We start from the raw sequence: 57,671 nt of genomic DNA, 5'->3' as shown, positions 1-57,671 counted from the left end.
TGGGTCTTGATGCTGTATATATGTTTGTGAAAGTATTGCTGGTATTTGTGTTTGGTGTACAGTCTGCATTTGTTACTAATATATATTTAAGTTTTGCTACTTCACTGTTAGTAATGGTTATATTTTCACTATTACTATTTCAAGGCATTTTTAGAATTGGTGATGTGTCAATATACTTTATTTTACTCATAGGAGTTATTTTAGGCACTTTCTTCAGAAGTATCACTGGATTTTTAGAACTGATTATTAATCCTGAAGACTTTTTGGCAGTCCAGAGTTCAATGTTTGCCAATTTTGATGCTTCCAATAGTAAATTGGTGATGCTGTGCGGAGTTATATTAATGATATTAATCCTTATTACAGTGATTGCGATACCGTATTTAGATGTACTTTTATTAGGCAAAGACCAAGCAATTAATTTAGGTTTGTCTTATAAAATGGTTACAAGATTATTACTTATACTTGTTGCGATATTAGTATCAATCTCTACTTCATTGGTAGGTCCAATTACATTTTTAGGATTGTTAACAGTTAATCTAGCACACGAATTGATGAAAACCTATGAACATAAATATATATTACCGGCAACGATTTGTTTAAGTTGGTTGAGTTTATTTATTGCACAGAGTGTAGTGGAAAATTTATTTGAAGCGACGACGCAAGTGAGTATCATTATAGACTTAGTAGGTGGAACGTACTTTATCTATCTATTAATTAAAAGGAGACATGCGAATTGATACGTGTTCAAGGATTGACTAAAACGATTCAGGATAAAACGATTTTAAATGACATTAATGTAGAAATCAGTAAAGGGCGTTTAACTTCAATGATAGGTCCAAACGGCGCTGGTAAGAGTACCTTATTATCAGCAATCACACGCTTGATTGATTTCGATAAAGGAACTATTGAGATTGAGGGGAAAGCTATATCTGAATATAAAAGTAATGAGTTATCTAAAAAATTATCTATTTTGAAACAGGCCAATCATACTGAGTTAAATATTACTGTGGAGCAACTTGTTAATTTTGGAAGATTTCCATATTCGAAAGGACGCTTAAATGAGGCGGATCGAGCGCAAGTTGAGTATGCACTTGAGTTATTGAATCTTAAAGAAATTAGACACCGTTACTTAAAAACATTGTCAGGTGGTCAACGACAACGTGCATATGTAGCTATGACGATAGCACAGGACACAGAGTATATTTTGCTTGATGAACCATTAAATAATTTAGACATGAAACATTCAGTTCAAATTATGAAAACATTACGTCAACTCGCTAAATCCCTCAATAAAACTATTGTTGTTGTCATTCATGATATTAATTTTGCTTCGTGCTATTCAGATGACATCATTGCATTGAAAGATGGAGAAATGGTCAAAGCAAGTACTAAAGATGAAGTTATACAAGAAGATACGCTTAAGACACTATATGATATGGACGTTAAAATTGAAGACATTCGCGGACAACGTATTTGTGTATATTTTGATGAAGAAACAGCAGAGTATGAACTATCGATATTACAATCAGTCTAAAATGAAATGGTTGTTAATGAAGGGAGTGATGCAACTGCAACGTTGTTCATTTTAAAAGGCATATTGAAATGGTGATTAACTTTATTATTCCAGGAGGATTAAACATATGAAGAAATTTGCTTTATTTATGGTTATAGGTTTAATGTTTTTATTAGTAGCATGTAATAATGGAGGTTCAGACGACAAAAAGTCATCTGACACAAAATCAGATAATAATGAATCAAATAAAACAGTTAAGATAGAAAATAATTATAAAGCTAATGGCGAAAAGCGTGATGGCAGTGACGCAAAATCTGTAAAAGAATCAGTTGATGTTCCAGTAAATCCTAAAAATGCAGTTGTCTTTGATTATGGTGCATTAGATACATTAAAAGAGTTAGGACTTGAAGATAAAGTTAAAGCACTTCCTAAAGGTGAAGATGCTAAATCATTACCAGATTTCTTAAGTGAATTTAAAAGTGATAAATATTTAAATACTGGTAGTTTGAAAGAGGTGAATTTTGACAAAGTTGCAGAAGCAAAACCTGAGGTAATATTCATATCTGGACGTACAGCTAACCAAAAAAACTTGGATGAATTTAAAAAAGCAGCACCAGATGCTAAAGTTGTTTACATAGGCGTAGATAATAAAGATGAAGTTAAGTCGCTTAAAGCAAACGCTGAAAAAATAGGTAAAATTTATCAAAAAGAAGATGAAGTTAAGTCTCTTAATAAAAAATTAGACGATAAGATCGCAGGTATAAAAGAAAAAACAAAAGATTTAAAAGATCAAAAAGCGTTATATTTATTAGTAAATGAAGGTGAATTATCAACATTTGGTCCAGGTGAACGTTTTGGTTCTATGATATTTAATACAATGGGCTTTACACCAGCAGATAAAGAAATTAAAGAAAGTAATCATGGACAAAATGTTACAAATGAATATGTTGCAGAAAAAAATCCTGGTATTATTTTTGCGATGGACCGCGGACAAGCTGTAGCAGGTAAATCTACTGCTAAAAAAGCATTGAGCAATGATGTCATCAAAGATGTTGATGCGATTAAACATAATAAAGTATATGAATTGGATCCAAAACTTTGGTACTTCTCAAGTGGTTCAACAACAACTGCAATTAAACAAATTGAAGAAGTTGAGAAAGCAATAGATAAAAAATAGTAATAGGCATAAGTGGGGATTGTCTTAATAACGTATACTAAAAGCAGTGAAAATCACTTTAAACGTGAATTCACTGCTTTTTTAATATGGTATAGTCTTGCTTACCGGTTGTTAATAAATGTGACAGGGATGCGCTTGATTAGTCTCAATTGTTTTTTGTTTGGCTCAGTACTAAAATGACATTGAGCACTTAAGTAATAAATTGAGTTGAAAACTTGTATAATGAATAAAAATAGTAAAAGAAGGTGACATAAAAATGATTTTAGATAATGTGAACCCAAATGATTTATTTCCAACAGAAAAGAAAGGTCCCAGTGTATTGGGTACGATAGAGTATTCTGTACAAGGTTCTACAGAATTTGAAGGTGCGTTTATTGCTACAAACGAACGCATTATTTTAAATGTAGATATGAATGGGGAATTCTATTATAGAAGTATAGGTTATGATGAAGTAGAGAAAATTACATACGAAGACGGTCGCATTCATTTCACATTTAATATTGGACCAATGCCGATGAAAGATATACAAAAAGGTGATGCAGAAGCGTTTGTACAATTTGTAAAGGACAAAATAAACATTCAATAAGAAGATAGTGTTTGAGAGAACGTGCCTTTACTATGTTTAAAATGGATTTACGATATTTGAATATATCAAAGAGAGAGACAGAAATTAGAAAAATAAATTTCTGTCTCTCTCTTATTGTTAAACGCCAATTATATAGAAAAGTACGTGCTGTAATGATATTTACAGCGATTATTAAAATGGGCATCACAGTTTGGACAAGCTTCAATCAACATATATGCATTGATTGTCATTTCATGTTTACATACACCACATAAAATAGCTTTTGTATTAAACTCTTCAGTTTCCCATCTCTGTATTGGGTGAGAGGTGTCTTCATTATGACATTTATAACATGGATAATATTTATTACAGCATTTGAATTTAATTGCTATTACATCTAACGGTGTATGGTAGTGTGTACAACGTGTCTCGCTATCTACAGTTGCACCATATATTTTTGGCATCTTATAACACTCCTAACGTTCAATAGGATGCTCACCGATGATTCTAACTTCTGGATGAAGTTCAACATCAAATTTAGCTTTAACTGTTTTTTGTACGTGATGTATTAAATCTTCGTAATCAGTTGCAGTACCTTTATCTACGTTTACCATAAAACCTGCATGTTTCTTTGATACTTCTACGCCACCTATACGATAACCTTGTAGATTTGAATCTTGTATTAATTTACCAGCAAAATGGCCTGGTGGTCGTTGAAAGACGCTGCCACAAGATGGATATTCTAGTGGCTGTTTTGTTTCCCTTCTTTCAGTCAAATCATCCATTTTCTCTTGGATATCTTGTAGATTGCCAGGCGTTAATGTAAATGCAGCTTCTAATACAACTAAGTGTTCTTTTTGAACGATACTATTACGATAATCTAACTCAAGCTCTTTGTTTGTCAGTGTGATTAAGTCTCCTTTTTCATTAACGCAAAGGGCATAATCGATACAATCTTTGACTTCACCACCATAAGCCCCCGCATTCATAAATACAGCACCGCCAATTGACCCTGGGATACCACAGGCAAACTCTAATCCAGTTAGTGCATTGTCTCGTGCAGTACGTGATACATCAATAATTGCAGCACCACTTCCTGAGATGATTGCATCATCTGAAACATCAATATAATCTAACTGAAGTAAACTGATGACAATGCCTCTAATTCCACCCTCTCGGATAATAATGTTTGAACCATTCCCTAAATATGTGACGGGGATATCGTTTGTGTAAGCAAAATGGACGATAGCTTGTACATGCTCATTTTGCGTTGGAGATAAGTAATAATCTGCTTGACCACCCGTTTCAGTGTATGTATAGCGTTTTAGTGGTTCGTCAACTTTTATAATATCTTTTGGAACTATTGCTTCTAATTCTTTTAAGATGTCATCTTTATGCAATTATAGAACATCCTTTCCTGTTGAATTCATTTATATATTATACCAATGATTTAACTTGTTTGCTAAACAGTATATCGCTTTATTGAAAACGATTCAGTTTATTTATTCTTTTAATGATTAAACGTTAGTGATGTGTGTTCGATAAATCTTTATTAATTTCACGGAGTAGTTGTTTAAAAAGTAATTGTTTCTGATTTTCGTATTCACGGATTGGCGCTGTATCAGTTGCTAAATTGTACTTTTGTTTTCCGAAGTGAGTTGCTGAAGATGCATTGATTGTTAAATAATAATTTGTCTTCAGATAATCATTATAAAGTTGTGAGTCTATTTGAACAATATGTAATCGAGCAATTTGTTTTAAATCAATGAGATTATTAAATTGAGCCATAACTACTTTTTTGTGATATGGATGATGAAGTCTATAAAAACCTTGATAATTTAGTCTTTTTTCATCTAAAGCAGTGATATCATGTAAATCATCTACCCCTACTAATACATCTAAAATAGGTTCAGTAGGGTAGTTGAAGTGGCTAGTCCCTCCAATATGATGTGTTGTTTTTACTGGTGTATCTAAAAGGGTCAATAATTTATGACGTAGCATCTTATATTGTTTAATAAAAGTTTGCTGAACATCTTCTTTGATAAAAGGTTGAACATCCGAATACATTGAAATAAATCACTCCTTTAAATGATCAAAATAAATTGTTAAACTATAAATTCTGGAATAATATATCATATATTATTTTCAAGTTAAATAAGTTTCTGTATAATACGTAATGATAAGGAGTGCAGAAATGAAAAAATTAATGTGCTTTGTTTTATTAGTTTGTTTTGCTGTCGTAATTGTTGCTTGCGGACATGAAGGTGCCAACGAATTTAAAGATTTCGATAGCACTTTAAATGATGTAAAGCAAAAAGAAAAGGCGTTCAATAAAGAAATGGATTCTATTGATTTAGAAAACATTAATGATTTAAGTAAAACAGATATGACTGATAAAAACAAAAAAGAATTTAATCAATTGCAAAACAATTTGAATAGCAGGTTAACACCTAAATTTGAAGCATATGAGAAAGCTACAAAAAATCTGCCAGCACAGTCCGAAGAAACCAAGGAATTAAAATCTAAATATTTAACATCAATCAAAAAGAAAAAAGCTGCGATTGATGAACTTAAAACATTTGTTGATTTATACAATCAGTCAGTTAAAGCAAATGAAGATATTTTAGATTATACAAAACTTTTTGAAAAGAATAGATCACAAGTAGAAGAAAATATGAAAAAAGCTAATAATGCAGGTGAAAGTGTTAAAGGCTTTAAAGAGAAATTAGAACAAAATAATAAAGATTTAAAAAATACAGCGGAAAAAGAATCAAATGCTAGAAGTGCTAAATCAGAGCAACAAGCCATTGAAAATCAAATTATGCCATTAATAAAAAAACAAATTAAAGACTTAAACAAGGCAGAAATTACAGATGGTTATGTGAATGATGCGCGTAAAAATACGATTGAGATGTACTACAGCTTACAAAATTACTATGAAACAAGAGAAGAGACAATTGAAATTGGTGAAGCAATAGCTAAAATAGACATCAATCAATTACCGAAAGAAAGTAAAGATTTAAAACAATATGATAAGGATTTTAATAAAAAGTATGCCGAAATAAAAGGTAAATATCAATAATAAATTATTCAATTAAGTTATGAGATTTGTAATAAACTGTTAACAATAAAAAGGTAATTGTGTATAATTGGAAACAATGATATGTGAATATCATTGGAATTTCACACTTTTAGATACAATGTGGTGTGTTAAATATTTTTAGAGGTGAATAGAATGGCTATAAAGCTGAGTTCGATTGACCAGTTTGAGCAAGTTTTAGAAGAAAATAAATATGTATTTGTGCTGAAGCATAGTGAAACATGTCCTATTTCAGCCAATGCTATTGATCAATTTAACAAATTTTTATATGAAAGAGATATGGATGGTTATTATTTAATCGTACAACAAGAAAGAGCTTTATCAGATTATATAGAAGAAAAAACGAATGTAAAACATGAATCGCCACAAGCATTTTATTTTGTGAAGGGACAAGCGATTTGGAATGCAAGTCACGATCATATTAATGTGAAATCTTTGGCAGGCGCTGAAGAGTAAAAAAATAAATATTTAAAAAAAGAAACGCTTGTTAAGCTTTAAGTTATATTAAAAGGTTTAGCAAGCGTTTCTTATAATGTGAAAAATTGTGTTTTGGCATGTATAATATAAAGTTGAATTAGTCATAAATCCACGGGTAATTGAATATTGATAATTTTATCAGGCGTGGTATTCGCGTCAATTTAAAAATAAAGCTATGAAAAATGTAAGGTAATATGAATATTAGAGGTGACAAAATGAAAGTATTAGTAGCGATGGATGAATTTAATGGTATTATATCTAGCTATCAAGCCAATCGGTATGTAGAAGAAGCGGTTGCTAGCCAAATAGAGAAAGCGGATATCGTACAAGTACCGTTGTTTAATGGTCGGCATGAATTGATGGATTCTGTCTTTTTATGGCAATCAGGTACCAAATACAGAGTGGTTGCCCATGATGCAGATATGAATGAAGTAGAAGCAGTTTATGGTATTACAGATAATGGCATGACAATTATTGAAGGCAATCTATTTTTAAAAGGACAACGACCAATTATAGAAAGAACAAGTTATGGTTTAGGTGAAATTATACTTGATGCAATAGAAAATGGTGCTGAACATTTAATTATTTCGTTAGGTGCTATTGGTAGTTTTGACGGTGGTGCTGGCATGCTTCAAGCACTCGGAGCTAAATTTTATGATGACGAAGCGCAAGAAATCGATGTTACGCAAGGCAGTCGTGTACTAAAATATATTAGACGTATAGATGTTTCTCAAGTTAATCCAAAATTGAAAGATATGAGAATTCAACTTATGTCAGATTTTGATAGTAAATTATATGGTAAAAATAGTGAAATTATGCAAACATATGAAAATTACCAAATTTCGCATCAAGAAGCGGCTGAGGTAGATAATTTAATTTGGTATTTAAGTGAGATGTTTAAAGCTGAATTGAAAATTGCACTAGGGCCTATTCAAAGAGGTGGCGCTGGTGGAGGTATAGCTGCAGTGTTAAACGGCTTATATGATGCTGAGATTATGACAAGTCATGAACTAGTGGATCAGATTACACATTTAGAATCATTAATTCAACAAGCAGATTTAATAATATTTGGTGAAGGTGTGAACGAACAAGATCAAATTTTAGAAACGACGACCGTTCGCTTAGCTGAGTTAGCTACAAAATATAATAAACCGTCGATTGCCATTTGTGCTACTGATGATAAATTTGATTTGTTTGAATCGATGGGTGTAACAGCAATGTTTAATACATTTATCGAAATGCCTCAATCCTTTACAGATTTTAAAATGGGCATTCAAATTAGACATTATACGGTTCAAGCGATTAAGTTATTGAAAACACAATTTGATGTTAATCAATAAAACAAGTATGCATCGTTGTCTATAGATGTGCTAGAACGATAAAATTACTAATTAAACATCGGCAAAAGTGCCCTGAACAACTTGTACCAAGTAAAACCGCCAATTTCTGTAGATTTACAATAGAAATTGACGGTTTTTTTAATAGCGTTTGGAGATGATGAAAAATAGCACCATTATAACGATGACACCTGATGGCATTGTAGGTTTAAGCAAGCATAACATTGCAAAAGGTATGGGAACGTGGACTAGAAATGTATGCATAACCAAAATGATAAAACATAAATTTAAAAAAGAGGATGGAACAGAAATCTGATTATATTAAAAAGATTTCGTCGTTCCACCCTGGCAAGTAAAAAGTGATTACATAAGCTAGCTCAAGCATAAGCCTTAATAACGCAATAAATTGAGCGGCAATATTAAGGATTACCTGAGCTAGCGCTCTATATGGTACCGATATTACTTATTATTTTGATAAGTTACTACTTCTTGGGCGATACCAATTATAACGTCAACCGCTTTTTCCATGACATCAATAGATGCATATTCGAAAGGACCATGGAAATTATCACAGCCAGTAAAAATGTTAGGGGTTGGCATTCCCATAAATGAAAGTTGTGAACCATCTGTACCACCACGGATTGGTTCAGTATTAGCTGGGATATCTAATTTGTCAAAGACACGTTTAGGAATATCTATAACATGTGGCATAGGCTTGATTTTTTCTCCCATATTGTAATACTGATCGTTTATTTCAACTTCAATGGGTTCATCTTCAAAATGACTATTGATATCATTTTTAATTTCTACTAAACGTTTTTTACGTAAATCAAACTCATGTTTATCATGATCACGAATAATATAGTAAAGCTTTGCTTTCTCAACATCACCATCAAATTTCATTAAATGATAAAAACCTTCATAACCTTCTGTACGTTCAGGCACCTCATTTTGTGGTAAAAGTGCATTGAATTGCTGGCCTAAAAGTACAGCGTTGACCATCGCATCTTTTGCGGAACCTGGATGAACATTCACACCATGACAAGTTACAGTCGCTTCTGCAGCGTTAAAACTTTCGTATTGTAACTCACCAAATTGACTACCATCCATTGTATATGCAAAGTCAGCATTAAAACGTTCGACATCAAATGCATGTGGCCCTTTACCGATTTCTTCATCCGGTGTAAAAGCTACTCTGATACGACCATGTTTGATTTCTGGATGCGATGTCAAATGTTTTAAAGCTTCCATAATTTCAACGACGCCAGCTTTGTCATCTGCTCCTAATAGCGAAGTACCATCTGTGATCATTAAAGTATGTCCTTCTACTTGTTTCATTGCAGGAAAGACATCTTGGCTTAAAACTCGATTTGTATCACCAAGCTGAATTGGTTTCCCATCATAACGCTCAATGATTTGTGGATTGACATTTGTGGCATTGAAATCAGGTGAAGTATCAACATGTGCTAAAAAACCGACAGTCGGGATAACTTCGTCTACATTACTTTCTAATGTTGCAAATAAATAGCCATTTTCATCAACATCAGTTTCTAAACCCAAATCAGTTAATTCATCATTCAATAAATCCAATAAATCCCACTGCTTTTTAGTGGAAGGTGTTGAATTTGAAAGTGGATCAGATTGTGTATCAATTTTGACATATCGCGTAAGTCGTTCAATAATATCATTTTTCATAAAAACACCCCTTATGCTCTGTTATTCATATTATATGATTTCTTATATATTTTACCATTCATTTTACCAATATGTTGTTTTATGCGTGTATAAATATAATAAATAATCTCTGCACACAGAATACCAAAAGCAATTGCACCCGAAATAAGTGTTACTTCGAGAAATGTATTGACGGCATGTGTATATTGGTTACTCACTAAGTAACGTGTTGCTTCATACGCAAGTCCTCCAGGGACAAGCGGAATAATGCCAGGCACAATAAAGATGATGACTGGTCTTTTATAACGTCTACTCATGGTATGACTCATAATTGCTAATATAAAACTCCCTAGAAATGAAGCCATAACTTTGCCTAATTCTAAATCAAGGGTTACTTTATAAATAATCCATCCCATAGCACCAACGAAACCACAAGCTAAAAGGAGACGTCGAGGTGCATTAAAAATAACAGAAAATAGCATCGTTGCTAAATAACTAATAATAAACTGTAAGACATAGTAGCCAATGACCATTTGAGCACTCCTTTTTAAAATATTAATAATACGATTGCAACACCAGCGCCTATAGCAAATGATGTTAGTGCCGCTTCGACACCGCGAGACATACCAGCGATGAGTTCTCCTGCCATAAGGTCACGAATAGCATTTGTAATTAAAATACCAGGAACTAATGGCATGACACCTGCAATGGTAATAATATCTTGGTTTGCTGCCATACCTAATTTTGAAAATGAAGCTGCTATCGTAATCACAACTGCAGCACTAATAAATTCTGAAAAGAACTTTATTTGTATATAACGTTGAACAAAGTCAAAAGTTAAAAATGCACCAGCTCCTGCAAGAATTGCAAAAAAGAAGTCATTCATAACTCCACCAAACATAAATAAGAAGAAGCCACAAGCTATGGCGGCAGCAAAAAATTTAGTGATAGATGAAAACTGTAGTGATGCATGATGTAAATGTATGAGTTCAGATTTTGCTTCATCTATACTTAATTGATTACTAGAAATCTTTCTAGATAAACTATTTGTTAATGCAATTTTTTCTAGATCAGTCGTACGCTCACGTATACGGATAAGTCTTGTATTTGTACGGTTATTGAGTGAAAATATAATCGCTGTAGATGTTACAAAACTATATGTATCATCTAAGCCAAAACTTGCTGAAATTCTATTCATCGTATCTTCAACGCGATAAGTTTCAGCGCCACTTTCAAGCAATATTCTGCCTGCGATGAGCACAACGTCAATCACTTTATCTTCATCAATGATAGTGATTGAATCAGACATAGCTGGGCACCTCCTAAATTTTTCGTAAATCAATCAATAGAAAGTTTACCGTGTACGAAGGTAACTTTCAATAGTATTTATTTCAGTACAGATTGTTATTATCATTAACCACCTATATTGTAACAAACTTAAATTTATAAATGATATGTTTAATTATAAAAAATATTGAAGTCATGCATATGAGTTGTTATAGCTTAAGCATATTTGCATGTGTACACTAACGATTTAAGCACGTTACTTTCAAAAGTGATTTGTTATGGATTATGTTGAATTCGCCATATTTGAATAGACCGTTCCATGATATAAATTAAAAAGCTTGAGATATATAATTTAAATTATCCCAAGCTTTGAAAATACATTTATTTAGTTATAATTTAACTATAGGGTTAAACATCACTTGATTACGACCTTCATTTTTAGCCATATGCAACATATCATCTGCAACTTTAAAGACGGTACGTTGAGATTTATAATCATCTTTAGTTAGGTATCCGACACCAATAGAGACTGATAATTTAATCATTTCTTTGTTTGGTAAATGGAAAGTAGATTGTTCAACGCCTTTACGGATACTTTCACTTAACTTAACACATTGGTCTAGTGTGTAGTCATATAATACTACAGAAAACTCTTCACCACCATTACGGTAAATGCTAAATTGTTCAGGCACATAGTTTTTTAATAATTGTGCGATTTGTCGTAATACAGCATCACCTGAATCATGTGAATACATGTCGTTAACATCTTTAAAACCATCAATATCAATGAGTAGTAAACCTAAGCTTTCATCATTTTCTTCTGCAATGCGTGTAGTTTCATTCAAATGTCTATCGAATTCTTTAACATTGCCTAAACCAGTCAAATAATCAAATCTATCTTCATTCTCATAGCGATTTACTAATGAGAAGAAATGCCAAATATCTACGAATGTAATCGAAGAAGTGATGGTTAAAACGAACGATAATGGTATCATATATAGTACTTCTTTAAATTCATAATACGGACTAATCAATGATAAGATGACAAATATGACTAGCGTAATTAAGTTGAGTATTTGTAATGAGATAATATCATTTTGTTTTAAAAATGGACCTATTGCTCCAACAATGATGGCTATTACAATTAAAATCATTGCAGTTATAATCGTATAATCACCAATTAATACATTAACTAAAGATACGATAAACGCTGCTAAAACTGTATAAACCATATTTGTATATCTACCTAAAAATAAAATCGGCACAAAAGATAAATAGAGGACATACTCATTAAAGATAGGGACAGGTTTAACAGATAATAATAATGCTACAATGGTCATTAAAATCGTGACGTATTCTTTTGAAAACACCATATTCTTATTTTCAGAGTACTGTAATCGGTGGAATAAATAAATTCCTGCGACAGTGACCGCAATATTATAAATAATAGCTTCAAACATTTTTCTTACGCTCCTTTAAATAAACACTTAGTCATTGTAAGTGAAAAGTTACATTTTGTCATCATTGATATTTAGAAATTAATAACATTCGTTTAAAATTCATGTTAAAATACTTATTTGAGTGATTGTAAAATATATAAATTGATTATTCTATAAAAAAGAAAGTGAATTTCAGCGTTGAACTCTGCTAATGATTACATTACTATTTGTATTACTAAAAGTACATCGTGTATTATAGACTTAATTGAATCGTTTATAGAATTTTCGATACATATATCAAGTAAACTATGTTTTGAAAATATACAAGTGTATATCCATAACCAAATATGATTTCATATTTAGAATATTTATAGAGACTTTAAACTCAAATTCAAAATTATAAAGACTTAAATTAATGAAGGTGAACTGATGTATACGTTATTATTAATCATTTTTTCAATGATTGTCAGTTTAATACTTACTCCCATTGTCATAAAGGTTTCCCATAAATTGGGCGTCGTTGACCAACCTAATTTTAGGAAAGTACATAAAAAACCAACTTCTGTCTTAGGAGGTACTGTGATACTACTTTCCTTTTTATTGGGGATTTGGTTAGGGCATCCAATTGAAACAGAGGTGAAGCCACTTGTCATTGGAGCAGTATTAATCTACTTAGTAGGGTTAATAGATGATATCTATGATTTAACGCCAATCTTAAAATTATTAGGACAAGTGATTGCAGCACTGGTTGTCGTTTACTACGGCGTAACCATAGATTTCATCTCATTACCGATTGGACCGACAATACATTTTGGTATTTTAGGTGTTCCGATTACTGTGATATGGATTGTAGCGATTACCAATGCGATTAACTTAATTGATGGATTGGATGGTTTGGCATCTGGTGTAGCAACTATCGCTCTGATGACTATTGGTTTCATCGCAATATTACAGGCAAATATATTTATCATAATGATCTGTAGTGTGCTTATCGGTGCGCTATTAGGTTTCTTATGTTTTAATTTTCATCCGGCTAAAATATTTTTAGGTGATAGCGGCGCATTGCTTGTTGGTTTTATTGTTGGTTTTCTTTCGCTTTTAGGTTTCAAAAATATTACGTTTGTGTCTTTATTCTTCCCGATTGTTATTTTAGCAGTACCGTTCATAGATACTTTATTTGCTATGATACGACGTGTGAAAAAAGGGCAACGTATTATGCAAGCAGATAAATCGCATTTACACCATAAATTACTAGAATTAGGTTATTCACATCGTCAAACAGTAATACTGATATATTCAATCGCGTTGTTATTTAGTCTTTCAAGTATTATTTTGTATTTATCACAACCATGGGGTGTACTCATGATGCTTGTGCTCATACTCATTACGATTGAACTCATTGTTGAATTTACAGGATTAATCGATGATGATTATAGACCGCTCTTAAAATTAATTGAAAATAAAGAGCGACATAAAGAAGATGAATAGATAAACTACCTAATTAGAACCTGAGATATGAATATCTCAGGTTCTAATTTTATATGATTAACAATGATTAACAAAGTTACGACTGATAATACTTAATTTTTCAAATTATACATTCATCACATGCATCAATGTATAGCGGTAAGTTTATGTTTACCTGATAATTGTATGACAGTTATGCATTTTTGAAAGGTCATAAACTGAAATGGAAATGGTTTAGTTTGTTGGTATGTCAAAAGGTAGCTTAATGATAGCTTGCTCATCTAAATCATAGTTACCAGAAGTGATTTTATTTAGAAAAGCAATAAAATCGTCATACTCTGCTTCTACCACGTCTATTTGATAACTCACTTTGTCTGTGTAGGTTGTGTTTCGTAAGAAGAATGATGTTTGTGCTAATTCATATTCAAATTTACCTGTAAGATCATAATCGATAGTGATTGTAGTTGGTATTGCTGAACGCAAAGCAACACGTCCTACTTCATAAATGACATCTCTCACAGCACCACTATATGCTCTTATTAAACCACCGCCGCCCAATTTTATACCACCGAAATAACGCGTAACTACGACACAAACATTGTGAACTTCTAGTTTTTTTAATATTTCAAGCATTGGTACGCCTGCAGTTCCACTTGGCTCTCCGTCATCATTTGCTTTTTGAATATTCATCTGTGCTCCAACTGTATAGGCTGAGCAATTATGTGTCGCTTCACGATGTTCTGATTTTACCAAGTTGATAAAGTCTTTAGCGTCTGCTTCAGATTCAACAGGTTTGATATGGGCAATAAAGCGTGATTTGCTAATTACATTTTCTATCATATGTTCTTGCTTTATTGTTATGATTGATTCATCCATATTTAAACACTCCAGTCATAGTTTCGGTCAATACCTATTATTATACACGGTTCTGAATTCAAGTTTAATGTAAAAATAAATTTTCTTTTAATATAAAATAATGTATCATAGTTGTGAGTATAATTGAGGAGGATTATGATGAAAATTGCTGTATTAACAGATTCAACGAGTTATCTATCTCAAACATTAATTGATAAATATAATATAAATATTGCGCCACTAAGTGTAACTTTTGATAACGGTGAAAATTTTGAAGAAAATGCATCTATTTCAGCAAATGAATTCTACGAAAGAATGAAAGCATCTAAAACAATTCCTACGACAAGTCAGCCAGCAATCGGTGAATTTGTAACTAAATACGAACAATTACGTGATGAAGGCTATACGGATGTCATAGGCGTTTTCCTTTCTTCAGGTATCAGTGGTACTTATCAAACAGCTACACAAGCGGGTGAAATGGTTGAAGGTATTAATGTTCATACGTTTGATTCGAAAATTTCAGCTATGGCAATGGGGAGTTTCGTATTACGAGCAATTGAATTAATTGAACAAAATGAAACACCGCACGCTATCATTAAAGAGCTTGAAGCAATGCGAGAAGTCACTGGTGCGAGATTGATGGTAGACGATTTAAAAAACTTGCAAAAAAGTGGTCGTATTACAGGAGCCCAAGCGTGGATTGGTACGATGTTAAAAATGAAACCAGTCTTAAGGTTTGAAGACGGTTTAATTTTGCCAGATGAAAAAATACGCACTAAAAAACGTGCGCTTAAAGAAATTATCAATAAAGTGATTGATATCGTTAAAGATTATGAAGAGGTTACGTTATTAGTTATAGGTGGAGATGTTCAAGAGGATACAGACTGGCTGTACAATGAATTACAAAAAAACTATCCACAATATAAAGTACACCGTTCAAATTTAGGCCCTGTGGTCGCAGCTCATTTAGGACCAGGCGGTATGGGCTTAGGTTTCACTGGTAGATCTATTCGTATAGACTAAATTATAGATTCAAAAGTCTTATTATCATTTTTAAGAAAAGTAGTATTTTTGCAAGAGATGTATAGTGAAACCAACACTTCGTTCAGTCATCGATGCCAACCATAATATGACAAATGAGTTGTTTAGCATTTAAATTACTGTACGAATAACAAATAAATCATTTATTTTATGGCGGGTCTTTGAAATTAAAGTGAAATTTAATTTTTGACTCGCTTTTTGGTTTGGAGGAAACATACAATTAAATATTATGGAAGAATGATTAATGATAAATCCTTATTAACAGATGAACGTATAAAGCAAACAACGAAAGGTGTGGTATTAGATAATGGCTATTGGACATGTGCTCAATGTCACTCACGCCGACAAACGCATTTTTACAAATATCTATCAACAGTGTTAGATAAGGAGATTGTCTACTGTAGAAATTGTATCAATATGGGTAGAATGGATAATATAACTGAAATCTATATCATAGAAAGTCAGAATGTAATGACACCTTGTCATTATCAATTACCATTCAAATTATCAGAACAACAACAATTTGCATCTGACAAAATTGTATCAGCGATTGCAGGCTTTCGTTCACTATTGCTCCATGCAGTCACAGGTGCAGGTAAAACTGAGATGATATTTGAAGGAATTAAATTTGCGCGGAACCACGGTTATAATGTCGCAATTGTATCTCCTCGAGTTGATGTTGTTTTAGAAGTCAGCATGAGGATTAAGTCAGCTTTTCACGAAGAAAAAATAGATGTATTGCATCAATCATCACAGCAACAATATAATGGCCATTTTGTTATCGCCACAATTCATCAACTCTATCGTTTCAAACAACATTTTGATGTGATAATTGTAGATGAAGTAGATGCCTTTCCTTTACCTACAGAACCAACGTTAATACAAGCATTGCAGCATGCCTCGAAGTTAAAACACTGTCATATATTAATGACTGCCACACCAACAAAAGCTTTAATGAAACAAATTAGCAATTTAGAAATTATTCAATTACCTGCGCGTTTTCATAGACATCCTTTACCCGTGCCTCAATTTAAATTCCTTAGAATCAATCCCAATAAGAAGCAATATAAATTATTACGATTTTTACAACATCAAGTCAATCAACGACGATATACGCTAGTCTTTTTTAACAATATTACTTTAATGAAACAACTGTATCAGTTATATAAAGCTGAAATTCCATCTTTAACATATGTCTACAGCAATGATGTATTTCGTTTTGATAAGGTGAAGCGTTTGAGAAACGGGGAACATACCGTTGTTTTCACCACTACCATTTTAGAAAGAGGCTTTACTATGGCAAAACTCGATGTTGTAATCATAAACAGTCATCAGTTTGAAACGAGTGCCATCATTCAAATATCAGGAAGAGTTGGAAGAAAAGCAGAAGCACCTACAGGAAGTGTATTTTGTTTGCATGAAGGGATCACACTATCTATGATTAAAGCTCAATATCAGATAAGGAAAATGAATCAACTTGCACAAAAAAGAGGGTGGATAGATTGACTGCGACATGTTTATATTGTCACATCTATTATTCAGAACCTTTAAATGCATTTACGTTTTACAAAAAGGCTTCAAAATTGTGCGATGATTGCAATCATCTCTGGGAGGTAATGAAATTAAAGACGACGAATCGATGTGCAACATGTTTGAAGTTACGCAATGAAACTGAAATATTATGTTCGGATTGTGCCGAGTTAGCTTCGAAGTTTAAATTAATGAATAAATTGTATTGTCATTACCGATATGACGGTATTGTAAAAGAAATGATTCAACAATATAAATTTCAAAGAGATGTTGCAATCGCAGAAATAATCGCAGAAAAAGTTAAATTGCCTCATTACAAATATGATTACATTATCCCCATACCGTCCCCTTTATTTAGAGATAAAGAAAGAACATTTAACCCCGTACAACTAGTATTAGACATACAAAAAGTTAAGTATTATTGTCTGCTTGCCACACACTCACATATTAAACAATCAGAATTAAGTAAAGAAAAACGTATGCAACGACCCAATCCTTTTGTAATGGAACAAAGTGTGGATTTAAAAGGAAAATGTATTTTATTGATCGATGACATTTATACTACAGGCTTAACGGTTCATAATGCGGCACAGCTATTACTTGATAGAAAAATCAGAAAATTCGATGTGTTTACGTTTGCACGCTAGGTTATTCGTGGTATTATAGAAATAAGCACTATTACCAATATAGAGGTTTTAAAGGAGTCGATTACTATGATCAGATTTGAAATTCACGGAGAGAACCTCACTATTACTGATGCGATTCGCAACTATATTGAGGAGAAAATTGGTAAATTAGAACGTTACTTTAACAATGTGCCAAATGCAACTGCACACGTTAAAGTTAAAACGTACCAAAACTCAGCAACTAAAATAGAAGTAACTATTCCATTGAAAAATGTTACGCTAAGAGCGGAAGAACGTCATGATGATTTATACGCTGGTATTGATTTAATTAATAGCAAATTGGAAAGACAAGTTAGAAAATATAAAACGCGTGTAAATCGTAAAAATAGAAAAAATGACGAACAAGAAGCTTTTGCATCATTACCTGAAGAACAAGAAGCAGAAAATCTTCAAAATGATGACAATGATAGTGAAATTGAGATTATTCGTTCAAAAAATTTCAGTTTAAAACCTATGGATTCTGAAGAAGCAGTATTGCAAATGGATTTATTGGGCCATGATTTCTTCATTTTTACAGATCGTGAAACAGATGGTACGAGCATAGTTTATAAAAGAAAAGATGGCAAATATGGACTAATTGAAACAACTGAATAATTTAATTAAATTAGTATCATATTTATAAAAGTAGTAGCGTCCATGATTGAGTGAAATCATGGACGCTCATTTTTTGCTGTGTTATTATGTAATAATTTGAAAGTGAACATGTATGTTGTGTATATTTTAAATGAGTCAATATTATAATTTGTATTCAAAAACATGTAAGTAAATATAGTATAGATGGCACGATAAACGTAATAAGTGTAAATTTAGGCTTATAAATGATATTATAAATTGTTGTAAACTAAGAGTTATATAGCTAAAGGAGCGAACAGAATGGGTTTTTTATCAAAAATTGCAGATGGCAATAAAAGAGAAATAAAACGCCTTGGTAAATTAGCCGACAAAGTCCTTGCACTAGAAGAGGATATGTCGATATTAACTGATGAAGAAATTAAAGAAAAGACGAAAAATTTTCAAGCGCAAGTTCAAGCAGAAGACGATATTAAAAAGCAAAATAAAATTTTAGATGATATTTTACCAGAAGCCTTTGCATTGGTAAGAGAAGGATCAAAACGTGTATTCAACATGATTCCTTATAAAGTACAAGTTATGGGTGGTATTGCCATTCATGGTGGCGACATTTCTGAAATGAGAACTGGTGAAGGTAAAACGTTAACGGCGACAATGCCAGTTTATTTAAATGCGTTAACAGGACGTGGTGTACATGTTATTACAGTCAATGAATATTTATCTAGTGTACAGAGTGAAGAAATGGCAGAATTATATGAATTTCTTGGATTAAGTGTTGGTTTGAACTTAAATAGTAAAACTACTGCAGAGAAAAGAGAAGCTTACGCATGTGATATTACTTATAGTACCAACAACGAATTAGGATTTGACTACTTACGTGATAACATGGTGAATTATGCAGAAGAACGCGTGATGAGACCACTTAATTTTGCGATTATTGATGAAGTAGACTCAATCTTAATTGATGAAGCACGTACGCCGCTTATTATTTCAGGAGAGGCAGAGAAGTCAACGTCACTTTATACGCAAGCAAATGTTTTTGCTAAAATGCTTAAAAACGAAGATGATTATAATTATGATGAAAAGACAAAAGCTGTGCAATTAACAGAACAAGGTATTGATAAAGCAGAGCGTATGTTTAAAATTGATAACCTTTACGACGTGAAAAATGTTGATATCATCAGTCATATTAATACAGCGTTACGTGCGCATGTTACGTTACAAAGAGATGTAGATTATATGGTGAACAACGGCGAAGTATTGATTGTTGACCAATTTACAGGACGTACAATGCCTGGACGTCGTTTTTCAGAAGGATTGCACCAAGCGATTGAAGCTAAAGAAGGTGTGAAAATTCAAAACGAATCCAAAACAATGGCTTCAATTACATTCCAAAACTACTTCAGAATGTATAATAAATTATCTGGTATGACAGGTACTGCAAAAACGGAAGAAGAAGAATTTAGAAATATTTACAATATGACAGTTACACAAATTCCTACGAACAGACCAGTACAACGTATTGATAAGCCAGATTTAATTTATATCAGTCAAAAAGGTAAATTTGATGCAGTTGTAGAAGATGTCATTCAAAAGCACAAACAAGGTCAACCAGTCTTATTAGGGACTGTTGCCGTTGAGACAAGTGAATATATTTCTAACTTATTGAAAAAACATGGCGTACGACACGATGTCTTAAATGCGAAAAATCACGAACGTGAAGCGGACATTATCGCAAGTGCTGGCCAACGCGGTGCGGTGACAATAGCTACCAACATGGCTGGCCGTGGTACGGACATCAAATTAGGTGATGGTGTTGAAGAAATTGGCGGTTTAGCAGTAATTGGTACAGAGCGCCATGAATCACGTCGTATAGATGACCAATTACGTGGTCGTTCAGGTCGTCAAGGTGACAAAGGTGATAGCCGTTTCTATTTATCGTTACAAGATGAGTTAATGGTGCGCTTTGGTTCGGAACGTTTACAAAATATGATGAATCGATTGGGTATGGATGATTCAACACCAATTGAATCTAAAATGGTTTCTCGTGCTGTTGAATCAGCTCAAAAACGTGTTGAAGGTAATAACTTTGACGCTCGTAAACGTGTCCTTGAGTATGATGATGTACTACGTAAACAACGTGAAATTATCTATAGCGAACGTAATGATATTATTGACAGCGACGAAAGTAGCGAATTAATTAACGCAATGCTACGCTCTACATTAGAAAGAAGTATTCAATATTATGTAAATGAAGAAGATGACGACCCAGACTATGAACCATTCATCAACTATGTAGAAGACGTCTTCTTGAATGAAGGCGAATTAAAAGTTGAAGATATTAATGGAAAAGATAATGATGATATTTTTGAGGTTGTATGGTCAAAAATAGAAATAGCATTAAAAGAGCAAAAAGAAAAAATTGGTAGTCAGTTTGATGAATTTGAACGTATGATTTTACTTCGCTCTATTGACACACATTGGACAGACCATATCGATACAATGGATCAATTGCGTCAAGGTATTCACTTACGCTCGTATGGACAACAAAATCCACTACGTGACTATCAAAATGAAGGTCACCAATTATTTGATACTATGATGCAAAACATTGAAGAAGACGTAAGTAAATATATTCTAAAATCAGTGATTTCCGTTGAAGATGACGTAGAACGTGATAAGACAACTGATTTTGGTAAAGCTGAGCATGTATCAGCAGAAGATGGAAAAGAAAAAGCGAAAGCAGAGCCTTATGTTAAAGATGAACATATAGGTAGAAATGACCCATGTCCTTGCGGTAGTGGTAAAAAGTATAAAAACTGTCATGGCGCTTAAGTTTATCTAATATGATACACATGTGAGACAGGATTTCACTATTTGAATTATTTTTATATGTCAGGCATCTTTTACAGTTAAATTGTAGCGTTTAACTGTGAAAGATGTTTTTTTTAACATAAACTAGCAGCGATTTGGTGCTTAAGTTGAAATTAACAGTTTATATTTTGTATCATATTTATGATAGTCTAGTAATTAATTTAGTAATTATACTTCATTCGAAAAATTTAGGAGAGATGCATAATGGAATTATCTGAAATTAAGCGTAATTTAGATGCTTATAAAGAAAAGTTAGAACAACTTAGGGGGTCTCTTTGACTTAGAAGAAAAAGAGACAAACATACAAGAATACGAAGAAATGATGGCGGATCCTTCATTTTGGGATAATCAAGATAAAGCGCAAGACGTAATAGATAAAAATAATGCTTTAAAATCTGTTGTCAATGCGTACAGAGATTTAGAAGCAAATATAGAAGATATGGAAACGACACGAGAATTATTGTTAGAAGAAGACGATACGTCGGTGAAAGACGATTTAGAAGCGAGCGTCACTCATTTTCAAAACGAATTAAACCAATTTGAACTACAATTATTGTTAGATGGGCCTTATGACGCGAATGATGCAATTATTGAATTGCATCCTGGTGCAGGTGGTACTGAATCACAAGATTGGACAAATATGTTGTTGAGAATGTATCAACGCTACTGTGAGCAAAAAGGCTTTAAAGTTGAAATCGCAGACTATTTACCTGGAGATGAAGCGGGCGTAAAAAGTGTAACAATGATTGTGAAAGGTCATAATGCATATGGTTTTTTAAAAGCTGAGAAAGGTGTACATCGACTCGTACGCATATCACCGTTTGATTCATCTGGTCGTCGACATACATCTTTTGCTTCATGTGATGTCATACCACAATTTAATAACACTGAAATAGAAGTAGAAATCAATCCTGATGATATTACTGTTGATACATTTAGAGCTTCGGGCGCAGGTGGTCAACATATCAATAAAACCGAATCTGCTATTAGAATTACCCATCATCCAACAGGTATTGTGGTAAATAACCAGAATGAACGTTCACAGATCAAAAACAGAGAGGCTGCAATGAAAACATTGAAGTCTAAACTATATCAATTAAAAATTGAGGAACAAGAACAAGAAATGGCCGAAATCCGTGGAGAACAAAAAGAAATCGGTTGGGGAAGTCAAATTAGATCTTATGTATTCCATCCATATGCAATGGTTAAAGATCATAGAACAAACGAAGAAACCGGTAAAGTCGATGCAGTCATGGATGGTGATTTAGGACCGTTTATCGAAGCTTATCTACGCAAGCAAATGAATCTGAATCATTCAGAAAAAGATTAATACTTAAATAGAACAATTATTATTCATAACTTTATGAGTGAGCTAGAAACCAATGTATCACTTATTGTTTTCTAACTTACTCATATTTTTTATAGCAGTATAAAGTAGGCAAGACTGACACGTTCATACGAAACGACTGCTTGATTTATTTCAGTAATTTTTAGATAAACTACTACTTATATGTAAAATACAAACTTAAATATTACAGTTAAAGTTAACAGATATTCAAAGGTGATTAAAACTATTGTGATAAAGATAAGAAAGCTATGATTAAAGCGTTAAAAGGGGATTCATTCAAAAATATCTTTTGCATTACAAAACGATAACAAGGGTAAAAGTATTCAGAGAATATGCTATATTATGATTGATTAAATATTGAATAAAATTAGACAGCAAAGGATTGAAATACATCATGAAGAAAGGTTTAACTTTTTCTGTAACTTCTGCAGCACTGTTTTTTGGAATGAATGGTCTAGCGTCAGCTGATCAAGTACATACAGTGAAAGAAGATACGGATTTATCAAATATAGCGCATGCATTCGCAACAACGACTCATACGATACAATCATTGAATCATATGGAATTTGTGCAGTCGGTTAAGGTTGGGCAAACGCTTGTATTACCTGACGAAGATATTGTAGAAGTTAAAGAAGGCGATACACTTCAAAGTATTGCGAATAAACATCACCTCAGTTTAAATGAACTTTATCAATTAAATCCATTCATTACTGAAACAATTTATCCTGGGCAACTCATTGCAGTTTCTGAAAAAGGATCGTCACATTTAGACAACCAACTACAGAGTGCATACGTACAAAGTGACTCGAATAATGATCCATTCACAACAGGGGTAACAACTGAAAACAGTAATGCTTTCACAAGATTAGCGAACGATTATATACCAGTAAAGCAGCAATCTTGGTCAAATAACAGTGTTGATGCGCGCAATACCACTTCAAATGATCACAACCTTCACAATAATAGCTATCAATCAAAACACTATGTAGCCGGTGGGCAGAATTATTATGCTTGGGGGCAGTGTACATACTATGCTTTTGATAGACGTCAACAACTTGGTAAATCTATAGGCAATTTATGGGGCAATGCTAATAACTGGGCATCGGCTGCGCGTCAAAATGGTTATGTGGTTAATGCTACACCTGAAGTAGGTGCTATTTTACAGAGTAGCGCTGGAAATTATGGTCATGTAGGGATTGTAGAACGTCAAAACAGTGATGGATCCATTTTAGTTTCAGAGATGAACATGCAAGGCTTGGGACAAAAATCCTATAGAACGATTTACAATTCAGGACAATATAATTATATTCATTAAAAAATAAAAACTTATATCTAGCAGTTTTATCTGCAATTGTAACAATATTCTTAATGTATAGCCCGGGACATAAACATGTCTCGGGCTTATTATTTTAGAGGCCCTGCGTGCAGGCTAAACGTGTCAGAATCAGTATTTTTTACACTCAATATGATTTTCACTAAAATTTATTACAGTCTTATTATTTTTGAATCTTGTAAAATGAGTAAAACTTGAAAGACAAAAAAGTAAGTTATATTTTAAAATTAGAACGATTTGATGATATTTAACGGCATTAAAAAGACATTTTACATATGGAATGATATTATAAAATCAAGTATAATCAATCATTAAATAAATGAGGAGGCGCTATCATGGGAGTACATCAATATTTTAAACGTTTATCAGACTTAGAAAAATTAATACGATTGCCTGGGAAATTTAAATATTTTGAGCATAATGTTGCTGCACATTCTTTTAAAGTGACTAAAATTGCTCAGTATTTAGGTACAGTAGAAGAATATCACGGCAATAAAGTAGATTGGAAAAGCTTATACGAAAAAGCCTTAAACCATGATTTCGCCGAAATTTTTACAGGGGATATTAAAACGCCAGTCAAATATGCGAGTGGAGAATTAAAAAAATTATTCTCACAAGTAGAAGAAGAAATGGTAGATCATTTTATAAACGAAGAAATACCAGAGCAATATCAATCCATATACCGAGAGCGACTGCAAGAAGGAAAAGACGATTCGCTAGAAGGTCAAATCTTATCAGTTGCTGATAAAATTGATTTGTTATATGAAACATTTGGTGAAATTCAAAAACGTAATCCTGAACCGCTATTTTTTGAAATATACGAAATGTCATTAGAAACAATCATGCAATTTGATCATTTGAATTCAGTACAAGATTTTATAGAAAATATTATTCCTGAAATGCTTACAGAGAGATTTATACCAAAATCGGAATTACGAGAAACAACGATGTCTATTTTAAATAATAGGAACGGGTGACATGAATGATCTGGTATATACTTGCATCTTTTTTTCCATGCATACTTGTCGTATTGTTTAGCGTACTGACTAGGAGTAAATGGGTAGGTACGATTTTAACTTTGATTTTAATAGGTACTTCAATTGAAAAAGGATTTTTTCATGATGAATGGATTATTTTTATAGACGTTGCTTCGTTATTAGCAGGTTACTTAATTATTGACCAACTAGAACTCCATAAAAAAGAAGATGATTAAGTATTAAGCGTTAAGCAACTTAATTGTAATAGCATGATGAAAGGTATATAATTATTTAACTTCATTTTATCTGAATAAAAATTTATGAACGCAAACAAACATGGTATTATACTGTGTTTGTTTTTATTTAGTGAAATATCATTTTTGCGAACAAATGTTTGTATTGAAGGTAATAAATCTGTTAAAATGTAAACTGTTAATAGTATACTTAAGTAAAATATAGTTACAGCCACTATAGTAAGTCGCGTATTAAATGAGATATTTAAACTATGTTCGAACGGATAGAAATATAATAGGAGGCATGTGTCATTATGGAACACTACCCATTTAAATTACAATCGAATTTTGATCCTAAAGGTGATCAACCAGAAGCGATTCGACAAATTGTAGATGGTGTGAATGCAGGTAAGAGACATCAGACTTTACTTGGAGCTACGGGTACAGGTAAGACATTTACAATGAGTAATGTGATTCAACAAGTTGGTAAACCGACTTTAATCATCGCCCATAACAAAACGTTAGCAGGACAATTATATAGTGAATTTAAAGAATTCTTTCCTGAAAATAGAGTCGAGTATTTTGTCAGTTACTACGATTATTATCAACCAGAGGCGTATGTACCATCAACTGACACATTTATTGAAAAAGATGCGTCAATTAATGATGAAATTGATCAATTGCGTCACTCTGCGACAAGTGCACTATTTGAAAGAGATGACGTCATTATCATAGCTAGTGTGAGCTGTATCTATGGTTTAGGTAATCCAGAAGAATATCGGGACTTAGTGGTTAGTGTTCGTGTAGGTATGGAAATGGACAGAAGCGAGTTACTTAAAAAATTAGTAGATGTGCAATACACAAGAAATGATATAGATTTCAGACGCGGTACGTTCCGAGTTAGAGGAGATGTTGTAGAAATATTTCCTGCCTCTCGTGAAGAAATGTGTATTCGCGTTGAATTTTTCGGAGATGAAATAGATAGAATACGTGAGGTTAATTACTTAACTGGAGAAGTGTTGAGAGAGCGCGATCATTTTGCTATTTTCCCAGCTTCCCACTTCGTTACACGAGAAGAAAAAATGAAATCTGCCATCCAACGTATTGAAAATGAACTTGAAGAGCGATTATCAGAATTACGTTCTGAGAATAAATTGCTTGAAGCTCAGCGCTTAGAACAAAGAACGAATTATGATTTGGAAATGATGAGAGAGATGGGATTTTGTTCAGGTATTGAAAATTATTCTGTACATTTGACACTTAGACCCATGGGTTCCACGCCTTATACATTGCTTGATTATTTTGGAGATGACTGGCTTGTGATGATTGATGAGTCACATGTGACATTACCACAAATTAGAGGTATGTATAATGGTGACCGTGCGCGTAAACAAGTACTTGTGGATCATGGATTTAGGCTACCAAGTGCTTTAGACAATAGACCGTTAAAATTTGAAGAATTTGAAGAAAAAACGAAACAACTCGTATATGTATCTGCTACACCAGGACCTTATGAATTAGAACATACAGATGAAATGGTGGAGCAAATCATTCGTCCAACAGGATTATTAGATCCTAAAATTGAAGTGAGACCTACAGAAAATCAAATTGATGATCTGCTTGGCGAAATACAAACGCGTATTGAACGAAATGAACGTGTTTTAGTAACGACATTGACTAAAAAGATGAGTGAAGACTTAACCACGTATATGAAAGAAGCAGGCATTAAAGTGAATTATTTACATTCAGAAATTAAAACTTTAGAGCGAATTGAAATTATTCGAGATTTACGTGTGGGTACCTACGATGTGATCGTTGGTATTAACTTATTAAGAGAGGGTATTGATATACCAGAAGTATCACTAGTCGTTATTTTAGATGCAGATAAAGAAGGTTTCTTACGCTCTCAGAGATCACTTGTCCAAACAGTAGGTCGTGCAGCCCGTAATAGTGGTGGTGAAGTGATTATGTATGGTGATAAAATTACGGATTCAATGCGCTATGCACTTGATGAAACAGAGCGTCGTAGATCGATTCAACAAGCATATAATGAAAAGTATAATATTACACCAACTACTATTAATAAAAAAATTCATGATGTGATCAGTGCTACTGTTGAAACAGATGAAACAAACGAGGCAAAACGTACGGAAGTACCTAAGAAAATGACGAAAAAAGAGCGTGAGAAAACGATTGATAATATAGAAAAAGAAATGAAGCAAGCAGCTAAAGACTTAGACTTTGAAAAAGCAACTGAACTCAGAGATATGTTGTTTGAATTAAAAGCAGAAGGGTGACGAAAATGAAACAACCATCCATTGTAGTTAAAGGGGCACGTGCCCATAATTTAAAAGATGTTGATATTGAAATACCTAAAAATAAACTTATAGTTATGACAGGTTTATCTGGATCAGGCAAATCTTCATTGGCTTTTGATACGATTTATGCAGAAGGTCAACGTAGATATGTAGAGTCATTAAGTGCTTATGCAAGACAGTTTTTAGGACAAATGGATAAACCAGATGTCGATACAATTGAAGGTTTATCTCCTGCGATTTCAATAGACCAAAAAACAACGAGTAAAAACCCAAGATCTACGGTTGCTACAGTTACTGAAATTTATGATTATATTCGCCTGTTATATGCGCGTGTTGGGAAGCCATTTTGCCCTAATCATGGTATCGAAATTGAATCTCAAACTGTGCAACAAATGGTCGATCAAGTATTACAACTTGAAGAGCGTAGTAAGATTCAATTACTGGCGCCTGTAGTAACTCATAGAAAAGGTGCGCACGAAAAATTAATTGATGATATTAGTAAAAAGGGATATGTACGTGTGCGTGTTGATGGCGAAATTATTGATGTTAATGAAGTGCCGAATTTAGATAAAAATAAGAATCATACGATAGAAGTTGTCATAGATCGCCTTGTAATCAAGGATGGTATTGAAACCCGTCTAGCAGATTCTATAGAAACGGCGTTGCAATTAGCTGAAGGTAACTTAATCGTAGATATTATTGGTGGCGATGAGTTAAAATTTTCCGAAAATCATGCTTGTCCCATTTGCGGATTCTCAATCGGAGAATTAGAACCACGAATGTTTAGTTTTAACAGCCCATTCGGTGCTTGTCCAACTTGTGATGGTTTAGGACAAAAACTGATGGTCGATTTAGACTTAGTCGTTCCTGATAAAGAAAAATCATTGAATGAAGGTGCAATCGTTGCCTGGGAATCATCAAGTTCAGACTTTTATCCAACATTATTAAATCGTGTTTGTGAAGTCTATAAAATAAATATGGACAAACCATTCAAAAAATTAACTGAACGTCAAAAGGATATTATTCTTTATGGTTCCAAAGATAAAGAAATTGAATTTACATTCAAGCAACGAAATGGCCAAACGAGAAAACGTACAATGGCGTTTGAAGGTGTGATTAATAATATCAATAGACGTTATCATGATTCTCCTTCAGAATTTGTAAGAGAAATGATGAGCAAATACATGACAGAACTCACTTGTGAAACTTGCCACGGTAAACGATTAAGCCGTGAAGCCTTATCAGTATATGTGGATGGGAAAAACATTGGTGAAGTGGTAGAACGTTCAATTAAAGATGCATTATATAACTATGAACATATCACATTGTCAGAACAAGACAGAAAAATTGCCAATCAAATTCTAAAAGAGATTAATTCGAGATTAGAATTTTTATATAACGTAGGTTTAGAGTACTTAACCTTAAATCGTGCATCTGGCTCTTTATCAGGTGGTGAGGCGCAACGCATACGTTTGGCAACTCAGATTGGTTCTAGGCTTTCTGGTGTATTATATGTTTTAGATGAACCTTCTATAGGCTTGCATCAACGTGATAATGATCGGTTAATTAGCACATTAAAAGAAATGCGCGATCTAGGTAACACTTTAATCGTTGTTGAACATGATGATGATACGATGCGTGCTGCAGATTACTTAGTAGACGTAGGACCAGGTGCTGGTGAACACGGTGGTGAAATTGTTGCTAGTGGTACGCCTAAACAAGTTATGGCAAATACAAATTCATTAACAGGTCAATATTTGAGTGGTAAGAAAAAAATTGAGGTGCCAGAATCACGTCGTGAAGTTACGGATAGAAAGATTAGTGTTAAAGGTGCACGAAGTAATAATTTGAAAGATGTTAGTGTAGACTTTCCGCTTTCAACGATGAATGTTGTTACAGGTGTGTCTGGTTCTGGTAAAAGTACATTAGTCAATGAAGTATTGTATAAGTCATTAGCTAAGAAGATTAATAAATCTAAAGTCAAACCAGGAGATTATGATGAAATTAACGGTATAGACCAACTTGATCGTATTATTGATATTGATCAATCACCGATTGGTAGAACCCCACGTTCTAATCCAGCAACCTATACTGGTGTTTTTGATAATATACGAGATATTTTTGCACAAACGAATGAAGCAAAAGTGAGAGGTTATTCTAAAGGTCGCTTTAGTTTTAATGTTAAAGGTGGTCGTTGTGAAGCGTGTAAAGGTGACGGTATCATTAAAATAGAAATGCACTTTTTACCAGATGTTTATGTGCCTTGTGAAGTTTGTGGTGGTACTAGATACAATCGTGAAACGCTTGAAGTAACATACAAAGGTCAAAACATTGCAGATGTCTTGGCTATGACTGCCGAAGAAGCAACAAACTTTTTTGAAAATGTGCCTAAAATACATCGTAAATTGAAAACACTAGTTGATGTTGGTTTAGGTTATGTTACTTTAGGACAACCGGCTACGACATTATCTGGTGGTGAAGCACAACGTGTTAAACTTGCTTCAGAATTGCATAAACGCTCTACAGGTCGTTCTATCTATATTCTAGATGAACCAACCACTGGTTTACATGTTGATGATATTAGTCGATTATTAAAAGTATTAAATAAATTGGTTGATAATGGTGACACAGTTGTTATCATTGAGCACAATTTAGACGTTATAAAAATGGCTGATCACATTATTGATTTAGGTCCAGAAGGCGGTGATGGTGGTGGCACAATTGTTGCAACAGGCACACCAGAAGATATCGCAAAAGTGAAGGGCAGCTATACTGGTCAATATTTAAAACCAGTTTTAGAAAGAGATACTGTTCAAGCATAACGTTATATTGAATAAACTTTGTAATAACATATAAAATATTAGTTACTCCATACAAGTAGACATCATCATATGTCAGAATGTATGGAGTATTTTTTGATATCTAATATTTTAATTTATTTAGACATGTTGGGTGGTCAACGCAATGATTTAAAATAAATTAAATGTTTAAATCAGTAACAGTAATTTCATTCATAAATAATATAAGGTATGATGTTTACGATGGGATTTATTTTGGACTTCTGTACTTTTTTATATAGATTATCAGTCCTTTTTGATATGATAATGACATATGTAATTTCAGGAGAAATATTAATAGAGGTGAACCTATGTTAACAACAAAGAGTTTAATTGAACGCTTTAACCTTGAGCTTATAGCTGGAGAGTCAGGCTTAAATAAACAAATAAAAAACACAGATATATCAAGACCAGGATTAGAAATGGCTGGATATTTTTCTCACTATGCATCCGACCGCATTCAATTGTTAGGGACAACAGAGTTGTCATTTTACAACCTACTACCTGATGAAGAGCGCAAAGGACGCATGAAAAAATTATGCCGGCCAGAAACACCAGCAATTATTGTGACAAGAGATTTAGAACCGCCAGAAGAGCTTGTAGCATCAGCTAAAGAGTTTGATACACCGCTTATCACATCAACAGTTGCAACAACGCAATTAATGAGTCGTTTAACGACTTTCTTAGAACATGAGCTGGCAAGAACAACTTCATTGCACGGTGTGTTGGTAGATGTGTATGGTGTCGGTGTGCTTATAACAGGAGACTCAGGCATTGGTAAAAGTGAAACAGCACTTGAATTAATCAAGCGTGGTCACAGGCTTGTCGCGGATGACAACGTAGAAATTAGAGAAATAAGTAAAGATGAATTGATTGGTAGGCCACCTAAATTAATAGAGCATTTATTAGAAATTAGAGGTTTAGGTATTATTAATGTCATGACACTGTTTGGTGCAGGTTCCATTTTGACTGAAAAGCGTTTACGTTTAAATATTCATTTGGAAAATTGGCATAAAGATAAATTGTATGACCGTGTTGGCTTGAATGAGGAAACATTGCGCATCTTAGATACTGAGATTACTAAAAAGACAATACCGGTTAGACCAGGTCGTAACGTAGCAGTGATTATTGAAGTTGCAGCGATGAACTACAGACTTAATATTATGGGCATTAACACTGCAGAAGAATTCAATGAACGCTTAAATGCTGAAATTATGCGTAACGGTAGCAACAATAAGGAGAATCAATGATGTTATTGAATTATATTGATCCAATCGCATTTGAGCTTGGTCCTATTTCGGTTCATTGGTATGGCATTATCATCGCCGTAGGTATACTATTAGGATATTTTATCGCTCAAGAAAGTGTTAAACGCATAGGTTTTGATAAAGATATATTGATTGATATCATCTTTTGGAGTGCGATTTTTGGTTTTATCGCAGCCAGAATCTATTTTGTTATTTTTCAATGGCCATACTATGCACAACATCCAATAGAAATACCAATGATTTGGTATGGTGGTATCGCTATCCACGGTGGTCTAATTGGTGGTTTTATCACAGGTATTTTCGTGTGTAAACAAAAAAATATCAATCCATTTCAAATTGGTGATGTGATTGCGCCAAGTTTGATTTTAGGACAAGGTATTGGTCGATGGGGTAACTTTATGAATCATGAAGCTCATGGTGGACCTGTGTCTAAATCATTTTTAGAAAATATCCATATACCGGACTTTATTATTAATAATATGTATATTGATGGCCAATACTACCAACCGACGTTTTTATACGAATCTATATGGGATATTCTAGGATTTGTTATATTAATCTCATTAAGAAAACACTTACGTATAGGTGATACTTTCGCGCTATATCTTATCTGGTATTCTATAGGTAGATTCTTTGTAGAAGGTTTGCGCACAGATAGTTTAATGCTCACTGGAGACATACGTGTTGCTCAACTGATGTCTGTCGTGCTTATAGTTGCTGGAATTGTCCTTATGATAGTTAGAAGAGTGAAATATAATGCACCACGATATAAAGATGTTGGCCCTTTAACATGGTCAAAGCAAAAGGTGAAGTGATAGAATATAATGCGTGACTTAAAAAAGTTAAAAGTTGACGGTGAAAATCCGTTGTGGCATATGTATCGTTATATAAGCCGCGTCAAAATGTTTAAACAAACAGTAGTTGTTGAAGTTTGTCGCTACTTACCTAATGTGAAATTAAAGCATTGGATGTATCGCAATTTATTAAATATGAATATAGGTAGACATAGTGCATTTGCATTTAAAGTCGTACCTGATTTATTGCATCCTGAATATATCACGATTGGTGAAAACTGTGTCATAGGTTATAATACAACTATTTTGACGCATGAATTTTTAGTAGATGAATTTCGAACAGGGCATGTTGATATTGGAAATCATACGTTAATCGGAGCCAATGTAACCATTTTGCCTGGTGTAAAAATTGGGGATTATGTGAAAGTTGGTGCTGGTACTGTAGTATCTAGAGATATCCCAAATCACACATTGGCGTACGGAAATCCAATGCAACTGAAACAATGACTAAATACAGGAGGTGAACATGGATGGCGCAAAACAACAATAAAATTATTTCAATGAAGCTTGACAGTCCTTTTTATAGGAAATTAGCGGACCAAAAATATCAACAACAAGATTATAAAAAGGCAGCAGAATACTATGAAAAAGTGCTTGAAATGTCACCCCAGGAATTTGATGTTTTTGAAATTAAAGTAAAATTATCAGAGTGTCTCGCACATCTTGGTTATAACAATAGAGCAGAACATATTTTTTATGAAATGATTGCAAAGCAAGAATCAGTCATGGATAGTTACTATCAACTCAGTCAACTGAATATTACACTAAATGAAGCAAATAAAGCTTTTTTATTTGGAATGAATTACGTCATTTTAGCAGAAGATGATGATTACCAAGAAGAGCTAGAAGAAATGTTTGAAGTTACTTATAACTCAGAAGAAAAGATTGAGATTGAATGTCAATTATTTGCTGTTCAACTCATTTTTCAATATTTATTCTCACAAGGTAGACTACCTGAAGCAAGAAATTTTATTTTGAATCAAAATGAAGCGATTCAAGATCATCGAGTGGTTAGAAATTTATTAGCTATGTGTTACCTTTATCTCAATGAATATGATACTGCTAAAGTAATGTTTGAACGTTTGCTTAATGAGGACAATACTGATGTACATGCGCTTTGCCATTACACATTATTATTGTATAACACTAATGAACAAGAAAAGTATCAACGGTATTTAAATATTTTAAGTAAAGTTGTACCTATGAATGATGATGAATCATTCAAATTAGGTATTGTCCTATGTTATTTAAAACAATATGAAGCTTCCCAAAAATTGTTACAACCTCTTTATAGAAAAGGGAAATTTCTTTCTATACAAATGTATAATGCGTTGAGCCATAATCATTATCATCTCAATCATATTGAAGATAGCAAATTTTTTTGGTCCAAGTTACAAGAAATATCTAAGGTAGATGTAGGTTATGCACCTTGGGTCATTGAACAAAGCAAGTCGTACTTTAACGAGCAAGTGTTACCACTATTATTAAGTGATGATAGTCATCATAGGTTATACGGGATTTTCTTGTTAAATCAATTAAAGGGTCGTGAAGTACTACTCACACAAGATATATGGGCTGTCTTAGAAGATATGAATGATTATGAAAAACTATATTTAACTTATCTTATTCAAGGTTTACAGTTAAATAAGTTAGATTTCATTCATAGAGGCATGTTAATGTTGTATAATATTGAATATTTGAAAAATAACGCAGAATTATTTATTGTATGGATTGATAAAGCAGAGGCAATTATAGCAGAACAAGCAGATTTAACATATGTAGATGATTATGTGGCAGCTTTTGTTTATATGTATTATCGTAGTATGGATGCTAAGATTACGAAGCAACAAGTATTGGAATGGTTTGATATAACAGCTTATCGTTTGAATAAAACGATAGATTATTTGGTAAGCATATAATTTTATGAAATGCAAGAAATCGTATATAATGCGTATAATGAATTAATAAACAGGAGGCAATTTAAATGGCTGAACAAGTGGATTTTGATGTTGCAATTGTAGGCGCAGGACCAGCTGGTATGACTGCTGCCGTATATGCATCGCGTGCAAACTTAAGTACTGTAATGATTGAACGTGGTATGCCAGGTGGACAAATGGCAAATACAGAAGAAGTTGAAAATTTCCCAGGTTTTGAAATGATAACAGGGCCAGATTTATCAACTAAAATGTTTGAACATGCTAAAAAATTTGGTGCAAAATATCAATATGGTGATATCAAATCAATAGAAGACAAAGGTCAATACAAAGTTATAAATCTTGGAAACAGTGAAATTACTGCACGAGCTGTGATTATATCTACTGGTGCTGAATATAAAAAAATTGGTGTGCCAGGTGAACAAGAATTAGGCGGTCGCGGTGTAAGTTATTGTGCAGTATGTGATGGTGCATTCTTCAAAAACAAAAAATTATTTGTCATCGGTGGTGGAGATTCAGCAGTTGAGGAAGGTACATTCCTTACAAAATTTGCTGATAGTGTAACAATCGTACACCGTAGAGATGAACTACGTGCGCAAAAAATCTTACAAGATCGTGCATTTAAAAACGATAAAATCGATTTTATTTGGAGCCATACTCTAAAAACAATCAATGAAAAAGACGGCAAAGTTGGTTCAGTTACTTTAGAATCTACTAAAGATGGTGCTGAACAAACATTAGATGCTGATGGTGTTTTCGTATACATTGGTATGAAACCACTAACAGCACCATTTGAAAATTTAGGCATTACAAATGAAGTAGGTTATATTGTTACTAATGAAGATATGAGTACGAAAATACCAGGCGTATATGCTGCTGGTGACGTACGTGCAAAAGGTCTACGTCAAATCGTAACTGCAACAGGCGATGGCAGTATTGCAGCACAAAGTGCAATTTCATATATTGAAGAATTAAAAGATGTTATAGAAGCATAGGCATAAAAGCGTTATTTACTGTAATTAATTAAATAATAACGAGATTCAGACAGAGCTAGAATGTACCAACCTTACACGAATCATGTAGGTTGAGCATTCTAGCTTTTTTACATAATCGCATTTTAAGGTTGAAGTATTCGCTAGTTATGCGTTTTAGTTTTTTTATGCAGATGTATGCGTGATGATTTTTAAAACGTCGTAAAGAGATGCTGCTTTTCATAAATGATGTGAATCGAAAAAGAGATAAAGGTCCTTTAACATTTTTGGCAACAACTTTGTTACTTTTAAGTCAGTCTGCAATAGCAGTTAAGGTGAATTAAGTGATAAAACTACTACCAAAGTCGTTTTTCATGTAAAATATAATGTGATAGCATAGTGGTCATAAACTGACTAAGTTAAAACGATTGCGTATATGGATAAAAAATTCCAATATTATAAATGGAATATTAAAAATAATCTTTGGATGGTGTAAAGCAATGCAACGAGAAGAAAAAGAAGTGACTAAAAGTGAATTATTAGTTGTGACTGGTTTGTCTGGCGCAGGTAAGTCGGTTGTAATTCAAAGTTTAGAAGATATCGGTTATTTTTGTGTAGATAATTTACCTCCAATACTATTGCCGAAGTTTGTAGAATTAATGGGTCAAGGAAATCCTTCGTTGCAAAAGGTTGCCATTGCCATTGATTTAAGAGGGAAAGAACTTTTCAAATCATTGATTAAAGAAATCGATCAAATCAAAAGCAACTCAGACATTATTGTTGATATGATGTTCCTAGAAGCATCCAACGAAAAGTTGATTTCGCGTTATAAAGAGACGCGACGTGCACATCCATTAAACGAACAAGGCCAGCGCTCATTAATTGAAGCAATTGAAGAAGAACGCAGCTTACTCGCTGAAATTCAAAGTTTAGCAAATTATACGATTGATACATCATTTATGAAACCTAAAGAGCTTCGTAAGCGCATTGGAGATTACTTTAATCAAAGTAATTATCAAACATTTAATATCAATGTAACAAGTTTTGGGTTTAAACATGGTATTCAAATGGATGCAGATTTAGTGTTTGATGTGAGATTTTTGCCAAATCCGCATTATGTAGATGAACTCAGACCATTAACTGGTGAAGACGAAGCAGTATATAATTACGTTATGAAATGGAAAGCAACAAATATTTTTTATGAGAAATTAATGGATTTATTAAAATTTATGATTCCAGGTTATAAAAAAGAAGGTAAATCACAACTTGTGATAGCGATTGGTTGTACTGGAGGCCAGCATCGTTCTGTAGCTTTAGCAAAACGTATTGGTGCAGAGCTTAATGAAAATTTTGACTATAATGTATATGTGCATCATAGAGATGCTCAAATTGAAAGTGGCGTGAAACGAAAAAATGAAAAGAATTAAACTTGTACTTATTGGCGGTGGTACAGGTTTATCTGTTTTAGCACGTGGTTTAAAAGACTTCCCGATAGATATTACGACGATTGTCACAGTTGCTGATGATGGAGGTAGTACGGGGAAAATCAGAAATGAAATGGATATTCCTGCACCAGGTGACATACGAAATGTAATTTCAGCACTCAGTGATTCTGAATCAACAATTGAAAGATTGTTTCAATATCGTTTTAAAGAAAATCAAGTTGAAGGTCATTCTTTAGGCAACTTATTGATAGCTGCATTAACGAATATAAATGATGATTTTGGCCATGCAGTAAAAGAATTAAGTAAAATTTTAAATATAAGAGGACGTGTGATACCATCTACAAATTCTAGTGTACGCTTAAATGCAGTGATGGAAGATGGCGAAATTGTTTATGGTGAATCAAAAATTCCTAAAAAAAATAAAAAAATCGAACGTGTATTTTTAGAACCAGAAAATGTAGAACCTATGGAAGAAGCGGTTGAAGCGATAGAGGATGCAGACTTAATCGTTTTAGGACCAGGTTCGTTATATACAAGTGTAATCTCAAACTTATGCGTTAAAGGTATTGCGGATTCGTTATTAAATTGTGATGCGCCTAAGCTATATGTATCAAATGTTATGACACAACCTGGTGAGACCAATCATTACACTGCCTTAGATCATGTCGAAGCAATACATAATCACATGGGTCGTCAATGTATAAACTATGCTATATGTAGTACCCAAACTTTTAACACTGATGTCTTACAACGTTATAAAGAAGATGGGGCAGTTCCAGTTAAATGCAATATGAGTGATATGGAAGCACGAAACATCAAAGTTTTTACGCACGAAAACTTGGTGGAAGTATCACAAGAAAATTATGTTCGACACAATACAGAGGTCTTGTCTAAAATGATTTACGAGATTGCTATGAGAGAGACAGAAACGATTGAATTTAAACGAGATAAATAAAATCGTAAAAAAACTAAGTATTAAACTTAGATAAGAAGGGGCTGAAGATGTATGAGCTTTGCATCAGAAATGAAAAATGAACTGACTAGAATAGAAGTAGATGAAACAAATGCAAAAGCAGAGCTCAGTGCGCTTATACGGATGAATGGTGCACTCAGTCTTTCCAATCAACAATTTGTGATTAATGTTCAAACTGAAAATGCTACGACAGCAAGACGGATATATTCCTTAATAAAAAAAGTGTTTAATGTTGAAGTAGAGCTACTTGTAAGAAAAAAAATGAAATTAAAAAAGAACAATATTTATATTTGTAGAATTAAAGCACGTGCTAAAGAAATTTTAGATGAATTAGGTATATTGAAAAATGGTGTCTTTACGCATGAAATAGATGAAGCGATGATTCGTGAAGATGAAATGAAAAGAAGTTATCTACGAGGTGCTTTTCTTGCGGGTGGATCAGTGAATAATCCAGAAACATCTTCTTATCATTTAGAAATATTTTCATTGTATGAAGACCATTCCGAAGGTATTACGAATTTAATGAATGAATATGAACTCAATGCTAAACATCTAGAACGAAAAAAAGGAAGCATTGCTTATTTAAAAGAAGCTGAAAAAATTTCTGATTTCTTGAGTTTAATCGGTGGCTATCAGGCATTACTTAAATTTGAAGATGTGCGTATTGTTAGAGATATGAGAAATTCCGTAAATCGATTGGTCAATTGTGAAACGGCGAATTTAAATAAAACCGTTAGTGCAGCGATGAAGCAGGTCGAAAGCATTCAACTAATCGACCAAGAAATTGGTTTAGATAATCTTCCTGATCGATTACGGGAAATAGCGAAGTTACGCATAGAGCATCAAGAAATTTCTCTGAAAGAATTAGGCGAAATGATGTCTACGGGTACAATTTCTAAATCCGGTGTCAATCATCGTTTAAGAAAATTAAACCAAATGGCTGATAAAATTCGGAGTGGTGAAACAATTGAACTTTAATCATTTGTCTGTAAAAGAAAATGGTGCTTATTACCAATGTTAAAACTAATTTTAAAAATATATTAAAATGTTATTGAAAAAAACTGCGTTTTGATATTATAATATGCTAATTAGATTTATATATGGCGCCTCATATGAGGTGTCTTTTTTAATATGATTCAAACGGAGTTGTATTTTCTGAAGCATCAACTTACTTTGTTGATACCAAATAGATTATGACGATTAAGCGTATGCTATTACAGTCTAAGGTTAGGTACAGCTAAGTATCATATTTAGTACAGGTTATGGCAGATAGTCTGTGACATGATTAAAATTTAAATGAAATAGAATGGGAGTGAATCAATGACAGCATTAATAAAAAATCATTATAAAAGTATCATCTTATGTTTAATTGGAACGTTTATCAACGCTATAGGTGTAAATTGCTTTTTACTTGGATCAAATTTGGGTGATGGCGGTACGGTAGGTATTGCGCTAGCCTTAAAATACACTTTGGGATTTTCTCCAGCTTGGTCTTCTTTGATTATTAATACCATAGTCGTTTTTATCGGCTGGAAGTATTTAAGTAAAACAATCGCTGTTTATACCGTTATTTCAAACACGGCACTCTCATTCTTTTTACGAGTAACTGAAAATATTAATTTAGGGATAGATGATTTTGTTATAAATTCTGTATTTGGTGGTGCAATTATAGGAATAGGTGCTGGACTTGTAATTTCTACAGGGAGTACGCTTGGAGGCACATCTGTAATTGCTAAAATTATAAGTAAATACTCAGAAATGAAGACATCACAAGGTATTTTTATTCTAGATGGCATTGTCGTCTTATCATTCTTGATGGTGTTACCATTAAAGAATGTCTTGTTTACGATTATTATGCTATTCATTACTGAAAGAGCGACTTCATTTATAATTGAAGGCTTTAATCCTAAAAAAGGCGTTACAATCATATCTAATAAGAATGAAATCATCAGTGACAAAATTAATTCCTTTACTGGTCGGGGCTCAACTTTATTAAATGGAAAAGGTGGTTATGCAAAAACGGAAACAACGATGTTATATGTTGTTGTGCCGCAATCTCAGGTGACAAGAGTGAAAAAATTAGTCAATGAAGTAGATGAAAATGCCTTTTTAGTTATTCATGATGTGCGAGATGTCTTAGGCAGCACGTTTATCAATGTAAAGTAATAGTGTTATGCTTAAGTTATTAAATATTGATAAATAAATACAAAATCATTTTCACAAAATCTTAAACGCTTAAATGTTGAAATTTAAGCGTTTTGAATAACAGCGAGTTTCAAATCTACTGGTTTGGTATTTTTCATGGTGTGAAAATAAAAAAAGACTTTCATCAACGGATAGTAAATGTCAATGAAAGCCCGAAAACTTCAATGTTCAGTTTGATGGTTTTAAGGAAGATTATCCAAAATATCCCCTCGAAGGGAATCGAACCCCTATTCTAAGAACCGGAATCTTATGTGTTATCCATTACACTACGAGGGGTAAATAACAATAATATTAGTGTACAAATCTTATAAGTGTTGGTCAACAATAATTTATAATGTTTAATGAAATTCTAAGCGTTATTTTTTGACCATATTTGACTTTTAGGTTAAAATAAATTTATCAGTTAGAAATAAGGAGGCAATATTAATGAATTTAATACCTACAGTAATTGAAACTACAAACCGTGGGGAACGTGCTTATGATATTTACTCACGTTTATTAAAAGACCGTATTATTATGTTAGGTTCACAAATTGATGACAACGTAGCCAACTCTATCGTATCACAATTATTATTTTTACAAGCACAAGATGCTGAAAAAGATATCTATCTTTACATTAACTCACCAGGTGGTAGTGTAACTGCTGGATTTGCTATTTATGATACAATTCAACACATTAAACCAGATGTGCAAACGATTTGTATTGGTATGGCTGCATCTATGGGTTCATTCTTACTTGCAGCAGGAGCAAAAGGTAAACGCTTTGCTTTACCAAATGCTGAAGTAATGATTCACCAACCACTTGGTGGTGCGCAAGGTCAAGCAACTGAAATTGAAATTGCCGCTAATCATATTCTGAAAACACGTGCTAAATTAAATAAAATTTTAGCTGAGCGCACAGGTCAATCAATTGAACAAATTGAAAAAGATACTGACCGTGATAACTTCTTATCAGCAGAAGAAGCTAAAGAATACGGTTTAATCGATGATGTTATGGTGCCAGAATCATAATATATCGCGTAAGCTAATAATGACATACAAGTAACAAAAAACAAGTCACGACAATGTACGACCATTTCTAAAATGCATGATGCATATACGATGTGGTTGACATGTGTGGCTTGTTTTTTTAATAATATTTTGAAAGTATGATTAGTGTTTATTTAAGAGATTTTGTTTCTTTTTATAAATTAAAATAATCGAAATGACTAACGTCAATAATCCAATGATTACTAAAGACATAGAAATGACGATCATAATAGCAGGTTTTTCAAATGCCAAAATACCATTGGTGATGAGGAGTAAACCTGCAATGAATAATAAGATATGGCTAATACTATCTTGTTTCATTTTTAAATAGTCCCTTTCTTAATGAACTAAATTTTCTAGTGCTAGTTTCAGATTTGGGTATTTGAATTCAAAATCTAGTGCTTGCAACTTATTAGGTAAGACTTTTTGAGTATCAAGTACAACTGTCGACATTTCACCTAAGATAAGTCTGAGTGCAAATGAAGGTACCCATGTATAGTGTGGGCGATGAACTTCTCTTGCAATGGTATAACCAAACATATTTTGATGTTCTGCAATAGGTGATGTGAAATTAAATACGCCGCGTGCTTTTTCATTATTTATGGTATAGAGTATCGCTCTTGTTAAATCTTCAATATGAATCCAAGAATACCATTGTCTACCACTACCTATTTTACCACCGACATTTAAATCATAAGGTAATTTCATCAATGGTAATGCACCACCTTGATTTGATAGTACCATTCCAAATCTGCCAATAATTACTCGTGTGCCTAATGATTCAAATTGACGTGCTAAACGTTCCCACTGATATACCACTTCAGATAAAAAATCAAATGGTAATGTTTGATACAGTTCAGTATATGTACGTGTTAAATCAGGTTTGTAATAACCTACTGCGCTGGCGTTAAAGAATACAGCTGGCTTTTGCTTTCTGTTTTTAAAAAGGTCGTATAGTGCCTGAGTAGATTGTAATCGACTTAACATAATATTTTGTTTATGTGAGGAGGTCCAGCGATTATTTAAGCTAGCACCGGCTAAATTGATCACGATATCAATATCTGGAATTTGGCTTTCCCAATTCGGTTCTGACCAGTTAACATATGTGATTTTAGGATGTGATGTAGCATTGTTTTGTCTTGTTAATATCGTGATTTTGGAATCACTTTGTTGTATTGCCTCGATTAGCTGAGTACCTACTAGACCAGTACCGCCTGTAATTAGATAGTGTTTCATAGTATCACCTCATAGAATTGTAGTATGGAATCGTTCAGGCTTTAAATGCAAGTAAATCTCATAAAGAGTATGACAAAATTTATTCGAATTTTGTTCAAAAATATGTCATTTACTATGTCTAAGATGTATTTAAAATAAAATCATATGTCGTTATAATAAAGGTACCTTCGATATTAATTAATCATCTCTTAATTATTTCGAGTATACCCCATAATATACTAGCGAAGGTAAAATTTTGACTCCCTTTAGTAGAGGCCTATACGATTATCGTGTAGGCCTAATTTTTTGTGATTCTTAATATACATCATTGAATCGGTAGAAATTATTTTGATGTCATTATAATAGTGTAATTGAAGTACTACATATTATAAAATAAATAAGCCGATAATGCCAAAAGCGATTAAAAGCAAAAATAGCACAAGTATAAAAAGTTTATAGCGTGTTTTAATTGGGATTTTTGATTCATCATTATCATTTTCGCTCATCATATGACGCAAATGGGTTGGCTTTTTTTGTGATTGATTTGATTCATTAAATAAGTCGTACTTTTTCAAAATCTAGTCACATCCTGTTATGATATTATTGATAGTAAAAGAATAATTTAAGTAAAAGTATTGAAACAATATTCGAAATTAGATTAGTATTAAGTTGAAGCAACAATAAAAGTGTTGTATGTGATTATTTTACTATAGTTTGGAAATCAAAGTAACATCTACATTAAAATGTGGTTAATAAGGTTGTTTAATCAATGAAATAGTGTAAAATATAGTTCTAACATGAAGTTAAATGCCATTTGAAAATGATGATTTGATATAAATTGAAGTGAGGGGAGCATATGCCTAAGCATAATCAAAATAACAATTTTGATGACAAAGATAATAAAAAAATGAGTGGTTTCGCAAAACTGATCAGTGGATTGATTGTCTTATTACTTATAGGTGGGTTAGTTTTTGCAATTTTTGCATTCGTAGATCATTCAAATAAAGCCAATGAACGTTTGGCAGACCAAAAACAAGAAGAAAAAGACAAAAAGAAAGAAAAAACTAAGGAACAAAAAGACAAGAAAAAAGAAAAATCAACTGAAGAAACAAACCAAACACAACAAACCCAACAGACACAGCAAACACAACAAGTTCCTCAGACACAACAGACGCAACAAACCCAACAGACACAGCAACCTAGAACACAAGAAAGAAGAACTACGGAAGAAAAAGATTCACCTGAAAAAACGAAGGAAGAACGTACTACTGAAGAACGCTCAACAGAGGAAAAAACAAGCGAACCTTCAACAGAAGAAAAAACAACAGAAGAAAAGACGAGTGAACCTTCTACTGAAGAGCGCACATCTGAGCCTTCAACAGAAGAGAAGACGAATGAACCTTCTACACAACAACGCAGTACGCAACAAAATACTCAACAACGTTCAACGCAAAATAATAATTCAAATTCAGAAAAAAGTTCACAATCATCTGATGAAGATTAAATATAAAAAGAAAATTATATTTATAGAACACGCGCTGTCACATACAGTGCGTGTTTTTTTATAAATATTAATGTGAATTAAGCACTAGAATGAAACGCAGCTTATCATTTGTAGTAAGAATCATATGAAACAAAGAAAAGAATGATTAAAATAATAAGCTCACTAAATATGAAATGAATGACAAAAGCAGTATGATTGATAAGCAGCCACCTAAACAACCAAATGGACCTAAATGACAACCAATGTGTTTGTTGTAATCAAATGATTGATATGGATTTTTTTGAGAATGTTCTTTCGTTTGTTTAAAGTAATCGTCATCTTTGTATCTTTTATCTTCTGGGTCTATAACTTCTGGGTGTTTATTGTTAGACATGTATATTCCTCCTGAAAAATAACTCATTAAATTTATATTTATTTTAAGCATAATTGGAGATTGTTTCAAAGAAACGCATGTTGATGATGTTATGTTTAACATATAATTAAAAAATGTCATGTGGAAAATGATTAATAAAAAAAGAAAATGGGTAAAATATTTCTATAGAGAATAGAACTATAAAAGTATAAATTTCACTTTATTTAAGACCGAAGTATTTCTCTTGCTTTTTTAAATGTATAGTAGTATTATAGCAAATATAAGAGGTTATATTTTTTTGTCCCAGTAGGGACGTAAAAAGTCAATCTATGGTTAGAACTTGACCCTTGTATATAGAAACGGAGGAGGTTAGTAGTGAAGAACTTGATAAAAATTCAACAAAAGCTTGTCCCAGAAATTGTTGAAAAGATGTATCGTCGTTTTTCAATACTCACTACTATCGCTCAGTATCAACCCGTCGGTAGACGTAGTTTAAGTGAATATATGGATTTAACTGAAAGAGTGTTGCGTTCTGAAACAGATGTTTTAAAGAAACAAGCACTTATCAAAGTTAAACCTACAGGTATGGAAATCACTGAAGCTGGTGAAACGACAGTACGCCAACTCAATAGTTATTTTAACGTTTATTCAGATGATCATCACCTTGCGCAAATTATCAAAGAAAAATATGGCATTAAAGATGTTTATGTCATTCCTGGTGATTCAGACACTGATAAAACGGTTAAAATTGAATTATCTAAACAAGCCGGACAGCTAGTTGAAGATGTTTTATACGATCATGCAACTGTAGCAGTTACTGGTGGCTCAACAATGGCATACGTAAGTGAAGCTATGCATCGGCAACCTTACGACGTATTTTTTGTACCTGCAAGAGGTGGGCTTGGTGAAAACGTTGTATATCAAGCCAATACGATTGCAGCCAGTATGGCTCAGCAAACAGATGGAGATTATACAACGCTCTATGTACCAGATAATGTCAGTGAAACAACGTATAATACACTTATGTTAGAGCCTTCAGTGATACACACTTTAGAAAAAATTAAAGAAGCAAATATTACAATCCACGGCATTGGTGATGCGCTGAAGATGGCGCGTAGACGTCAATCACCTAGTGAAGTTATTGAAAAACTTCAACATCACAATGCCTCGGGAGAAGCATTTGGATATTATTTCGATGAACAAGGGCAGATCGTTCACAAAGTAAAAACAATCGGACTTCAATTAGAAGACCTTGTATCGAAAAAGTTTATCTTTGCCGTTGCTGGGGGTAAATCAAAAGGAGAGGCAATTAAAGCTTATCTTTCGATTGCACCCAAAAACACTGTGTTAATCACAGATGAAGGAGCGGCAAGTATTATCGCGAATAATAGTAATAAAAAGTGATTCCACTTTTTAAATATCATTTTAAAGGAGGCCATTATAATGGCAGTTAAAGTAGCAATTAATGGTTTTGGTAGAATTGGTCGTTTAGCATTCAGAAGAATTCAAGATGTAGAAGGAATCGATGTAGTAGCAGTAAACGACTTAACAGATGATGAAATGTTAGCTCATTTATTAAAATATGACACTACACAAGGTCGCTTCACAGGAGAAGTTGAAGTTGAAGAGAATGGTTTCCGCGTTAACGGATTAGAAGTTAAATCATTTTCTGAGCCAGATCCAAGCAAATTACCTTGGGGAGACTTAGATATCGATGTAGTATTAGAATGTACTGGTTTATTTACAGATAAAGAAAAAGCAGAAGCACATATCAATGCAGGAGCTAAAAAAGTATTGATTTCAGCACCAGCTAAAGGTGACTTGAAAACAATCGTTTACAACACTAACCATGATACTTTAGATGGTTCAGAAGACGTTGTTTCAGGTGCTTCATGTACTACTAACTCATTAGCACCAGTTGCTAAAGTGTTGAATGATGAATTCGGTTTAATCGAAGGTTTCATGACTACAATTCATGCTTACACTGGTGACCAAAGCACACAAGATGCGCCTCATAGAAAAGGTGACAAACGTCGTGCACGTGCAGCTGCTGAAAACATTATCCCTAACTCAACAGGTGCTGCTAAAGCTATCGGCCTAGTAATTCCTGAAATTGATGGTAAATTAGACGGTGGAGCACAACGTGTACCAGTTGCAACTGGTTCATTAACTGAATTAACAGTAGTTTTAGATAAAAATGTAAGTATCGAAGATGTAAATAACGCAATGAAAAATGCATCTAACGAATCATTCGGTTATACTGAAGATGAAATCGTTTCTTCTGATGTAATCGGAATGACTTACGGTTCACTATTTGATGCAACTCAAACACGTGTTATGACTGTTGGAGATCGTCAATTAGTTAAAGTAGCAGCTTGGTATGATAACGAAATGTCATACACTTCACAATTAGTACGCACATTAGAATATTTAGCAAGTCACGCTAAATAATTTGATGCTCACTTTAGTTTAACAAGTATAGCGTTGTGAAATTGAATCAATAAGCTTAGGAGTAAGCGGGGAGCTCAACGCTTCTCCGCTTATTTTACTTTATTCATCCATCTAAAGGAGGAAGATTACATGACAAAAAAAATTGTATCTGATATCGAGTTAAAAGGTAAAACTGTACTTGTACGTGCAGATTTTAACGTACCTATGAAAGACGGTGAAATTACGGACGACAACCGTATCGTTCAAGCTTTACCAACTATAAAATATATTATTGAACAAGGTGGTAAAGTCGTTTTATTCTCTCACTTAGGAAAAGTTAAAGAAGAAAGTGATAAAGCAGAATTAACTTTAAAACCTGTAGCTAATGCATTAGCTGAAAAATTAAATAAAGACGTGGCATTTGTTCCTGAAACACGTGGAACACAATTAGAGCACTCAATTAAAGATTTAAATGAAGGTGATGTGCTATTAGTTGAAAATACACGTTTTGAAGATTTAGAAGGTAAAAAAGAGTCTAAAAATGACCCTGAATTAGGTGAATACTGGGCATCATTAGGTGATGTATTTGTAAATGATGCATTTGGAACGGCACACCGTAAACATGCGTCAAACGTAGGTATTGCAGCTCACTTAGAAACTGTAGCAGGTTATCTAATGGAAAAAGAAATTAGATATATCGGTGGTGTTGTAGAAAACCCAGATAAACCTGTAGTTGCAATTCTTGGTGGCGCTAAAGTTTCAGATAAAATTGGTGTAATCACTAACTTATTGAAAATTGCAGATAAAGTGCTTATTGGTGGCGGTATGTCATACACATTCTTCAAAGCGCAAGGTAAAGAAATCGGCTTATCTTTATTAGAAGAAGATAAAGTAGACTTTGCAAAAGAATTGTTAGAAAAAGCAGGAGATCAAATTGTATTACCTGTAGACTGTAAAGTTGCAAAAGAATTTTCTAATGATGCAAAGATTACAGAAGTTTCCGTTGATAACATTCCTGCCGACCAAGAAGCGATGGATGTTGGTCCGAAAACTGTAGAATTATTCAAAGAAAAACTACAAGGCGCTCATACAGTAGTTTGGAATGGACCTATGGGTGTATTTGAATTCAGTAATTTCGCAAAAGGTACAATTGGGGTTTGTGAAGCAATTGCTGAAATGAAAGACGCAAACACAATTATCGGTGGTGGCGATTCAGCTGCAGCAGCGATTTCATTAGGATATGCTGATGACTTTAGTCACATTTCAACTGGTGGCGGTGCTTCATTAGAATATCTTGAAGGTAAGGAATTGCCAGGTGTCGTTGCGATTGCTAATAAATAATCGTTAATTTACGAGCAAAACTTGATTAAAAATTAATCATAATTTACTAATAGGAGTGTATATAATGAGAAAACCAATTATTGCGGGTAACTGGAAGATGAACAAAACAGTTCAAGAGGCTAAAGATTTTATTAATGAATTACCAGCATTACCAGATACTAAAGAGGTAGAATCTGTCATTTGTGCTCCAACAATTCAATTAGATGCCTTAGTAACAGCAGTTAATGAAGGTAAAGCACAAGGTTTACAAATTGGTGCACAAAATGCTTTTTATGAAGATAATGGTGCATTTACAGGTGAAACATCACCAGTAGCATTAGCTGATTTAGGTGTAAAATACGTTGTTATTGGACACTCTGAGCGTCGTGAAATCTTCCATGAAACAGATGAAGATATTAACAAAAAAGCACATGCCGTATTCAATCATGGTATGACTCCAATTATTTGTGTTGGTGAAACAGACGAAGAACGCGAAAGTGGCAAAGCTAATGAAGTTGTTGGTAACCAAGTGAAAAAAGCTGTTGAAGGATTATCTGAAACACAATTGAAACAAGTTGTCATTGCATATGAACCAATTTGGGCAATCGGTACTGGCAAATCATCAACTGCAAAAGATGCCAATGAAATGTGTGCATTTGTAAGAGAAACGATTGCAGACTTATCAGGACAATCAGTTGCTGATGCAACACGTATTCAATATGGCGGTAGTGTTAAACCTAACAACATAAAAGAATACATGGCAGAATCAGACATCGATGGCGCATTAGTAGGTGGCGCATCACTTAAAGTGGATGATTTTGTACAATTGTTAGAAGGTGCAAAATAATATGGCTAAACAACCAACTGCATTAATTATTTTAGATGGTTTTGCAAATAGAGAAAGTGAGCATGGTAATGCTGTGAAACTAGCTAATAAACCTAATTTTGACCGTTATTATAATCAATATCCAACAACACAAATCGAAGCGAGTGGCTTGGATGTTGGACTTCCTGAAGGTCAAATGGGTAATTCAGAAGTTGGACACATGAATATTGGCGCTGGACGCATTGTTTATCAAAGTTTAACACGTATCAATAAATCTATTGAAGATGGCGATTTCTTTGAAAATGATGTATTGAACCAGGCGATTCAACACGTAAAAGGCAATCAATCAGCACTTCATATTTTTGGTTTATTGTCAGATGGTGGTGTGCATAGTCATTACAAGCATCTATTTGCTTTATTAGAATTAGCCAAAAAGCAAGGCGTTGACAACGTTTATGTACACGCGTTCTTAGATGGACGTGATGTTGACCAAAAATCAGCACTTAAATATATCGAAGAAACAGAAGCTAAATTCAAAGAATTAGGCATTGGCCAATTCGCATCTGTTTCAGGTCGTTATTACGCAATGGATCGTGATAAACGCTGGGATAGAGAAGAAAAAGCTTATAACGCAATTCGTAACTTTGGCGGAGAAACATTTGAATCAGCTAAAGCTGGTGTTGAAGCAAACTATGCTAAAGATTTAACTGATGAATTTGTCGAACCATTTATCATTAAAGATCAAAATAATGGCGTGAATGATGGAGATGCAGTCATCTTCTATAACTTCCGTCCTGATAGAGCTGGTCAACTGTCTGAAATCTTTACAGATAAAGCATTTGAAGGCTTTAAAGTAGACCAAGTTAATGACTTATTTTACGCTACATTTACAAAATATAATGATAATGTAGATGCAAAAATTGTTTTTGAAAAAGTCGACTTAACAAATACAATTGGTGAAGTTGCACAAGATAATGGCTTGAAACAGTTACGTATAGCGGAAACTGAAAAATTCCCGCATGTCACTTATTTTATGAGTGGTGGTCGCAATGATGAATTCGAAGGTGAACGTCGTAGATTGATTGACTCACCTAAAGTTGCAACTTATGACCTTAAACCAGAAATGAGTGCTTATGAAGTCAAAGACGCACTGATTGAAGAGTTGAATAAAGGTGACTTAGACTTAATCTTATTAAACTTTGCCAATCCTGATATGGTGGGGCATAGCGGTATGCTTGAACCTACAATCAAAGCGATTGAAGCAGTTGATGAGTGTTTAGGTGAAGTCGTAGATAAAATTATTGATATGGGTGGTCACGCCATCATTACAGCTGACCATGGTAACTCAGATATGGTACTCACTGATGATGAGCAACCAATGACAACACATACGACTAACCCTGTACCAGTGATTGTTACTAAAGAGGGTGAAACTTTACGTGAAACAGGTCGACTAGGTGATTTAGCGCCTACACTATTAGATTTGTTACAAGTAAAACAACCTGAAGACATGACTGGCGAATCACTTATCAAGCATTAAAATAATATAAACACAATATGGTCTAAAGACCAGAAATATAAGGGCGTGTCATTGTTTAAGATTTGCTTAAATGACTGATGGCACGCATAATCAAAATGAAGTAATTAAATTATTTGTATTTATAGTATTTATAGCTATAATAAAGATGAAATTTAATATTTCTAAACTACTTATTTATAAAGGAGATTACAAACATGCCAATTATTACAGATGTTTATGCTCGCGAAGTCCTTGACTCACGCGGCAACCCAACAGTGGAAGTAGAAGTATTAACTGAAAGCGGTGCATTTGGTCGCACACTTGTACCATCAGGTGCGTCTACTGGTGAGCACGAAGCAGTTGAATTACGTGATGGAGACAAATCACGTTATTTAGGTAAAGGTGTAACGAAAGCTGTTGAAAATGTAAATGAAATTATTGCACCTGAATTAGTTGAAGGTGAATTTTCAGTATTAGAACAAGTTTCAATTGATAAAATGATGATTCAATTAGACGGAACTGAAAATAAAGGTAAATTAGGCGCAAATGCTATTCTTGGTGTTTCTATTGCAGTAGCACGTGCAGCAGCTGATTTATTAGGCCAACCACTTTATAAATATTTAGGTGGCTTCAATGGTAAACAATTACCAGTTCCAATGATGAACATTGTAAATGGTGGTTCTCACTCTGATGCGCCAATCGCATTCCAAGAGTTCATGATCTTACCAGTTGGTGCAGAAACATTTAAAGAATCATTACGTTGGGGAGCAGAAATTTTCCACAACTTAAAATCAATCCTTAAAAACCGTGGTTTAGAAACAGCAGTAGGTGACGAAGGTGGTTTCGCTCCTAAATTTGAAGGTACAGAGGATGCTGTTGAAACAATCTTAGAAGCGATTAAAGCAGTAGGTTTAGAACCTGGTAAAGATGTGTTCTTAGGCTTTGACTGTGCTTCATCAGAATTCTTCGAAGATGGTGTTTATAACTATGCTAAATTCGAAGGCGAAAATGGTTCAAAACTTACAGCAGAACAACAAGTTGACTATTTAGAAGAATTGGTTAATAAATATCCAATTATTTCTATTGAAGATGGTATGGACGAAAATGACTGGGACGGTTGGAAAGTATTAACTGACCGTATCGGTGATCGTGTTCAATTAGTTGGTGACGATTTATTCGTTACAAACACTGTTAAATTATCAGAAGGTATCGAAAAAGGTATCGGTAATTCAATCTTAATTAAAGTTAACCAAATTGGTACATTAACTGAAACATTTGATGCTATTGAAATGGCTCAAAAAGCTGGTTATACAGCAGTAGTATCACACCGTTCTGGTGAAACAGAAGATACAACTATTGCTGATATCGCAGTTGCTACAAATGCAGGTCAAATTAAAACTGGTTCATTATCAAGAACTGACCGTATTGCTAAATACAATCAATTATTACGCATCGAAGATGAATTATTTGAAACAGGCAAATTCGATGGTATTAAATCATTCTACAATTTAGATAAATAATGTTTATCTAAAAATGAGTTCACGCGCTAACACGTAAACCCTATGGGTTTGCGTGTTTTTTGATTGGATAAAAAAACCATACGCTATGCGTATGGTGCAGTTAGGTTATTGCGATACCTGTCGATTTCAGTTATGATGACCAATTGTGTCAGAGAAACATACATATTAATGAAATACAAGATTTACATTGTTTAATTTGTTCATCTTTGTTTGTGAAACTGATATAATTAATAGTGTAAATTATAGAAGGAGCATTGACTGATTATGAAGGAACAACCTAAAACAAAAGAAATTCGAACAGGTCATTTTCTTGCATACACTTCACTAATTATAGCAATACTTTATGCGATTCATTTATTCGTTATTTTAGACGATAGTGTAATAAAACAAATGTTAATAAATAGTAGACAAAAGCCTTCTGAAAACGCAATTGGTGTGATAAAAAACAGTTTCCAATTTACAGGTATCATGTATGTGATTGCTAATTTAACAGGGATTATTGCGATTTGGAATAGGCATACTTATTTGTGGTGGTTTATGTTTGCAGTATTCACTTCACAAATTTTATATAATTTAGTTAATATCAATGCGGTTTATGAAGCGATATTAGATACAAAATCAATGATTAATATCTTACCGTTAACAATTGTATTGATCATGTCACTTATTTTAGCGATATATATGTTGGTTGTTTCAATTAAACGTAAAAGCACTTTTAATAGATAGAAGTTTGCTAAATAAGATAAACGTGTGATATAATACGGTTCGTATATAATGAATGGAGGACAATTTTTATGCATACATTTTTCATGATCATTTTAATTTTAGATTGTATTGCATTAGTGACTGTTGTATTACTCCAAGAAGGTAAAAGTAATGGACTATCAGGTGCGATAAGCGGTGGCGCTGAACAGTTATTTGGTAAACAAAAACAACGTGGCGTTGATTTATTCTTGCATAGATTAACAATTGTATTGTCTGTCATTTTCTTCTTGTTAATGTTAGGCATAAGTTATTTTGGTTTATAAGGTCCGACAATGTAAAAGTCGGGCTTTTTTATTTATAATGGAAGTATTCGACTTTTAAATGATTCGAAGTAGGGAATATATTTTGAGTACAACTGATATCATAATTATTTTAATAGCTTGGATGAAGGGATTGAGTCACGATGCAAATTAGATTACCAGAACCATTCTTTTTTGAAGAAGGTAATCGTGCTGTATTACTTTTACATGGTTTTACAGGGAATTCTTCAGATGTAAGACAGTTAGGTAGATTCTTACAAAAAAAGGGTTACACTTCTTATGCACCACAATATGATGGTCATGCAGCACCACCAGAAGAGATATTGCAATCTAGTCCATTTGCATGGTATAAAGATGCAATAGATGGATACGAATTCCTTGTTGATAAAGGATATGATGAAATTGTGGTTGCTGGCTTATCACTGGGTGGTTGTTATGCATTAAAAATAAGCTTAGATAGAGATGTAAAGGGTATTATAACAATGTGTTCACCTATGCATATTAAGACTGAAGGTGCAATGTTTGATGGTGTCTTAACGTATGCGCGTAATTTCAAAAAATACGAAGGCAAAGATGAAGCGACAATAGAAAAAGAAATGGATGCGTTTCATCCAACAGATACGTTAAAAGATCTACAAGGTCAGATTCAAAGTATACGTAACCAAGTAGACGAGGTAATGGATCCGCTACTTGTTATCCAAGGTGAGCAAGATCAAATGATTAATACCGACTCTGCTAATATTATATACAATGACAGCGAGTCTGATGATAAAGAAATTAAATGGTATGCGAATTCAGGACATGTCATTACAATTGATAAAGAAAAAGAAAAAGTTTTTGAAGATATATACCAATTCTTAGAATCATTAGATTGGTCCAAATAAATTTTTAGTATTTAATTATAGAAAGGAGGGGCATAATGAATTTAAAGCAATCCATAGAAGAAATTATTAAGCAACCAGATTATGAACCCATGTCTGTATCAGATTTTCAAGATGCATTAGGTTTAAATAGTGCCGACTCATTTAGAGACTTAATCAAGGTACTTGTTGAATTAGAACAAACAGGATTAATTCAACGTACGAAGACAGACAGATACCAACGTAAGGAATCTAAAAAATCAAAACAATCGAAATTAATACAAGGTACGCTTAGTCAAAATAAAAAAGGCTTTGCATTCTTACGTCCTGAAGACGATGAGATGGATGATGTCTTTATCCCACCTACAAAGATTAATCGTGCAATGGATGGAGATACTGTACTTGTCGAATTACAAAACTCTAAAGGTGAACATAAAGGTAAGCTGGAAGGTGAAGTAAAATCAATCGAAAAACACTCCGTTACCCAAGTGGTGGGCACGTACAGTGAAGCTCGACATTTTGGATTTGTCTTACCAGATGATAAACGCATTATGCAAGATGTGTTTATACCTAAAGGTCATAATTTAGGTGCGATAGATGGGCATAAAGTATTAGTACAAATCACGAAATATGCGGACGGTACCGATAACCCAGAAGGCCAAGTTTCAGCAATTTTAGGTCATAAAAATGATCCAGGTGTCGACATCTTGTCGATTATCTATCAACATGGTATTGAAATAGAATTTCCAGATAAGGTATTAGAAGAAGCTGAAGCTGTACCAGATGAAATCAAACCATCTGAAATCGAAGGACGTCGTGATTTAAGAAATGAGCTAACTATTACAATTGATGGTGCAGACGCTAAAGACTTAGATGACGCAATTAGTGTCAAGAAGTTAGATAATGGTCATACACAATTGACAGTGAGTATCGCTGATGTCAGTTATTATGTAACGGAAGGATCAGCACTAAATGAAGAAGCATACGACCGTGCAACAAGTGTATATTTAGTTGACCGAGTAATTCCAATGATACCTCATCGACTTAGTAACGGTATTTGTTCATTGAATCCACAAGTAGATAGGCTAACTTTAAGTTGCCAGATGGAATTAGATGAACGTGGTCATGTGGTTAATCATGAAATCTTTGATAGTGTGATTCATTCAAATTATCGTATGACATACGATGAAGTGAATGAAATTATTACAGATCAAAATGAAGATACGCGCAAACAATATAACGAAATTACACCAATGCTTGATTTAGCTAAAGACTTGTCTGAACGTTTAATCAACATGCGTAAACGCCGTGGTGAAATTGACTTCGATATCAGTGAAGCCAAAGTACTTGTCAATGATGAAGGCATTCCAACAGACGTAGAATTAAGAAAACGCGGTGAAGGTGAACGTCTCATCGAATCGTTTATGTTAGCAGCCAACGAAACGATAGCAGAACATTTCGATCGATTAAATGTACCATTTATATATCGTGTACACGAGCAACCGAAATCAGAACGTTTACGCCAATTCTTTGACTTTATTACTAACTTTGGTTTAATGATTAAAGGTACTGGCGAAGAAGTACATCCATCAACTTTACAAAAAATTCAACAAGAAGTAGAAGGTCAACCAGAGCAAATGGTCATTTCTACTATGATGTTACGTTCAATGCAACAAGCACGTTACGATGATGTGAATCTAGGTCACTTCGGCCTGTCAGCAGAACACTATACACACTTCACATCACCGATTCGGAGATATCCAGATTTAATCGTGCATAGACTTATTCGTAAATATCTTATTGATAAAACAATGGATGATAAAACACTTAATAAATGGGAAGAAGCATTACCAGAAATTGCTGATCATACATCTCAAAGAGAACGTAGAGCGATCGAAGCAGAACGTGACACCGATGAATTGAAGAAAGCAGAGTATATGGTTCAACATATCGGAGAAGAATATGAAGGTATCATCAGCTCTGTAGCTAATTTTGGTATGTTTATCGAATTGCCAAATACAATCGAAGGTATGGTACATGTATCAGAGATGACCGACGATTATTATCACTTCGATGAACGTCAAATGGCAATGATTGGAGAACGCCAAGCTAAAGTCTTCCGCATTGGTGATCCAGTTAAAATCAAAGTTGTTAACGTAGATGTTGATGAGCGTATGATCGATTTCCAAATTGTCGGTATGCCATTACCGAAAAAAGAGCGTAGTCCAAGACCTTCACGTGGTAAGACGATTCAAGCGAAGCCACGCGGTCAATCATTAGATAACTCAAATAATGATAAAAAAGGCAAGAAGAAACAACGAAAAGGTAAAAACCAACGCAATAAAAACAAACAAGCAAGTGGTAACACCAAACACAAGCCATTTTACAAAGATAAAAAAGTGAAAAATAAAGCTCGTAAGAAGAAAAAATAATTCAACAAAGAGGTGAAACTCAATGCCAAAGAAAAAATCACCAGGAACATTAGCTGAAAATCGTAAGGCCAGACATGATTTTAATATAGAAGATACGATTGAAGCGGGCATTGTGTTGAAAGGGACAGAAATTAAGTCCATTCGTCGTGGCAGTGCAAACCTTAAAGATAGCTATGCGCAAGTAAATCGTGGCGAAATGTTTTTAAATAATATGCACATTGCCCCATATGAAGAAGGAAATCGATTTAACCATGACCCACGTCGTTCACGCAAATTACTATTACACAAACGTGAAATAGCAAAATTAGGAGAACGTACTAGAGAAATTGGTTATTCCATCATTCCTTTAAAACTCTATTTAAAACACGGTCAATGCAAAGTTTTACTTGGTGTTGCAAGAGGTAAGAAAAAACATGATAAACGTCAGGCATTGAAAGAAAAAGCAATGAAACGTGACGTAGATAGAGCGCTTAAAGCGCGTTATTAAGCGAAAATATTGCCAAAGACTTCGATCTTTGGTAATATAATATGTGCTTTCTGAAAAAGATAGATGATTAAATCTGCAGAAAGTACATTATATTATTAAGGGGACGTTTTTGGATTCGACAGGGGTCCCCGAGCTAGTTAAGCGTGTCGGAGGGTTGTCTCCGCACCAACACACACAGTTAAAAATTAACTGACAAATCAAACAATAATTTCGCAGTAGCTGCCTAATAGCACTCTGCATCGCCTAACTGCATTTCCTATGTGCAGTTAACGCGATTCAACCTTAATAGGATACGCTAGGCACTGCCGTTCGAAGTCTGCCTAGAAGAGATTAATCGAACTAGCATAATGTCGGCTGTCTATCACCTAACATTATGCGAAATACCTTGATAGACTACACACGTAGAAAGATTAGTATCAGGACCTCTGGACGCGGGTTCGAATCCCGCCGTCTCCATATCCGAGCTCTCAACCACAACGGTTGAGGGCTTTTTTCATGTATAAAAATTTTGAAATTTATTGAGAGTTGTTCTAGAAAGATACGTGTGTAATTATCATAATATGGTAGATACTTATAAGAATCTACCTAGTGATATGGATGAACTTCAATATATGAACCTAGAATCGATTGTAAAGGGCATTACAGCAGTTTAGAACGATTGTGATATTAAAGTACAACAGATTATTCAATTGTCATTGTGGGGCGTTTATTTGAAGTATCAGATAAGAAAGTGAAACAAGTATTTGATAGGGTGTTGGATAAAATAGTGGAAAGGTAAGCACTTATGTGTTTGCCCTATTTTTTTATGCTATCATTAAAATAAATTATTGCGAGGCTCAACGTCAATAAAGCAATTGGAATAAA

The 57,671-nt window shown here is 33.6% G+C and carries 54 protein-coding genes, 1 tRNA gene and 1 other RNA gene (1 of these 56 only partly in view); 43 read left to right on the top strand and 13 right to left on the bottom strand.

What is annotated here, in order from left to right:
* From HMPREF2586_RS07220 to HMPREF2586_RS07205, 4 genes are all read left to right on the top strand, one after another.
* Positions 1–737 carry the 3' portion of an iron chelate uptake ABC transporter family permease subunit gene (locus tag HMPREF2586_RS07220; protein WP_046207410.1) on the top strand. The gene continues 223 nt to the left of window position 1, outside the view, so only the last 737 of its 960 coding nucleotides appear in the window; its start codon lies off the left edge, out of view; it ends in the stop codon at positions 735–737.
* Positions 734–1,534 carry an iron ABC transporter ATP-binding protein gene (locus tag HMPREF2586_RS07215; protein ID WP_046207411.1) on the top strand — a complete coding sequence of 267 codons (801 nt, stop codon included), beginning with the start codon at positions 734–736 and terminating at the stop codon, positions 1,532–1,534. The genes HMPREF2586_RS07220 and HMPREF2586_RS07215 overlap by 4 nt, the downstream gene beginning before the upstream one ends.
* 106 nt (positions 1,535–1,640) lie before the next feature.
* Positions 1,641–2,690, top strand: coding sequence for a ferrated catecholamine ABC transporter substrate-binding lipoprotein SstD (locus HMPREF2586_RS07210; protein ID WP_046207412.1), 1,050 nt, complete (start codon positions 1,641–1,643; stop codon positions 2,688–2,690).
* A 256-nt stretch (positions 2,691–2,946) separates the two neighbouring features.
* Positions 2,947–3,276 (top strand): PH domain-containing protein, encoded by a 330-nt coding sequence (locus HMPREF2586_RS07205; protein WP_046207413.1) that lies wholly within the window; start codon positions 2,947–2,949, stop codon positions 3,274–3,276.
* A gap of 128 nt (positions 3,277–3,404) precedes the next feature.
* Here the strand turns inward: HMPREF2586_RS07205 and HMPREF2586_RS07200 are convergent, their stop codons facing one another.
* The 3 genes from HMPREF2586_RS07200 to HMPREF2586_RS07190 form a co-directional block, all read right to left on the bottom strand.
* Positions 3,405–3,719 (bottom strand): CHY zinc finger protein, encoded by a 315-nt coding sequence (locus tag HMPREF2586_RS07200; RefSeq protein ID WP_070657651.1) that lies wholly within the window; start codon positions 3,717–3,719, stop codon positions 3,405–3,407.
* A gap of 12 nt (positions 3,720–3,731) precedes the next feature.
* The gene (gene murB / locus HMPREF2586_RS07195; RefSeq protein ID WP_064209514.1) at positions 3,732–4,655 is read right to left on the bottom strand and encodes a UDP-N-acetylmuramate dehydrogenase; all 924 of its coding nucleotides are present in this window, start codon (positions 4,653–4,655) and stop codon (positions 3,732–3,734) included.
* A gap of 124 nt (positions 4,656–4,779) precedes the next feature.
* Entirely contained in the window at positions 4,780–5,322 is a 543-nt protein-coding gene (locus tag HMPREF2586_RS07190; protein ID WP_046207416.1) for a GrpB family protein, read from the bottom strand.
* 127 nt (positions 5,323–5,449) lie between these two features.
* On the opposite strand from HMPREF2586_RS07190, the gene HMPREF2586_RS07185 reads away from it, so the two are divergent.
* From HMPREF2586_RS07185 to HMPREF2586_RS12990, 4 genes are all read left to right on the top strand, one after another.
* Complete coding sequence (locus HMPREF2586_RS07185; RefSeq protein ID WP_046207417.1) at positions 5,450–6,337, top strand: EMYY motif lipoprotein; 888 nt, start codon at positions 5,450–5,452, stop codon at positions 6,335–6,337.
* A 153-nt stretch (positions 6,338–6,490) separates the two neighbouring features.
* Entirely contained in the window at positions 6,491–6,811 is a 321-nt protein-coding gene (gene ytxJ / locus HMPREF2586_RS07180; RefSeq protein WP_019469507.1) for a bacillithiol system redox-active protein YtxJ, read from the top strand.
* A 236-nt stretch (positions 6,812–7,047) separates the two neighbouring features.
* A complete protein-coding gene (locus tag HMPREF2586_RS07175) occupies positions 7,048–8,172 on the top strand; it encodes a glycerate kinase (RefSeq protein ID WP_064209511.1) in 1,125 nt (374 codons plus the stop codon).
* Between the two features lie 181 nt (positions 8,173–8,353).
* Entirely contained in the window at positions 8,354–8,485 is a 132-nt protein-coding gene (locus HMPREF2586_RS12990; protein WP_256324351.1) for a hypothetical protein, read from the top strand.
* 143 nt (positions 8,486–8,628) lie between these two features.
* Here HMPREF2586_RS12990 and pepT read toward each other — a convergent pair whose 3' ends face one another.
* The 4 genes from pepT to HMPREF2586_RS07155 all read right to left on the bottom strand — a co-directional run bounded on the left by pepT (position 8,629) and on the right by HMPREF2586_RS07155 (position 12,590).
* On the bottom strand, positions 8,629–9,864 hold the full coding sequence (gene pepT / locus HMPREF2586_RS07170) for a peptidase T (RefSeq protein WP_070657654.1): 1,236 nt from the start codon (positions 9,862–9,864) through the stop codon (positions 8,629–8,631).
* Between the two features lie 11 nt (positions 9,865–9,875).
* The gene (locus HMPREF2586_RS07165) at positions 9,876–10,376 is read right to left on the bottom strand and encodes a threonine/serine exporter family protein (RefSeq protein ID WP_046207420.1); all 501 of its coding nucleotides are present in this window, start codon (positions 10,374–10,376) and stop codon (positions 9,876–9,878) included.
* Between the two features lie 14 nt (positions 10,377–10,390).
* A complete protein-coding gene (locus tag HMPREF2586_RS07160) occupies positions 10,391–11,152 on the bottom strand; it encodes a threonine/serine exporter family protein (RefSeq protein WP_046207421.1) in 762 nt (253 codons plus the stop codon).
* A 367-nt stretch (positions 11,153–11,519) separates the two neighbouring features.
* Complete coding sequence (locus HMPREF2586_RS07155) at positions 11,520–12,590, bottom strand: GGDEF domain-containing protein GdpS (protein ID WP_046207422.1); 1,071 nt, start codon at positions 12,588–12,590, stop codon at positions 11,520–11,522.
* 408 nt (positions 12,591–12,998) lie between these two features.
* Here HMPREF2586_RS07155 and HMPREF2586_RS07150 point away from each other — a divergent pair, with 408 nt between their 5' ends.
* Positions 12,999–14,057 carry a glycosyltransferase family 4 protein gene (locus HMPREF2586_RS07150; RefSeq protein ID WP_070039105.1) on the top strand — a complete coding sequence of 353 codons (1,059 nt, stop codon included), beginning with the start codon at positions 12,999–13,001 and terminating at the stop codon, positions 14,055–14,057.
* Between the two features lie 213 nt (positions 14,058–14,270).
* On the opposite strand, the gene HMPREF2586_RS07145 is transcribed toward HMPREF2586_RS07150, so the two are convergent.
* A complete protein-coding gene (locus HMPREF2586_RS07145; protein WP_046207424.1) occupies positions 14,271–14,912 on the bottom strand; it encodes a YigZ family protein in 642 nt (213 codons plus the stop codon).
* 138 nt (positions 14,913–15,050) lie between these two features.
* On the opposite strand from HMPREF2586_RS07145, the gene fakB1 reads away from it, so the two are divergent.
* The 20 genes from fakB1 (at position 15,051) to HMPREF2586_RS07045 (ending at position 40,249) form a co-directional block, all read left to right on the top strand.
* Positions 15,051–15,914, top strand: coding sequence for a fatty acid kinase binding subunit FakB1 (gene fakB1, locus HMPREF2586_RS07140; protein WP_046207425.1), 864 nt, complete (start codon positions 15,051–15,053; stop codon positions 15,912–15,914).
* A 255-nt stretch (positions 15,915–16,169) separates the two neighbouring features.
* On the top strand, positions 16,170–17,438 hold the full coding sequence (locus HMPREF2586_RS07135) for a DEAD/DEAH box helicase family protein (protein ID WP_070657656.1): 1,269 nt from the start codon (positions 16,170–16,172) through the stop codon (positions 17,436–17,438).
* A 110-nt stretch (positions 17,439–17,548) separates the two neighbouring features.
* A complete protein-coding gene (locus tag HMPREF2586_RS07130; protein WP_225309934.1) occupies positions 17,549–18,109 on the top strand; it encodes a ComF family protein in 561 nt (186 codons plus the stop codon).
* 66 nt (positions 18,110–18,175) lie between these two features.
* Entirely contained in the window at positions 18,176–18,742 is a 567-nt protein-coding gene (hpf, locus tag HMPREF2586_RS07125) for a ribosome hibernation-promoting factor, HPF/YfiA family (protein WP_046207428.1), read from the top strand.
* A 279-nt stretch (positions 18,743–19,021) separates the two neighbouring features.
* On the top strand, positions 19,022–21,553 hold the full coding sequence (gene secA, locus HMPREF2586_RS07120) for a preprotein translocase subunit SecA (protein ID WP_046207429.1): 2,532 nt from the start codon (positions 19,022–19,024) through the stop codon (positions 21,551–21,553).
* A 243-nt stretch (positions 21,554–21,796) separates the two neighbouring features.
* A protein-coding gene (gene prfB, locus HMPREF2586_RS07115) for a peptide chain release factor 2 (protein WP_128088499.1) occupies positions 21,797–22,922 on the top strand; the annotation gives its coding sequence in 2 pieces (ribosomal slippage) (positions 21,797–21,868 and positions 21,870–22,922; 1,125 coding nt in all).
* Positions 22,923–23,334: 412 nt separating this feature from the next.
* Positions 23,335–24,255, top strand: a complete 921-nt coding sequence (locus HMPREF2586_RS07110; protein WP_070812701.1) for a COG3942 and LysM peptidoglycan-binding domain-containing protein — start codon at positions 23,335–23,337, stop codon at positions 24,253–24,255.
* Positions 24,256–24,608: 353 nt separating this feature from the next.
* The gene (locus HMPREF2586_RS07105) at positions 24,609–25,250 is read left to right on the top strand and encodes a YfbR-like 5'-deoxynucleotidase (RefSeq protein WP_019469491.1); all 642 of its coding nucleotides are present in this window, start codon (positions 24,609–24,611) and stop codon (positions 25,248–25,250) included.
* A gap of 5 nt (positions 25,251–25,255) precedes the next feature.
* Positions 25,256–25,486 carry a CsbA family protein gene (locus HMPREF2586_RS07100; RefSeq protein WP_019469490.1) on the top strand — a complete coding sequence of 77 codons (231 nt, stop codon included), beginning with the start codon at positions 25,256–25,258 and terminating at the stop codon, positions 25,484–25,486.
* 308 nt (positions 25,487–25,794) lie between these two features.
* Positions 25,795–27,780 (top strand): excinuclease ABC subunit UvrB, encoded by a 1,986-nt coding sequence (uvrB, locus tag HMPREF2586_RS07095; RefSeq protein WP_176745312.1) that lies wholly within the window; start codon positions 25,795–25,797, stop codon positions 27,778–27,780.
* A gap of 5 nt (positions 27,781–27,785) precedes the next feature.
* Positions 27,786–30,623, top strand: a complete 2,838-nt coding sequence (gene uvrA / locus HMPREF2586_RS07090; RefSeq protein ID WP_070812700.1) for an excinuclease ABC subunit UvrA — start codon at positions 27,786–27,788, stop codon at positions 30,621–30,623.
* A 326-nt stretch (positions 30,624–30,949) separates the two neighbouring features.
* The gene (gene hprK / locus HMPREF2586_RS07085) at positions 30,950–31,888 is read left to right on the top strand and encodes an HPr(Ser) kinase/phosphatase (protein ID WP_046207434.1); all 939 of its coding nucleotides are present in this window, start codon (positions 30,950–30,952) and stop codon (positions 31,886–31,888) included.
* Positions 31,885–32,721 (top strand): prolipoprotein diacylglyceryl transferase, encoded by an 837-nt coding sequence (gene lgt / locus HMPREF2586_RS07080; RefSeq protein WP_070657666.1) that lies wholly within the window; start codon positions 31,885–31,887, stop codon positions 32,719–32,721. The genes hprK and lgt overlap by 4 nt, the downstream gene beginning before the upstream one ends.
* Before the next feature lie 9 nt (positions 32,722–32,730).
* On the top strand, positions 32,731–33,207 hold the full coding sequence (locus tag HMPREF2586_RS07075) for an acyltransferase (protein ID WP_046207436.1): 477 nt from the start codon (positions 32,731–32,733) through the stop codon (positions 33,205–33,207).
* 23 nt (positions 33,208–33,230) lie between these two features.
* A complete protein-coding gene (locus HMPREF2586_RS07070) occupies positions 33,231–34,679 on the top strand; it encodes a tetratricopeptide repeat protein (protein ID WP_046207437.1) in 1,449 nt (482 codons plus the stop codon).
* Positions 34,680–34,744: 65 nt separating this feature from the next.
* A complete protein-coding gene (gene trxB, locus HMPREF2586_RS07065) occupies positions 34,745–35,689 on the top strand; it encodes a thioredoxin-disulfide reductase (protein WP_046207438.1) in 945 nt (314 codons plus the stop codon).
* A gap of 476 nt (positions 35,690–36,165) precedes the next feature.
* On the top strand, positions 36,166–37,092 hold the full coding sequence (gene rapZ, locus HMPREF2586_RS07060) for an RNase adapter RapZ (RefSeq protein WP_046207439.1): 927 nt from the start codon (positions 36,166–36,168) through the stop codon (positions 37,090–37,092).
* On the top strand, positions 37,079–38,065 hold the full coding sequence (gene yvcK / locus HMPREF2586_RS07055) for a gluconeogenesis factor YvcK family protein (protein WP_046207440.1): 987 nt from the start codon (positions 37,079–37,081) through the stop codon (positions 38,063–38,065). Before rapZ ends, yvcK begins: the two co-directional genes overlap by 14 nt.
* Before the next feature lie 51 nt (positions 38,066–38,116).
* Complete coding sequence (whiA, locus tag HMPREF2586_RS07050) at positions 38,117–39,061, top strand: DNA-binding protein WhiA (protein ID WP_046207441.1); 945 nt, start codon at positions 38,117–38,119, stop codon at positions 39,059–39,061.
* 342 nt (positions 39,062–39,403) lie between these two features.
* The gene (locus tag HMPREF2586_RS07045) at positions 39,404–40,249 is read left to right on the top strand and encodes a YitT family protein (protein ID WP_046207442.1); all 846 of its coding nucleotides are present in this window, start codon (positions 39,404–39,406) and stop codon (positions 40,247–40,249) included.
* Between the two features lie 243 nt (positions 40,250–40,492).
* On the opposite strand, the gene HMPREF2586_RS07040 is transcribed toward HMPREF2586_RS07045, so the two are convergent.
* A tRNA-Arg gene (locus HMPREF2586_RS07040) sits at positions 40,493–40,564 on the bottom strand.
* A 150-nt stretch (positions 40,565–40,714) separates the two neighbouring features.
* Here HMPREF2586_RS07040 and clpP point away from each other — a divergent pair.
* Positions 40,715–41,299 (top strand): ATP-dependent Clp endopeptidase proteolytic subunit ClpP, encoded by a 585-nt coding sequence (gene clpP, locus HMPREF2586_RS07035; RefSeq protein WP_046207443.1) that lies wholly within the window; start codon positions 40,715–40,717, stop codon positions 41,297–41,299.
* A gap of 141 nt (positions 41,300–41,440) precedes the next feature.
* Here clpP and HMPREF2586_RS07030 read toward each other — a convergent pair whose 3' ends face one another.
* The 3 genes from HMPREF2586_RS07030 to HMPREF2586_RS07020 all read right to left on the bottom strand — a co-directional run bounded on the left by HMPREF2586_RS07030 (position 41,441) and on the right by HMPREF2586_RS07020 (position 43,107).
* Complete coding sequence (locus HMPREF2586_RS07030) at positions 41,441–41,638, bottom strand: hypothetical protein (RefSeq protein ID WP_046207444.1); 198 nt, start codon at positions 41,636–41,638, stop codon at positions 41,441–41,443.
* A gap of 18 nt (positions 41,639–41,656) precedes the next feature.
* On the bottom strand, positions 41,657–42,553 hold the full coding sequence (locus HMPREF2586_RS07025) for a TIGR01777 family oxidoreductase (RefSeq protein ID WP_064209495.1): 897 nt from the start codon (positions 42,551–42,553) through the stop codon (positions 41,657–41,659).
* Positions 42,554–42,918: 365 nt separating this feature from the next.
* On the bottom strand, positions 42,919–43,107 hold the full coding sequence (locus tag HMPREF2586_RS07020; protein ID WP_064209494.1) for a hypothetical protein: 189 nt from the start codon (positions 43,105–43,107) through the stop codon (positions 42,919–42,921).
* A gap of 281 nt (positions 43,108–43,388) precedes the next feature.
* Here HMPREF2586_RS07020 and HMPREF2586_RS07015 point away from each other — a divergent pair, with 281 nt between their 5' ends.
* Complete coding sequence (locus HMPREF2586_RS07015) at positions 43,389–44,036, top strand: DUF4887 domain-containing protein (RefSeq protein WP_070657672.1); 648 nt, start codon at positions 43,389–43,391, stop codon at positions 44,034–44,036.
* Positions 44,037–44,181: 145 nt separating this feature from the next.
* Here the strand turns inward: HMPREF2586_RS07015 and HMPREF2586_RS07010 are convergent, their stop codons facing one another.
* Positions 44,182–44,409 (bottom strand): hypothetical protein, encoded by a 228-nt coding sequence (locus tag HMPREF2586_RS07010; protein WP_070657674.1) that lies wholly within the window; start codon positions 44,407–44,409, stop codon positions 44,182–44,184.
* Between the two features lie 408 nt (positions 44,410–44,817).
* Here HMPREF2586_RS07010 and HMPREF2586_RS07005 point away from each other — a divergent pair, with 408 nt between their 5' ends.
* From HMPREF2586_RS07005 to ssrA, 12 genes are all read left to right on the top strand, one after another.
* The gene (locus HMPREF2586_RS07005; protein ID WP_226857817.1) at positions 44,818–45,792 is read left to right on the top strand and encodes a sugar-binding transcriptional regulator; all 975 of its coding nucleotides are present in this window, start codon (positions 44,818–44,820) and stop codon (positions 45,790–45,792) included.
* Between the two features lie 39 nt (positions 45,793–45,831).
* Positions 45,832–46,839, top strand: coding sequence for a type I glyceraldehyde-3-phosphate dehydrogenase (gene gap, locus HMPREF2586_RS07000; RefSeq protein ID WP_019469448.1), 1,008 nt, complete (start codon positions 45,832–45,834; stop codon positions 46,837–46,839).
* A gap of 129 nt (positions 46,840–46,968) precedes the next feature.
* Positions 46,969–48,159, top strand: coding sequence for a phosphoglycerate kinase (pgk, locus tag HMPREF2586_RS06995; RefSeq protein ID WP_046207450.1), 1,191 nt, complete (start codon positions 46,969–46,971; stop codon positions 48,157–48,159).
* 64 nt (positions 48,160–48,223) lie between these two features.
* Entirely contained in the window at positions 48,224–48,985 is a 762-nt protein-coding gene (gene tpiA, locus HMPREF2586_RS06990) for a triose-phosphate isomerase (protein WP_070039130.1), read from the top strand.
* Between the two features lies 1 nt (position 48,986).
* Complete coding sequence (gene gpmI / locus HMPREF2586_RS06985) at positions 48,987–50,504, top strand: 2,3-bisphosphoglycerate-independent phosphoglycerate mutase (RefSeq protein WP_046207452.1); 1,518 nt, start codon at positions 48,987–48,989, stop codon at positions 50,502–50,504.
* 194 nt (positions 50,505–50,698) lie between these two features.
* Positions 50,699–52,003 carry a surface-displayed alpha-enolase gene (gene eno / locus HMPREF2586_RS06980; RefSeq protein ID WP_046207453.1) on the top strand — a complete coding sequence of 435 codons (1,305 nt, stop codon included), beginning with the start codon at positions 50,699–50,701 and terminating at the stop codon, positions 52,001–52,003.
* Between the two features lie 264 nt (positions 52,004–52,267).
* Positions 52,268–52,729 (top strand): hypothetical protein, encoded by a 462-nt coding sequence (locus HMPREF2586_RS06975; RefSeq protein WP_070657675.1) that lies wholly within the window; start codon positions 52,268–52,270, stop codon positions 52,727–52,729.
* Positions 52,730–52,797: 68 nt separating this feature from the next.
* The gene (gene secG / locus HMPREF2586_RS06970) at positions 52,798–53,031 is read left to right on the top strand and encodes a preprotein translocase subunit SecG (RefSeq protein WP_019469442.1); all 234 of its coding nucleotides are present in this window, start codon (positions 52,798–52,800) and stop codon (positions 53,029–53,031) included.
* 140 nt (positions 53,032–53,171) lie between these two features.
* Positions 53,172–53,912 (top strand): alpha/beta hydrolase, encoded by a 741-nt coding sequence (locus HMPREF2586_RS06965; RefSeq protein WP_046207455.1) that lies wholly within the window; start codon positions 53,172–53,174, stop codon positions 53,910–53,912.
* 35 nt (positions 53,913–53,947) lie between these two features.
* Positions 53,948–56,320 carry a ribonuclease R gene (gene rnr, locus HMPREF2586_RS06960; protein WP_070657677.1) on the top strand — a complete coding sequence of 791 codons (2,373 nt, stop codon included), beginning with the start codon at positions 53,948–53,950 and terminating at the stop codon, positions 56,318–56,320.
* A 22-nt stretch (positions 56,321–56,342) separates the two neighbouring features.
* Positions 56,343–56,807, top strand: coding sequence for an SsrA-binding protein SmpB (smpB, locus tag HMPREF2586_RS06955; RefSeq protein WP_046207457.1), 465 nt, complete (start codon positions 56,343–56,345; stop codon positions 56,805–56,807).
* Between the two features lie 99 nt (positions 56,808–56,906).
* Positions 56,907–57,266: a transfer-messenger RNA gene (gene ssrA, locus HMPREF2586_RS06950) on the top strand.
* Positions 57,267–57,671: the final 405 nt, after the last annotated feature.

It is taken from the genome of Staphylococcus sp. HMSC034G07, from assembly GCF_001835975.1.
GTDB classification, from domain to species: Bacteria; Bacillota; Bacilli; order Staphylococcales; family Staphylococcaceae; genus Staphylococcus; species Staphylococcus ureilyticus.
Note: the sequence above shows the minus strand (reverse complement) of the source record. Positions and strands in the feature narration are given on the sequence as shown.

What these genes read in the sequence shown, in the direction of transcription:
- HMPREF2586_RS07210 (WP_046207412.1), top strand. Translation starts at nt 1,641, where the DNA reads ATGAAGAAATTTGCTTTATTTATGGTTATAGGTTTAATGTTTTTATTA.
- HMPREF2586_RS07205 (WP_046207413.1), top strand. Translation starts at nt 2,947, where the DNA reads ATGATTTTAGATAATGTGAACCCAAATGATTTATTTCCAACAGAAAAG.
- HMPREF2586_RS07200 (WP_070657651.1), bottom strand. Translation starts at nt 3,719, where the DNA reads ATGCCAAAAATATATGGTGCAACTGTAGATAGCGAGACACGTTGTACA.
- HMPREF2586_RS07190 (WP_046207416.1), bottom strand. Translation starts at nt 5,322, where the DNA reads ATGTATTCGGATGTTCAACCTTTTATCAAAGAAGATGTTCAGCAAACT.
- HMPREF2586_RS07185 (WP_046207417.1), top strand. Translation starts at nt 5,450, where the DNA reads ATGAAAAAATTAATGTGCTTTGTTTTATTAGTTTGTTTTGCTGTCGTA.
- ytxJ (WP_019469507.1), top strand. Translation starts at nt 6,491, where the DNA reads ATGGCTATAAAGCTGAGTTCGATTGACCAGTTTGAGCAAGTTTTAGAA.
- HMPREF2586_RS07175 (WP_064209511.1), top strand. Translation starts at nt 7,048, where the DNA reads ATGAAAGTATTAGTAGCGATGGATGAATTTAATGGTATTATATCTAGC.
- HMPREF2586_RS12990 (WP_256324351.1), top strand. Translation starts at nt 8,354, where the DNA reads ATGACACCTGATGGCATTGTAGGTTTAAGCAAGCATAACATTGCAAAA.
- pepT (WP_070657654.1), bottom strand. Translation starts at nt 9,864, where the DNA reads ATGAAAAATGATATTATTGAACGACTTACGCGATATGTCAAAATTGAT.
- HMPREF2586_RS07165 (WP_046207420.1), bottom strand. Translation starts at nt 10,376, where the DNA reads ATGGTCATTGGCTACTATGTCTTACAGTTTATTATTAGTTATTTAGCA.
- HMPREF2586_RS07160 (WP_046207421.1), bottom strand. Translation starts at nt 11,152, where the DNA reads ATGTCTGATTCAATCACTATCATTGATGAAGATAAAGTGATTGACGTT.
- HMPREF2586_RS07155 (WP_046207422.1), bottom strand. Translation starts at nt 12,590, where the DNA reads ATGTTTGAAGCTATTATTTATAATATTGCGGTCACTGTCGCAGGAATT.
- HMPREF2586_RS07150 (WP_070039105.1), top strand. Translation starts at nt 12,999, where the DNA reads ATGTATACGTTATTATTAATCATTTTTTCAATGATTGTCAGTTTAATA.
- HMPREF2586_RS07145 (WP_046207424.1), bottom strand. Translation starts at nt 14,912, where the DNA reads ATGGATGAATCAATCATAACAATAAAGCAAGAACATATGATAGAAAAT.
- fakB1 (WP_046207425.1), top strand. Translation starts at nt 15,051, where the DNA reads ATGAAAATTGCTGTATTAACAGATTCAACGAGTTATCTATCTCAAACA.
- HMPREF2586_RS07135 (WP_070657656.1), top strand. Translation starts at nt 16,170, where the DNA reads ATGATTAATGATAAATCCTTATTAACAGATGAACGTATAAAGCAAACA.
- HMPREF2586_RS07130 (WP_225309934.1), top strand. Translation starts at nt 17,549, where the DNA reads ATGAAATTAAAGACGACGAATCGATGTGCAACATGTTTGAAGTTACGC.
- hpf (WP_046207428.1), top strand. Translation starts at nt 18,176, where the DNA reads ATGATCAGATTTGAAATTCACGGAGAGAACCTCACTATTACTGATGCG.
- secA (WP_046207429.1), top strand. Translation starts at nt 19,022, where the DNA reads ATGGGTTTTTTATCAAAAATTGCAGATGGCAATAAAAGAGAAATAAAA.
- HMPREF2586_RS07110 (WP_070812701.1), top strand. Translation starts at nt 23,335, where the DNA reads ATGAAGAAAGGTTTAACTTTTTCTGTAACTTCTGCAGCACTGTTTTTT.
- HMPREF2586_RS07105 (WP_019469491.1), top strand. Translation starts at nt 24,609, where the DNA reads ATGGGAGTACATCAATATTTTAAACGTTTATCAGACTTAGAAAAATTA.
- HMPREF2586_RS07100 (WP_019469490.1), top strand. Translation starts at nt 25,256, where the DNA reads ATGATCTGGTATATACTTGCATCTTTTTTTCCATGCATACTTGTCGTA.
- uvrA (WP_070812700.1), top strand. Translation starts at nt 27,786, where the DNA reads ATGAAACAACCATCCATTGTAGTTAAAGGGGCACGTGCCCATAATTTA.
- hprK (WP_046207434.1), top strand. Translation starts at nt 30,950, where the DNA reads ATGTTAACAACAAAGAGTTTAATTGAACGCTTTAACCTTGAGCTTATA.
- lgt (WP_070657666.1), top strand. Translation starts at nt 31,885, where the DNA reads ATGATGTTATTGAATTATATTGATCCAATCGCATTTGAGCTTGGTCCT.
- HMPREF2586_RS07075 (WP_046207436.1), top strand. Translation starts at nt 32,731, where the DNA reads ATGCGTGACTTAAAAAAGTTAAAAGTTGACGGTGAAAATCCGTTGTGG.
- HMPREF2586_RS07070 (WP_046207437.1), top strand. Translation starts at nt 33,231, where the DNA reads ATGGCGCAAAACAACAATAAAATTATTTCAATGAAGCTTGACAGTCCT.
- trxB (WP_046207438.1), top strand. Translation starts at nt 34,745, where the DNA reads ATGGCTGAACAAGTGGATTTTGATGTTGCAATTGTAGGCGCAGGACCA.
- rapZ (WP_046207439.1), top strand. Translation starts at nt 36,166, where the DNA reads ATGCAACGAGAAGAAAAAGAAGTGACTAAAAGTGAATTATTAGTTGTG.
- yvcK (WP_046207440.1), top strand. Translation starts at nt 37,079, where the DNA reads ATGAAAAGAATTAAACTTGTACTTATTGGCGGTGGTACAGGTTTATCT.
- whiA (WP_046207441.1), top strand. Translation starts at nt 38,117, where the DNA reads ATGAGCTTTGCATCAGAAATGAAAAATGAACTGACTAGAATAGAAGTA.
- HMPREF2586_RS07045 (WP_046207442.1), top strand. Translation starts at nt 39,404, where the DNA reads ATGACAGCATTAATAAAAAATCATTATAAAAGTATCATCTTATGTTTA.
- clpP (WP_046207443.1), top strand. Translation starts at nt 40,715, where the DNA reads ATGAATTTAATACCTACAGTAATTGAAACTACAAACCGTGGGGAACGT.
- HMPREF2586_RS07030 (WP_046207444.1), bottom strand. Translation starts at nt 41,638, where the DNA reads ATGAAACAAGATAGTATTAGCCATATCTTATTATTCATTGCAGGTTTA.
- HMPREF2586_RS07025 (WP_064209495.1), bottom strand. Translation starts at nt 42,553, where the DNA reads ATGAAACACTATCTAATTACAGGCGGTACTGGTCTAGTAGGTACTCAG.
- HMPREF2586_RS07015 (WP_070657672.1), top strand. Translation starts at nt 43,389, where the DNA reads ATGCCTAAGCATAATCAAAATAACAATTTTGATGACAAAGATAATAAA.
- HMPREF2586_RS07010 (WP_070657674.1), bottom strand. Translation starts at nt 44,409, where the DNA reads ATGTCTAACAATAAACACCCAGAAGTTATAGACCCAGAAGATAAAAGA.
- HMPREF2586_RS07005 (WP_226857817.1), top strand. Translation starts at nt 44,818, where the DNA reads ATGTATCGTCGTTTTTCAATACTCACTACTATCGCTCAGTATCAACCC.
- gap (WP_019469448.1), top strand. Translation starts at nt 45,832, where the DNA reads ATGGCAGTTAAAGTAGCAATTAATGGTTTTGGTAGAATTGGTCGTTTA.
- pgk (WP_046207450.1), top strand. Translation starts at nt 46,969, where the DNA reads ATGACAAAAAAAATTGTATCTGATATCGAGTTAAAAGGTAAAACTGTA.
- tpiA (WP_070039130.1), top strand. Translation starts at nt 48,224, where the DNA reads ATGAGAAAACCAATTATTGCGGGTAACTGGAAGATGAACAAAACAGTT.
- gpmI (WP_046207452.1), top strand. Translation starts at nt 48,987, where the DNA reads ATGGCTAAACAACCAACTGCATTAATTATTTTAGATGGTTTTGCAAAT.
- eno (WP_046207453.1), top strand. Translation starts at nt 50,699, where the DNA reads ATGCCAATTATTACAGATGTTTATGCTCGCGAAGTCCTTGACTCACGC.
- HMPREF2586_RS06975 (WP_070657675.1), top strand. Translation starts at nt 52,268, where the DNA reads ATGAAGGAACAACCTAAAACAAAAGAAATTCGAACAGGTCATTTTCTT.
- secG (WP_019469442.1), top strand. Translation starts at nt 52,798, where the DNA reads ATGCATACATTTTTCATGATCATTTTAATTTTAGATTGTATTGCATTA.
- HMPREF2586_RS06965 (WP_046207455.1), top strand. Translation starts at nt 53,172, where the DNA reads ATGCAAATTAGATTACCAGAACCATTCTTTTTTGAAGAAGGTAATCGT.
- rnr (WP_070657677.1), top strand. Translation starts at nt 53,948, where the DNA reads ATGAATTTAAAGCAATCCATAGAAGAAATTATTAAGCAACCAGATTAT.
- smpB (WP_046207457.1), top strand. Translation starts at nt 56,343, where the DNA reads ATGCCAAAGAAAAAATCACCAGGAACATTAGCTGAAAATCGTAAGGCC.